At 54.1% G+C, this 57,296-nt stretch carries 55 protein-coding genes and 2 tRNA genes (2 of these 57 cut by a window edge); 35 read left to right on the plus strand and 22 right to left on the minus strand.

The genetic code is table 11. From position 1 onward, the window contains the following. The 5 genes from nanA to nanQ all read left to right on the plus strand — a co-directional run. Positions 1–5, plus strand: partial view of an N-acetylneuraminate lyase gene (gene nanA, locus ACLJPQ_RS18005; protein WP_001029667.1) — the end only. 889 nt of this gene lie to the left of the window's left edge; only the last 5 of its 894 coding nucleotides appear in the window; the start codon falls outside the window, past its left edge; the stop codon is at positions 3–5. Between the two features lie 115 nt (positions 6–120). Continuing rightward, entirely contained in the window at positions 121–1,611 is a 1,491-nt protein-coding gene (gene nanT, locus ACLJPQ_RS18010) for a sialic acid transporter NanT (RefSeq protein ID WP_000108071.1), read from the plus strand. Positions 1,612–1,657: 46 nt separating this feature from the next. After that, positions 1,658–2,347, plus strand: coding sequence for an N-acetylmannosamine-6-phosphate 2-epimerase (locus ACLJPQ_RS18015; protein ID WP_000054439.1), 690 nt, complete (start codon positions 1,658–1,660; stop codon positions 2,345–2,347). Next, positions 2,344–3,219, plus strand: a complete 876-nt coding sequence (gene nanK, locus ACLJPQ_RS18020; RefSeq protein WP_000208981.1) for an N-acetylmannosamine kinase — start codon at positions 2,344–2,346, stop codon at positions 3,217–3,219. The genes ACLJPQ_RS18015 and nanK overlap by 4 nt, the downstream gene beginning before the upstream one ends. After that, on the plus strand, positions 3,216–3,683 hold the full coding sequence (nanQ, locus tag ACLJPQ_RS18025) for an N-acetylneuraminate anomerase (protein WP_000979900.1): 468 nt from the start codon (positions 3,216–3,218) through the stop codon (positions 3,681–3,683). The genes nanK and nanQ overlap by 4 nt, the downstream gene beginning before the upstream one ends. An 83-nt stretch (positions 3,684–3,766) precedes the next feature. Here nanQ and ACLJPQ_RS18030 read toward each other — a convergent pair whose 3' ends face one another. The 5 genes from ACLJPQ_RS18030 to gltB form a co-directional block, all read right to left on the minus strand. Next, positions 3,767–5,047, minus strand: a complete 1,281-nt coding sequence (locus ACLJPQ_RS18030; RefSeq protein WP_001648384.1) for a cytosine deaminase — start codon at positions 5,045–5,047, stop codon at positions 3,767–3,769. After that, positions 5,034–6,287, minus strand: a complete 1,254-nt coding sequence (codB, locus tag ACLJPQ_RS18035; protein ID WP_000076262.1) for a cytosine permease — start codon at positions 6,285–6,287, stop codon at positions 5,034–5,036. Before codB ends, ACLJPQ_RS18030 begins: the two co-directional genes overlap by 14 nt. Positions 6,288–6,402: 115 nt before the next feature. Then, a complete protein-coding gene (locus tag ACLJPQ_RS18040) occupies positions 6,403–7,506 on the minus strand; it encodes a YhcG family protein (RefSeq protein WP_023181580.1) in 1,104 nt (367 codons plus the stop codon). A gap of 207 nt (positions 7,507–7,713) precedes the next feature. Next, a complete protein-coding gene (gltD, locus tag ACLJPQ_RS18045) occupies positions 7,714–9,132 on the minus strand; it encodes a glutamate synthase subunit GltD (protein WP_000081637.1) in 1,419 nt (472 codons plus the stop codon). Positions 9,133–9,141: 9 nt separating this feature from the next. Then, positions 9,142–13,602 (minus strand): glutamate synthase large subunit, encoded by a 4,461-nt coding sequence (gene gltB / locus ACLJPQ_RS18050; protein WP_080185131.1) that lies wholly within the window; start codon positions 13,600–13,602, stop codon positions 9,142–9,144. A 671-nt stretch (positions 13,603–14,273) separates the two neighbouring features. Between gltB and ACLJPQ_RS18055 the strand changes: the two genes are divergently transcribed. The 4 genes from ACLJPQ_RS18055 to mtgA all read left to right on the plus strand — a co-directional run bounded on the left by ACLJPQ_RS18055 (position 14,274) and on the right by mtgA (position 19,238). Continuing rightward, the gene (locus ACLJPQ_RS18055) at positions 14,274–15,203 is read left to right on the plus strand and encodes a TIGR01212 family radical SAM protein (RefSeq protein WP_001176879.1); all 930 of its coding nucleotides are present in this window, start codon (positions 14,274–14,276) and stop codon (positions 15,201–15,203) included. Positions 15,204–15,296: 93 nt separating this feature from the next. Then, positions 15,297–17,633 carry an aerobic respiration two-component sensor histidine kinase ArcB gene (gene arcB, locus ACLJPQ_RS18060; protein WP_000809826.1) on the plus strand — a complete coding sequence of 779 codons (2,337 nt, stop codon included), beginning with the start codon at positions 15,297–15,299 and terminating at the stop codon, positions 17,631–17,633. A 226-nt stretch (positions 17,634–17,859) separates the two neighbouring features. After that, on the plus strand, positions 17,860–18,513 hold the full coding sequence (gene elbB / locus ACLJPQ_RS18065) for an isoprenoid biosynthesis glyoxalase ElbB (RefSeq protein WP_000719811.1): 654 nt from the start codon (positions 17,860–17,862) through the stop codon (positions 18,511–18,513). Further along, entirely contained in the window at positions 18,510–19,238 is a 729-nt protein-coding gene (gene mtgA, locus ACLJPQ_RS18070) for a monofunctional biosynthetic peptidoglycan transglycosylase (RefSeq protein ID WP_023245467.1), read from the plus strand. Before elbB ends, mtgA begins: the two co-directional genes overlap by 4 nt. 74 nt (positions 19,239–19,312) lie before the next feature. On the opposite strand, the gene yrbL is transcribed toward mtgA, so the two are convergent. From yrbL to ACLJPQ_RS18130, 12 genes are all read right to left on the minus strand, one after another. Next, the gene (gene yrbL, locus ACLJPQ_RS18075; protein ID WP_000602192.1) at positions 19,313–19,945 is read right to left on the minus strand and encodes a PhoP regulatory network protein YrbL; all 633 of its coding nucleotides are present in this window, start codon (positions 19,943–19,945) and stop codon (positions 19,313–19,315) included. Positions 19,946–20,194: 249 nt separating this feature from the next. Continuing rightward, entirely contained in the window at positions 20,195–20,467 is a 273-nt protein-coding gene (gene npr / locus ACLJPQ_RS18080) for a PTS phosphocarrier protein NPr (protein ID WP_000216797.1), read from the minus strand. After that, positions 20,464–21,318, minus strand: a complete 855-nt coding sequence (gene rapZ, locus ACLJPQ_RS18085) for an RNase adapter RapZ (RefSeq protein ID WP_000243749.1) — start codon at positions 21,316–21,318, stop codon at positions 20,464–20,466. Before rapZ ends, npr begins: the two co-directional genes overlap by 4 nt. A gap of 45 nt (positions 21,319–21,363) precedes the next feature. Beyond that, positions 21,364–21,855 (minus strand): PTS IIA-like nitrogen regulatory protein PtsN, encoded by a 492-nt coding sequence (ptsN, locus tag ACLJPQ_RS18090; protein WP_000609332.1) that lies wholly within the window; start codon positions 21,853–21,855, stop codon positions 21,364–21,366. A gap of 117 nt (positions 21,856–21,972) precedes the next feature. Beyond that, a complete protein-coding gene (gene hpf / locus ACLJPQ_RS18095) occupies positions 21,973–22,260 on the minus strand; it encodes a ribosome hibernation promoting factor (RefSeq protein ID WP_001176589.1) in 288 nt (95 codons plus the stop codon). A 22-nt stretch (positions 22,261–22,282) separates the two neighbouring features. Then, entirely contained in the window at positions 22,283–23,716 is a 1,434-nt protein-coding gene (rpoN, locus tag ACLJPQ_RS18100; protein WP_000809020.1) for an RNA polymerase factor sigma-54, read from the minus strand. 47 nt (positions 23,717–23,763) lie between these two features. Next, positions 23,764–24,489 carry an LPS export ABC transporter ATP-binding protein gene (gene lptB / locus ACLJPQ_RS18105; RefSeq protein ID WP_000224104.1) on the minus strand — a complete coding sequence of 242 codons (726 nt, stop codon included), beginning with the start codon at positions 24,487–24,489 and terminating at the stop codon, positions 23,764–23,766. Between the two features lie 6 nt (positions 24,490–24,495). Then, the gene (gene lptA, locus ACLJPQ_RS18110; protein WP_000669770.1) at positions 24,496–25,050 is read right to left on the minus strand and encodes a lipopolysaccharide ABC transporter substrate-binding protein LptA; all 555 of its coding nucleotides are present in this window, start codon (positions 25,048–25,050) and stop codon (positions 24,496–24,498) included. Continuing rightward, positions 25,019–25,594 carry an LPS export ABC transporter periplasmic protein LptC gene (gene lptC / locus ACLJPQ_RS18115; RefSeq protein WP_000047845.1) on the minus strand — a complete coding sequence of 192 codons (576 nt, stop codon included), beginning with the start codon at positions 25,592–25,594 and terminating at the stop codon, positions 25,019–25,021. Before lptC ends, lptA begins: the two co-directional genes overlap by 32 nt. Further along, positions 25,591–26,157, minus strand: coding sequence for a 3-deoxy-manno-octulosonate-8-phosphatase KdsC (kdsC, locus tag ACLJPQ_RS18120; RefSeq protein WP_000030029.1), 567 nt, complete (start codon positions 26,155–26,157; stop codon positions 25,591–25,593). The genes lptC and kdsC overlap by 4 nt, the downstream gene beginning before the upstream one ends. Positions 26,158–26,177: 20 nt before the next feature. After that, positions 26,178–27,164: an arabinose-5-phosphate isomerase KdsD gene (gene kdsD, locus ACLJPQ_RS18125; RefSeq protein WP_000018617.1), complete on the minus strand. Its 987-nt coding sequence runs from the start codon at positions 27,162–27,164 to the stop codon at positions 26,178–26,180. 13 nt (positions 27,165–27,177) lie between these two features. Continuing rightward, complete coding sequence (locus tag ACLJPQ_RS18130) at positions 27,178–28,155, minus strand: calcium/sodium antiporter (protein WP_000922736.1); 978 nt, start codon at positions 28,153–28,155, stop codon at positions 27,178–27,180. A 212-nt stretch (positions 28,156–28,367) separates the two neighbouring features. Between ACLJPQ_RS18130 and mlaF the strand changes: the two genes are divergently transcribed. The 7 genes from mlaF (at position 28,368) to murA (ending at position 33,231) form a co-directional block, all read left to right on the plus strand. Next, the gene (gene mlaF, locus ACLJPQ_RS18135; RefSeq protein WP_000531566.1) at positions 28,368–29,180 is read left to right on the plus strand and encodes a phospholipid ABC transporter ATP-binding protein MlaF; all 813 of its coding nucleotides are present in this window, start codon (positions 28,368–28,370) and stop codon (positions 29,178–29,180) included. A 7-nt stretch (positions 29,181–29,187) separates the two neighbouring features. Then, entirely contained in the window at positions 29,188–29,970 is a 783-nt protein-coding gene (gene mlaE, locus ACLJPQ_RS18140) for a lipid asymmetry maintenance ABC transporter permease subunit MlaE (RefSeq protein ID WP_000925786.1), read from the plus strand. A 4-nt stretch (positions 29,971–29,974) separates the two neighbouring features. Then, positions 29,975–30,526 (plus strand): outer membrane lipid asymmetry maintenance protein MlaD, encoded by a 552-nt coding sequence (gene mlaD / locus ACLJPQ_RS18145; protein WP_001193591.1) that lies wholly within the window; start codon positions 29,975–29,977, stop codon positions 30,524–30,526. An 18-nt stretch (positions 30,527–30,544) separates the two neighbouring features. Further along, complete coding sequence (gene mlaC / locus ACLJPQ_RS18150) at positions 30,545–31,180, plus strand: phospholipid-binding protein MlaC (RefSeq protein WP_000476475.1); 636 nt, start codon at positions 30,545–30,547, stop codon at positions 31,178–31,180. Continuing rightward, entirely contained in the window at positions 31,180–31,476 is a 297-nt protein-coding gene (gene mlaB, locus ACLJPQ_RS18155) for a lipid asymmetry maintenance protein MlaB (RefSeq protein WP_000188843.1), read from the plus strand. Before mlaC ends, mlaB begins: the two co-directional genes overlap by 1 nt. A gap of 187 nt (positions 31,477–31,663) precedes the next feature. Then, on the plus strand, positions 31,664–31,918 hold the full coding sequence (ibaG, locus tag ACLJPQ_RS18160; RefSeq protein WP_001518349.1) for a BolA family iron metabolism protein IbaG: 255 nt from the start codon (positions 31,664–31,666) through the stop codon (positions 31,916–31,918). A gap of 53 nt (positions 31,919–31,971) precedes the next feature. Beyond that, entirely contained in the window at positions 31,972–33,231 is a 1,260-nt protein-coding gene (gene murA, locus ACLJPQ_RS18165; protein ID WP_000357288.1) for a UDP-N-acetylglucosamine 1-carboxyvinyltransferase, read from the plus strand. A gap of 58 nt (positions 33,232–33,289) precedes the next feature. On the opposite strand, the gene sfsB is transcribed toward murA, so the two are convergent. Both sfsB and ispB read right to left on the minus strand, forming a co-directional pair. Next, positions 33,290–33,577 (minus strand): DNA-binding transcriptional regulator SfsB, encoded by a 288-nt coding sequence (gene sfsB / locus ACLJPQ_RS18170; protein ID WP_000444167.1) that lies wholly within the window; start codon positions 33,575–33,577, stop codon positions 33,290–33,292. A gap of 232 nt (positions 33,578–33,809) precedes the next feature. After that, on the minus strand, positions 33,810–34,781 hold the full coding sequence (gene ispB, locus ACLJPQ_RS18175; protein ID WP_001047354.1) for an octaprenyl diphosphate synthase: 972 nt from the start codon (positions 34,779–34,781) through the stop codon (positions 33,810–33,812). 257 nt (positions 34,782–35,038) lie between these two features. On the opposite strand from ispB, the gene rplU reads away from it, so the two are divergent. The 4 genes from rplU to cgtA all read left to right on the plus strand — a co-directional run bounded on the left by rplU (position 35,039) and on the right by cgtA (position 37,910). After that, the gene (gene rplU / locus ACLJPQ_RS18180; RefSeq protein WP_000271396.1) at positions 35,039–35,350 is read left to right on the plus strand and encodes a 50S ribosomal protein L21; all 312 of its coding nucleotides are present in this window, start codon (positions 35,039–35,041) and stop codon (positions 35,348–35,350) included. 19 nt (positions 35,351–35,369) lie between these two features. After that, positions 35,370–35,627, plus strand: coding sequence for a 50S ribosomal protein L27 (rpmA, locus tag ACLJPQ_RS18185; RefSeq protein WP_000940593.1), 258 nt, complete (start codon positions 35,370–35,372; stop codon positions 35,625–35,627). 129 nt (positions 35,628–35,756) lie between these two features. Beyond that, positions 35,757–36,722 carry a DMT family transporter gene (locus ACLJPQ_RS18190; RefSeq protein ID WP_080185130.1) on the plus strand — a complete coding sequence of 322 codons (966 nt, stop codon included), beginning with the start codon at positions 35,757–35,759 and terminating at the stop codon, positions 36,720–36,722. 15 nt (positions 36,723–36,737) lie between these two features. Then, complete coding sequence (cgtA, locus tag ACLJPQ_RS18195) at positions 36,738–37,910, plus strand: Obg family GTPase CgtA (RefSeq protein ID WP_000673556.1); 1,173 nt, start codon at positions 36,738–36,740, stop codon at positions 37,908–37,910. A gap of 130 nt (positions 37,911–38,040) precedes the next feature. Here the strand turns inward: cgtA and dacB are convergent, their stop codons facing one another. Next, entirely contained in the window at positions 38,041–39,474 is a 1,434-nt protein-coding gene (gene dacB, locus ACLJPQ_RS18200; protein ID WP_001212675.1) for a serine-type D-Ala-D-Ala carboxypeptidase, read from the minus strand. A 247-nt stretch (positions 39,475–39,721) separates the two neighbouring features. On the opposite strand from dacB, the gene greA reads away from it, so the two are divergent. Continuing rightward, positions 39,722–40,198 carry a transcription elongation factor GreA gene (greA, locus tag ACLJPQ_RS18205; RefSeq protein WP_001148008.1) on the plus strand — a complete coding sequence of 159 codons (477 nt, stop codon included), beginning with the start codon at positions 39,722–39,724 and terminating at the stop codon, positions 40,196–40,198. A gap of 155 nt (positions 40,199–40,353) precedes the next feature. Here greA and yhbY read toward each other — a convergent pair whose 3' ends face one another. Next, positions 40,354–40,647: a ribosome assembly RNA-binding protein YhbY gene (gene yhbY, locus ACLJPQ_RS18210; RefSeq protein ID WP_001592995.1), complete on the minus strand. Its 294-nt coding sequence runs from the start codon at positions 40,645–40,647 to the stop codon at positions 40,354–40,356. Positions 40,648–40,773: 126 nt separating this feature from the next. Between yhbY and rlmE the strand changes: the two genes are divergently transcribed. The 6 genes from rlmE (at position 40,774) to ACLJPQ_RS18240 (ending at position 46,375) form a co-directional block, all read left to right on the plus strand. Beyond that, the gene (rlmE, locus tag ACLJPQ_RS18215; RefSeq protein ID WP_000145974.1) at positions 40,774–41,400 is read left to right on the plus strand and encodes a 23S rRNA (uridine(2552)-2'-O)-methyltransferase RlmE; all 627 of its coding nucleotides are present in this window, start codon (positions 40,774–40,776) and stop codon (positions 41,398–41,400) included. Between the two features lie 103 nt (positions 41,401–41,503). Beyond that, positions 41,504–43,438: an ATP-dependent zinc metalloprotease FtsH gene (gene ftsH / locus ACLJPQ_RS18220; RefSeq protein ID WP_001107481.1), complete on the plus strand. Its 1,935-nt coding sequence runs from the start codon at positions 41,504–41,506 to the stop codon at positions 43,436–43,438. Between the two features lie 103 nt (positions 43,439–43,541). Then, positions 43,542–44,390, plus strand: coding sequence for a dihydropteroate synthase (gene folP, locus ACLJPQ_RS18225; RefSeq protein ID WP_080185129.1), 849 nt, complete (start codon positions 43,542–43,544; stop codon positions 44,388–44,390). Then, positions 44,383–45,720 (plus strand): phosphoglucosamine mutase, encoded by a 1,338-nt coding sequence (gene glmM, locus ACLJPQ_RS18230; protein WP_000071169.1) that lies wholly within the window; start codon positions 44,383–44,385, stop codon positions 45,718–45,720. Before folP ends, glmM begins: the two co-directional genes overlap by 8 nt. A gap of 222 nt (positions 45,721–45,942) precedes the next feature. After that, on the plus strand, positions 45,943–46,275 hold the full coding sequence (gene secG, locus ACLJPQ_RS18235; RefSeq protein ID WP_000272680.1) for a preprotein translocase subunit SecG: 333 nt from the start codon (positions 45,943–45,945) through the stop codon (positions 46,273–46,275). Positions 46,276–46,288: 13 nt separating this feature from the next. After that, a tRNA-Leu gene (locus ACLJPQ_RS18240) sits at positions 46,289–46,375 on the plus strand. Between the two features lie 197 nt (positions 46,376–46,572). Here ACLJPQ_RS18240 and argG read toward each other — a convergent pair. Then, on the minus strand, positions 46,573–47,916 hold the full coding sequence (argG, locus tag ACLJPQ_RS18245) for an argininosuccinate synthase (protein WP_161976242.1): 1,344 nt from the start codon (positions 47,914–47,916) through the stop codon (positions 46,573–46,575). A 343-nt stretch (positions 47,917–48,259) separates the two neighbouring features. Between argG and ACLJPQ_RS18250 the strand changes: the two genes are divergently transcribed. From ACLJPQ_RS18250 to pnp, 8 genes are all read left to right on the plus strand, one after another. Then, a tRNA-Met gene (locus tag ACLJPQ_RS18250) sits at positions 48,260–48,336 on the plus strand. A 207-nt stretch (positions 48,337–48,543) separates the two neighbouring features. Then, complete coding sequence (rimP, locus tag ACLJPQ_RS18255; protein WP_000105461.1) at positions 48,544–48,996, plus strand: ribosome maturation factor RimP; 453 nt, start codon at positions 48,544–48,546, stop codon at positions 48,994–48,996. Between the two features lie 27 nt (positions 48,997–49,023). After that, positions 49,024–50,526, plus strand: a complete 1,503-nt coding sequence (nusA, locus tag ACLJPQ_RS18260; RefSeq protein WP_001031038.1) for a transcription termination factor NusA — start codon at positions 49,024–49,026, stop codon at positions 50,524–50,526. A 24-nt stretch (positions 50,527–50,550) separates the two neighbouring features. After that, positions 50,551–53,229 carry a translation initiation factor IF-2 gene (infB, locus tag ACLJPQ_RS18265; RefSeq protein WP_080185127.1) on the plus strand — a complete coding sequence of 893 codons (2,679 nt, stop codon included), beginning with the start codon at positions 50,551–50,553 and terminating at the stop codon, positions 53,227–53,229. A gap of 220 nt (positions 53,230–53,449) precedes the next feature. After that, entirely contained in the window at positions 53,450–53,851 is a 402-nt protein-coding gene (gene rbfA / locus ACLJPQ_RS18270) for a 30S ribosome-binding factor RbfA (RefSeq protein ID WP_001040199.1), read from the plus strand. Further along, positions 53,851–54,795: a tRNA pseudouridine(55) synthase TruB gene (truB, locus tag ACLJPQ_RS18275; RefSeq protein WP_080185126.1), complete on the plus strand. Its 945-nt coding sequence runs from the start codon at positions 53,851–53,853 to the stop codon at positions 54,793–54,795. Before rbfA ends, truB begins: the two co-directional genes overlap by 1 nt. A gap of 150 nt (positions 54,796–54,945) precedes the next feature. Beyond that, on the plus strand, positions 54,946–55,215 hold the full coding sequence (gene rpsO, locus ACLJPQ_RS18280) for a 30S ribosomal protein S15 (RefSeq protein WP_000059465.1): 270 nt from the start codon (positions 54,946–54,948) through the stop codon (positions 55,213–55,215). 241 nt (positions 55,216–55,456) lie between these two features. Beyond that, positions 55,457–57,296, plus strand: the 5' portion of a protein-coding gene (gene pnp, locus ACLJPQ_RS18285; RefSeq protein ID WP_001670767.1) for a polyribonucleotide nucleotidyltransferase. It continues 296 nt past the right edge of the window; only the first 1,840 of its 2,136 coding nucleotides appear in the window; its start codon is at positions 55,457–55,459; its stop codon lies off the right edge, out of view.

Below are 57,296 nucleotides of genomic sequence, written 5' to 3' on the forward strand. Positions count from 1 at the left end.
CGTAACAGCATAATGCCGGGTGCGCTACGCTTGCCCGGCCTACAACAGTGTGAGCGGTAGGCCGGATAAGGCGGAGCCGCCATTCGGCATAACGACAACAAAAATCGTCGGGAGAGTAAAATGAGTACTTCTACCCAGAACATCCCGTGGTATCGCCATCTCAACCGGGCGCAATGGCGGGCATTTTCCGCTGCCTGGCTGGGATATCTGCTTGATGGTTTTGATTTTGTGTTGATTGCTCTTGTACTGACTGAGGTACAAAGCGAATTTGGGCTGACGACGGTACAGGCGGCAAGCCTGATTTCTGCGGCTTTTATCTCTCGCTGGTTCGGCGGGTTATTACTGGGCGCGATGGGCGATCGCTATGGGCGTCGTCTGGCGATGGTCAGCAGCATCATCCTGTTTTCGGTGGGAACCCTGGCCTGCGGGTTTGCGCCCGGTTACACCACCATGTTCATCGCCCGACTGGTGATTGGTATGGGCATGGCGGGCGAATATGGTTCCAGCGCGACCTATGTAATCGAAAGCTGGCCAAAACATTTACGCAATAAAGCCAGCGGTTTTCTGATTTCCGGCTTCTCCGTCGGCGCGGTCGTTGCCGCGCAGGTGTACAGCCTGGTGGTGCCTGTCTGGGGCTGGCGCGCGCTGTTTTTCATTGGCATTTTGCCAATTATCTTCGCCCTCTGGCTGCGGAAAAACATTCCGGAAGCGGAAGACTGGAAAGAGAAACACGCGGGTAAAGCGCCGGTACGTACGATGGTCGACATTCTTTATCGGGGCGAACATCGCATCATCAACATTTTAATGACCTTCGCCGCCGCCGCTGCGCTGTGGTTCTGTTTTGCCGGTAACCTACAAAATGCTGCGATTGTGGCGGGGCTGGGACTACTGTGCGCGGTTATCTTTATCAGCTTTATGGTGCAGAGCAGCGGTAAACGCTGGCCCACTGGCGTCATGCTGATGCTGGTGGTACTGTTTGCTTTCCTCTATTCCTGGCCGATTCAGGCGCTATTACCCACTTATCTGAAAACTGAGCTGGCCTACGATCCGCATACGGTGGCGAATGTCCTGTTCTTTAGCGGATTTGGCGCGGCGGTTGGTTGCTGCGTAGGCGGTTTTCTTGGCGACTGGCTGGGAACGCGTAAAGCATATGTCTGTAGCCTGCTGGCCTCGCAAATCCTCATTATTCCGGTCTTTGCGATTGGCGGCACAAACGTCTGGGTTCTGGGTCTGCTACTGTTTTTCCAACAGATGTTGGGGCAGGGGATTGCCGGGATTCTGCCGAAGCTGATCGGCGGTTACTTCGATACCGATCAGCGCGCGGCGGGGCTGGGCTTTACTTATAACGTCGGCGCGCTCGGCGGCGCGCTGGCGCCGATCCTGGGAGCGCTGATCGCTCAACGTCTGGATTTGGGCACTGCGCTGGCATCGCTCTCTTTCAGCCTGACGTTTGTCGTGATCCTGCTTATTGGGCTTGATATGCCGTCTCGCGTACAGCGTTGGCTACGTCCGGAAGCGTTACGCACCCACGATGCTATTGACGACAAACCGTTCAGCGGAGCCGTACCGCTTGGCAGTGGTAAAGGTGCCTTTGTAAAAACGAAAAGTTAATCCGCTTGCCCGGTTTTCAACCGGGCAATATTTGTAAGGGAGTAGTATGTCGTTACTTGAACAACTGGATAAAAATATTGCCGCTTCTGGCGGCCTGATTGTCTCCTGCCAGCCCGTTCCGGGCAGTCCGCTGGATAAGCCGGAGATTGTAGCGGCAATGGCGTTGGCAGCGGAACAGGCGGGCGCGGTTGCGGTGCGTATTGAAGGCATAGACAACCTGCGTATGACCCGCTCGCTCGTTTCGGTACCCATTATCGGCATTATCAAACGCGATCTGGACGACTCTCCAGTGCGCATTACCCCTTTTCTCGACGATGTAGATGCGCTGGCGCAGGCCGGCGCAGCTATTATCGCCGTTGATGGAACCGCTCGGCAACGGCCGGTAGCCGTTGAGGCGTTGTTGGCGCGCATTCATCACCACCATCTACTGGCGATGGCCGACTGCTCATCCGTGGACGATGGTCTCGCCTGCCAACGGTTGGGCGCGGACATTATCGGCACGACAATGTCCGGCTACACCACCCCCGATACGCCGGAGGAACCCGATCTGCCCTTAGTCAAAGCGTTGCATGACGCCGGATGCCGGGTAATAGCCGAAGGGCGCTATAACTCGCCAGCACTGGCGGCGGAGGCGATCCGTTATGGCGCATGGGCGGTGACGGTGGGGTCCGCCATTACCCGTCTGGAACATATCTGTGGATGGTATAACGACGCATTAAAAAAGGCGGCGTCATGACTACGTTAGCAATCGATATTGGCGGTACTAAACTTGCCGCCGCGCTCATCGACAACAACTTGCGCATTAGCCAGCGTCGCGAGCTGCCGACCCCCGCGAGCAAAACGCCGGATGCGTTACGTGAAGCATTAAAGGCGCTGGTTGAACCACTACGGGCAGAGGCGCGTCAGGTAGCGATAGCTTCTACCGGGATCATTCAGGAAGGGATGCTGCTGGCGCTAAACCCCCATAATCTGGGCGGCTTGCTACACTTTCCGTTAGTACAAACACTGGAAACGATCGCTGGCCTGCCGACGCTGGCGGTGAACGACGCGCAGGCGGCGGCCTGGGCGGAGTATCACGCGCTCCCTGATGATATCCGCGATATGGTATTTATCACCGTTTCAACCGGCGTTGGCGGCGGCGTTGTCTGTGACGGCAAGCTCCTTACCGGAAAAGGCGGTCTGGCCGGGCACCTGGGACACACCCTGGCGGACCCACACGGGCCCGTATGCGGTTGTGGACGCGTTGGCTGCGTAGAGGCCATCGCCTCCGGACGAGGGATGGCCGCGGCGGCGCGGGACGATCTGGCGGGATGCGACGCCAAAACCCTATTTATTCGCGCTGGCGAAGGTCATCAGCAGGCGCGACATCTGGTAAGCCAATCCGCGCAGGTAATAGCGCGAATGATCGCCGATGTGAAAGCGATTACCGACTGCCAGTGTGTGGTCATTGGCGGCAGCGTAGGGTTAGCTGAGGGATACCTGGAGCAGGTTCGCGCGTTTTTGATGCAAGAGCCTGCGCCTTATCACGTGGCGCTGAGCGCCGCTCGCTATCGGCATGACGCAGGATTATTAGGCGCTGCTTTGTTAGCTCAAGGAGACACATTATGATGATGGGGGAAGTACAGTCGTTGCCTTCTTGCGGGTTGCATCCGCGACTGCTGGATGCCTTGACTCTCGCGCTGGCGGCAAGGCCGCAGGAGAAAGCGCCGGGGCGCTATGAATTGCAGGGCGACAATATCTTTATGAATGTAATGCAGTTAACGACGCAAATGCCGGCCGAGAAGAAAGCGGAATTGCATGAACAATACATTGATATTCAGCTACTACTAACCGGCGTCGAGCGTATTGCGTTTGGGATGTCCGGTGCCGCTCGCCAGTGCGAGGAGATGCACGTTGAAGAGGATTACCAGCTTTGTAGTCAAATTGCCGACGAGCAGACTATTACGCTGCAAGCGGGGATGTTTGCTGTGTTTATGCCGGGAGAACCGCATAAACCGGGATGTGCAGTGGGTGAGCCGGATGACATCAAGAAAGTGGTAGTGAAAGTACGCGCCAGTTTGCTGGCGGCCTAAATCTCTTGCCGGAGCAGTCTTCCGAACGCAGCCCCCTTACGGGGCTGCGTGGTGAATGTGCCGGAGAGCGCGGGTATGACGGGTTAACGCTTAAACGTCACGGCTTCCGGCTGGGTCAGGTGCAGCGTCGTCTGGCTCGGCACCGTCTCGGCAATTACCCGCCCGTGGCGAATCGAGTAACGGGCAGGCGTCTGGCGACGTACCGCATCGAATCCATTCTCAGCGGGTAAGATAACCAGATTCGCGGCATGGCCGACACTCAGACCGTAGTCCTGTAAATGCAGGGTTTTTGCGCTGTGGGTAGTGATCAGATTTAACCCGTCGTTGATTTGCCCATACCCCATCAACTGGCAAACGTGTAACCCCATATGCAACACCTGCAGCATATTTGCTGTGCCTAATGGATACCACGGGTCGAAGACGTCATCATGGCCAAAGCAGACGTTGATCCCCGCTTCCAGCATCTCTTTCACCCGCGTGACGCCACGACGTTTCGGGTAAGTGTCAAACCGCCCTTGCAGATGAATATTCACCAGCGGGTTGGCGACGAAGTTAATCCCCGACATTTTCAACAGGCGGAACAGGCGTGACGCATACGCGCCGTTGTACGAGTGCATAGCCGTGGTGTGGCTGGCGGTCACGCGCGCCCCCATGCCATCACGATGCGCCAGCGCCGCGACCGTTTCGACAAAGCGAGACTGCTCGTCATCAATTTCGTCGCAGTGCACATCGATCAAGCGATCGTATTTCTGCGCCAGGGCGAAGATTTTGTGCAGCGATTCAACGCCATATTCCCGCGTGAACTCAAAGTGCGGAATGGCGCCAATAACGTCAGCGCCCAAACGCACGGCTTCCTCTAACAGCGCTTCACCGTTGGGATAAGACAGAATACCTTCTTGCGGAAAGGCGACGATTTGCAGGTCTACCCACGGCGCAACCTCTTGCTTCACTTCCAGCATGGCTTTCAGCGCGGTGAGCGTAGGATCTGAAACGTCAACGTGAGTACGAACGTACTGGATGCCGTTAGCCATCTGCCATTTCAGGGTCTGCATCGCGCGCGCTTTCACATCTTCATGCGTGAGCATTGCTTTACGTTCTGCCCAGCGCTCAATCCCTTCAAACAGTGTGCCGGACTGGTTCCAGCTCGGTTCACCCGCCGTTTGCGTGGTATCCAGGTGGATATGTGGCTCAACAAACGGTGGAATAGCCAGACCGCCTTCGGCATCAAGCACTTCGCCCTGCGGTAACGATGCGGCTTCCTGAGGCTCAATCCGGCTAAAGCGCCCGTTTTCAATCGTAATCTGCCATAATCCTTCGTGTCCCTGCAGACGCGCCTGACGAATGGTGATGTTATTGTTCTGCATGGCTGACCTCTGGTGATTTAGCAAGGCTGCGGTTGAAAAGTGGATTCAGCAGGATATAGCTGAAGACGCCGCCGAGTACGGCGTTGACGGGCACAATACCAGGAACATAATGTCCGGCGGCGATGCCCAGCGCGACGGAAAGAATAGCAATCCAGTTAACGGGAATAAAGCGCACGGTGTTGAAGTCGGCATAGCGGCGGCGGTTCACCAGATAGTCGGCAATAATCACTCCGCCAATCGGTGGGATGGCAGATGACAGGAACGTCAGCCAGCCGACAAAATTATTGTAAAGCCACAGCGCGCACACGGTACCGATAATCCCGTTCACCACCGACAGCGTGCGGCTGGAAAGACCGGTAATATTGGCGAAGCCCAGACCCGATGCGTACAGCGCGTTATCGTTGGTGGTCCAGATATTCAGGCCGAGCACCACGATCGCGGGCAGCAGCAGCCCCTGCGCTATCATCACGTCAGAGATATCCGCCTGACCGACGGCGGCAGCGCCTGCCGCGCCAAAGATAAACATCAGCGAGTTGCCGAGGAAAAAAGCGACCATCGCAATCAGTACGGCGCTTTTGGCATGACGCCCGAAGCGGACGAAGTCGGCGGTCAATGTACCGGCGCTGACAAACGAGCCCACCACCAGCGCCAGCGCGCTGGAAAAATCCAGCGGCGTCTGCGGCACTATCGTTTTTAAATGCTCCAGCCCACCCACGCCGCTGATCGCCAGCCAGACGGAGTAGCTGCCCAGTATAACGATCGCGGGTACGGCAATGATAGACAAAATGGTCAACGCCGAGATGCCGAAAAAAATGGTCAGGGTCATCAGCAGACCCGAAACGGCAATCAGGATATTGGCATCAATGCCCGTCGCTTTACTGACCGGAATAGCGAACATCGCTACGCCAACGCCAAACCAGCCTACCTGTGTGCCGCCTAGCAGCAGCGAGGGAAGCCATGATCCTTTAACGCCAAAGGAGTAACGTGCAAGGAGGTGGGTGGAGAGTCCGGTTTTTGCGCCGATGTAACCAAGAAATGCAGTGTAGATACCGAGGAGGAGATTACCGAAGAGAACTGCGAGGAAGAAATCATTATAAGAAAGACCGGTGCCGAGTGTCCCTCCGGTCCACATACTGGCGGAAAAAAACGTTAAACCCAACATGACAAACGTCAGTGGAATCACGCCCTTCCGCGCCGCCAGAGGGACGGGGCCCTGGCTATAATTGTTGTCCTGCGACACAACGCCTCCATGAATTTTGCCCAAAAAATCCGCCGCATAATATACAGTTCTCAGAATAAAGCAAACGTTTTCGTATGATATTTTTTTGATAATTATTCATGGCATTAATGGTTCGCTAGTTTTTCTCCGTTGTCAGTGAACCACCGCGTGTGAGTTGAGTTTCCAGCATGGTTTGCGAACGAATAAGTTCGTCTGTGAGTAATTTTTCGTCGGGCAACTGCACTTTGTACTCGCTCGCCATGATGGTGTTTGGCAGGCCAGTCAGCGCGTAATGCGCTTCCCCCGCGCCTTTCCCTGCGCACAAAACCAAGCCGACTGGCGGGTTTTCTCCGGGCATTGTCCAGTGCTCTTTGGCATAGTTCAGGTACATATTCATCTGCCCGGCATCCGCATAACCGAATTTGCCTACCTTCAGGTCAACGAGCAACAGGCAGCGCAAGCGACGATGGAAGAACAGCAGATCGACGCGGAACCAGCTGTCGTCTATGCGTAGTCGGCGTTGGCGGCCAACAAAAGCAAAATCGTCACCAAGTTCCAGCATAAAGTCCATCAGGTGGCTGAGCAGCGCGTCTTCGAGATCTGATTCGGAATACTCGTCCTTCAGGTTAAGAAATTCCAGAATGAACGGGTCGCGTATGGCTTGCTCCGGCAAAACGTTTGGCTCGGCGGGGGCAGGCTGCTGCAACATGGCGGATTTGTCGTGGGACAGTAGCGTTCGTTCGTAAAACTGAGTGGCGATTTGCCTGTCGAGCTGCCTAACTGACCAGCCGTTACGTAGCGTCTCTTTCTCGTAAAAAGTGCGGGCATCGGGATTTTTTACCGACAAGAGGCGGACATACGCTGACCAGGGAAGAGGGAATGTTTTGGCGAGCGGTATGAGATTTGAAGATTCCGCAGACAGTGTCTGCGGAATTTCAATATGTTGAAAAAAAAGATAAAATGTACGGATTTGCCATAGGTTTCTGGTGGAAAAACCGCGCTTATAGCGCTGACTTAAATCTACCGATAATCGTTCGATAAGCTGAGTACCATAGGCCGCTCGCGCTTCTCCTCCCTGTTCAAATTCGACAATACGTCGGCCAATTTCCCAGTAGGTGGCAGTCATAATGGCATTGATGCTGCGCACGGTCTCGGTACGTGCCGTATCGACCAGACGAATAATACCGTCATGAATTTGCTGATATTCATCAGACTGTGGCGCTAAAGTTGGATTCGTCATGTCATCCCTTACGTGATAGTTTCATTGTGAAATTAGAACGCTATCAATACGCTTCAGGCGTAAACGGATCAATCTATGAACGGATTTTACATGGCATTACATCTCGATTTACGAGCGGGTTTCCAGAATCGGCAGGAGAGATATTGAGGAGAGGAATATCGGCTCCCCAGCCATCAGCACAAGGCATCAACCGGGGAGCCGGAAGGGTTACACTTCGAGGTAGTTCATAATCCCGTCAGCCGCCTTACGGCCTTCGGCAATCGCCGTCACCACCAGATCGGAACCGCGCACGATGTCGCCACCGGCGAAGATTTTCGGGTTGCTGGTCTGGAAAGCATTATCGCTGCGTTCCGGCGCGATAATTCGTCCCTGCGAGTCCAGTTCCACGCTGTGTTTCGCCAGCCATTCCATGCTGTGTGGACGAAAACCAAACGCCATCACCACCGCATCAGCCGGAACCACATGCTCGGAACCGGCGACGATCTCCGCCCGTCGACGGCCTTGGGCATCCGGTTCGCCCATTTCAGTGCGCACCATTTTTACGCCGCTCACTTTGCCGTTGGCATTGACTTCAATGCCCAGCGGTTGAACGTTAAACTGAAACTCGACACCTTCCTCGCGCGCGTTTTTCACTTCGCGTCTGGAACCCGGCATGTTCTCTTCATCACGACGATAAGCACAGGTTACGTGCGTTGCGCCCTGGCGTATGGAAGTGCGTACGCAGTCCATTGCGGTATCGCCGCCGCCCAGCACCACCACGCGTTTGCCTTCCATGCTGACATATGGTTCGTCGCTGGTTTCGCCAAACCCCATGATCTGCTTCGTATTGGCGATCAGGAACGGCAGAGCGTCGAAAACCCCGTCCGCATCTTCATTTTCCAGCCCGCCGCGCATCGACTGATAGGTGCCGACGCCAAGGAATACCGCATCGTAATCTTTCAGCAGATCTTCAAGCTGTACATCACGACCCACTTCGGTATTAAGTTTGAACTCAATACCCATGCCGGTGAAGATCTCGCGACGGCGGGTCATCACCTCTTTTTCCAGTTTGAAAGCTGGAATACCGAAGGTCAGCAGACCGCCGATTTCCGGATGGCGATCAAAGACCACCGCCTTCACGCCGTTGCGGGTCAGCACGTCGGCGCACGCCAGCCCTGCCGGACCTGCGCCGATAATCGCTACCCGTTTGTCCGTCTGGCGCACGCCGGTCATATCCGGGCGCCAGCCCATCTCAAACGCTTTATCGTTGATATAGCGCTCAATGTTACCGATGGTCACTGCGCCGAACTCATCGTGCAGCGTACAGGAGCCTTCGCACAGGCGGTCCTGCGGGCAGACGCGGCCACACACTTCCGGCAGGGTGTTGGTCTGGTGCGATAGCTCAGCCGCCTCAAAAATACGCCCTTCGTTAGCCAGTTTCAGCCAGTTCGGGATGTAGTTATGTACCGGACATTTCCACTCGCAGTAGGGATTCCCGCAGGACAAACAGCGATCCGCCTGGGCTTTCGCCTGACCTTCAGAAAACGGTTCGTAGATTTCAACAAACTCGATCTTACGGATCTTCAGCGGTTTCTTCGGCGGATCAACGCGCTGCAGGTCGATAAATTGATAAACATTCTGGCTCATTTCAATTCCTTACTGCGCCTGCACGCGCAATTCTGCCGCACTACGACTACGGTGGCCCAACAGGGCTTTGACATCGCTGGACTTGGGCTTAACTAACGCGAATTGGGTTGAGAAGCTTGACCACCTGGACAGGATCTCTTCGCCGCGTTGCGAACCAGTATGCTGCACGTGCTCGGTGATCAGACCGCGCAGATGCTCTTCGTGGATAGCCAGCGAATCAACGTCCAGTACTTCTACCAGTTCCGGGTTCACGCGTTTACGGAATTCGCCATCTTCGTCCAGCACATAGGCGAAGCCGCCGGTCATCCCCGCGCCGAAGTTAACGCCGGTTTTACCCAACACGCAGACGATGCCGCCGGTCATGTATTCACAGCCGTTGTCGCCGATGCCCTCTACTACGGTAATCGCCCCGGAGTTACGCACGCCGAAACGTTCGCCCGCGCGCCCCGCCGCGTACAGACGGCCACCGGTCGCTCCATACAGGCAGGTGTTGCCGATAATGCTGGCTTTATGACTGAGGAAGGCGGAACCTACCGGTGGTCTGATGGCGATTAAACCGCCTGCCATACCTTTACCGACATAGTCGTTGGCATCGCCAGTCAGATATAACTCCACGCCGCCCGCGTTCCACACGCCAAAGCTCTGGCCTGCGGTACCGCTGAAGTGCGCTTTAATCGGATCGGAAGCTAGCCCCTGATCGCCGTGGGTCTGTGCGATGTAGCCGGAAAGCGACGCGCCGACGGAACGATCGGTGTTGCGGATGTCGAACCAGAAGGTTTTGCTCTGGCGCGCATCGACAAACGGCTTCGCCTGCTGCAACAGTTGCGCATTCAGCACGCCGTTATCAAACGGCGGGTTATTCTCGGTGCAGTACAGCGCTTTACCCGGATGAGGTTCAGCGGTTTCCAGTAGACGAGACAGCGCCAGCTTCTGCTGTTTAGCGGTGAAGCCCTCCAGCTCTTTCAGCAGGTCGGTGCGGCCAATCAAATCCACCAGGCGGGTCACGCCAAGCGAAGCCATCAGCTCGCGCACTTCGCGGGCGATAAATTCAAAGTAGTTGGTTACTTTGAACGGCAGGCCGTGATAGTGGTTCTTACGAAGTTTTTCATCCTGCGTCGCCACGCCGGTTGCGCAGTTGTTCAGATGGCAAATGCGCAGGTATTTACAGCCCAGCGCCACCATCGGGCCGGTGCCGAAGCCGAAACTTTCCGCACCGAGAATCGCCGCTTTAATGATGTCGACGCCGGTTTTCAGACCGCCGTCCACCTGCAGACGAATCTTGTGACGCAGACCGTTGGCGACCAGTGCCTGCTGGGTTTCAACAAGTCCGAGTTCCCACGGGCAGCCAGCATATTTCACCGAAGAGAGCGGGCTGGCGCCAGTACCGCCGTCGTAACCGGCGATAGTGATCAGATCCGCATAGGCTTTCGCCACGCCGGTCGCGATGGTGCCGACGCCCGGTTCGGACACCAGCTTCACGGAGATCATCGCCTTCGGGTTGACCTGTTTGAGGTCGAAAATGAGCTGCGCTAAGTCCTCGATAGAGTAAATATCGTGGTGCGGCGGCGGGGAGATCAGCGTCACGCCCGGCACTGAATAGCGCAGTTTAGCGATATACGGAGTGACTTTATCCCCCGGCAACTGACCGCCTTCGCCCGGTTTCGCGCCCTGCGCGACTTTAATCTGAATCACATCGGCATTGACCAGGTAGGCCGGCGTCACGCCAAAGCGACCGGAGGCCACCTGCTTGATGCGCGACACTTTATTGGTGCCGTAGCGCGCCGGGTCTTCGCCGCCTTCGCCGGAGTTGGAGTTGCCGCCGAGGCTGTTCATCGCTTCCGCCAGCGCTTCGTGCGCTTCCGGACTTAATGCGCCAATAGACATGGCTGCGGTATCAAAGCGTTTAAACAGCTTACTGGCGGGCTCAACCTCGTCGATAGTCACCGCCTCACCGTCTGGATGTATCGCCAGCAGATCGCGCAGCGTTGCCGCCGGACGCTCATTGACCAGTTTGGCGTATTCCTGATAATCGCTGTACTCGCCGCTCTGTACCGCCTGTTGCAGGGTACGCACGACATCCGGGTTATAGGCGTGATATTCGCCGCCGTGGACGTACTTCAGCAGGCCGCCCGGGCTAATGGGTTTGCGCGCCAGCCAGGCGCGTTTGGAGAGATTCAGCAGATCCTGCTGGAAGTCATCAAAGCTCGCGCCGCCGATACGGCTGACCACGCCCTGGAAGCACAGGTTTACCACATCATCGTGCAGTCCGACCGCTTCAAACAGTTTGGAGCAGCGGTAAGAGGCAATGGTCGAAATGCCCATTTTGGACATAATCTTGTACAGCCCCTTGTTGATGCCGTTGCGGTAGTTCTGCATCACGGTACGATAGTTTTTAGCGATGGCCTGGGTATCAATCAGACGCCCCAGCGTTTCGTAGGCCAGGTACGGATAGATGGCCGTTGCGCCAAAGCCGAGCAGTACCGCAAAGTGATGCGGATCGCGGGCGCTTCCGGTTTCTACGATGATGTTGGCGTCGCAGCGCAGGCTTTGATCGACCAGACGAGTCTGCACCGCGCCCACCGCCATCGGCGCGGGGACCGGCAGGCGATTCTTACCGATATTGCGATCCGAGAGGACCAGCAGCACGGTGCCGTTACGCACCATCTGTTCCGCTTTATCGCACAGCGCTTTAACCGTCGCGTCCAGTGTGGTTTCGGTGACATCAAAGGTAATATCAAGCCAGTCGGCGCGGTAGTGATGCTCGCTCATGGTGGTGAGCTGTTTGAAATCGGAGTACAGCAGAATTGGCGATTTAAAACTCAGGCGATGGGCCTGACCTTCCGCTTCGCAGAAGACGTTCATTTCGCGACCGATGCTGGTGGCGAGCGACATGACGTGCGCTTCACGCAGCGGGTCGATAGGCGGGTTAGTGACCTGCGCGAACTGCTGGCGGAAGTAGTCGTAAATAATACGCGGCTGGCTGGAGAGCACGGCAAAGGGGGTATCGTCGCCCATTGAACCGACGGCTTCCTGGCCGTTTTCGCCCAACACGCGGATAACGGAGTCCAGCTCTTCGGCGCTGTAGTTAAACTGTTTTTGATAGCTGGCGAGCAGGTCATCGTCCAGTTCGCGGCTACCGACTTCTTCATCTGGCAACTCTTCAAACGGCACCAGACGGCGAACATTCTTTTCCATCCACGCTTTATACGGATGGCGGCTTTTCAGATCGTCATCGGTTTCCGCGGAATGCAGAATACGTCCGCCGCGGGTGTCGATCACCATCAGCTCGCCTGGGCCGACGCGGCCTTTCTCGACCACTTCATCCGGCTGATAGTCCCAGATACCGACTTCGGAGGCGCAGGTGATCAGCTTGTCTTTGGTAATGACGTAGCGCGCCGGGCGCAGGCCGTTACGGTCAAGGTTACAGGCGGCGAAGCGCCCGTCGGACATCACGATGCCTGCCGGACCGTCCCACGGCTCCATATGCATGGAGTTAAAGTCAAAGAAGGCGCGCAGATCCTGGTCCATATCCGGGTTGTTCTGCCAGGCGGGCGGCACCAACAGGCGCATGGCGCGGATAATGTCCATCCCGCCTGCCAGCAGCAGTTCCAGCATGTTGTCCAGCGAGCTGGAATCCGAACCGGTTTCGTTAACAAACGGCGCAGCGGACTGTAAATCCGGGATCAGCGGCGTCTGGAATTTATAGGTACGGGCGCGCGCCCACTGGCGGTTGCCGGTGATGGTGTTAATCTCGCCGTTATGCGCCAGGTAGCGGAACGGCTGCGCCAGCGGCCAACGCGGCACGGTGTTAGTAGAAAAGCGCTGGTGGAACAGACAGATGGCCGATTCCAGACGCAGATCCGCAAGATCCAGGTAGAAGCGCGGCAGATCCGCCGGCATACATAGACCTTTATAAATGTTGACCAGGTTCGACAGGCTGCATACGTAGAAATCTTTGTCGTCCTGCAGGCGTTTTTCAATGCGTCGGCGGGCGATAAACAGACGGCGCTCCATATCACGCGGACGCCAGCCCGCCGGAGCGTTGACAAAAATCTGCTCAATACGCGGCAGGGAGGAGAGGGCGATTTCACCGAGCACGCCTTCATTGGTTGGCACATCGCGCCAGCCGACAATCGACAGGGTTTCCTGCTGTAATTCTTCTTCGACAATATGGCGTGACGCGGCGGCCAGTTCAGGATCTTTATTCAAAAAGATCATCCCGACGGCGTAGTTTTTGGCTAAGCGCCAGCCGCGCTCTTCGGCCACGATGCGAAAGAAACGGTCAGGTTTTTGTAACAGCAAGCCGCAACCGTCGCCGGTTTTACCGTCGGCAAGGATCGCGCCACGGTGCTGCATCCGGGCCAGCGCGTGTATGGCGGTACGCACTACCTTGTGGCTAGGTTCGCCTTCTATGTGGGCGATCAGGCCGAAACCACAGTTATCCTTCTCAAGGGATTTATCGTACAACATATCAGTGAACCTCCCCAGGCTCTACGGGACGCTCTCCCAACCGACGGCGCGCGGGCACAGCAAGAGCATGGCGACGGGGCTGGCGCATCATACGCTTACCTCGCATTCGCCCTCTTTGTGTCCTTTGCGCATTGGTAAATACGGTTAAGAGGGAATCTCAATTACTGCATAAATATGATGAGCAGACGGCTCATCCAGAAAGCTTCCAGCGGATCCCCAACTTATCGGGAATCCACACCCAGGTCAAATGGCAAACTGATTTATGCAAAAGTGTGCTGTAGCACAGATAACTTTTTGAATCTATTGAAATTAAAAGGTTTTTTATAGAGGGACTGCTAATACGGAGCGGCAGAAAGCCTGTGATCTGTCTCACTATAAGAGCCGCTCGCCAGACGTTATCTGACCTTGCTTTTTCAAAAATCTTGGCATTTTATGCTGTTTTAAGCGTGAGCAGTATTGAATGCTACTGTTTTTATCGATGACCCAGCGGACGCTGAAAAAAGAGGGGAATATCAGGAAAAATCATCAGCGGGATTATGAATGAAATATCGTTTATTTTGCTTGATTATGCAATGGATAAAAGCCTTCCGGGACGATTGATCCAGGTCATCGCCAAAGGAGACTAAAAATGGCAGGCTTTGGCCTCTTTTTAAGAGGCGGTCTATCAGATTATGCAGTTACAGAAATTAGTCAATATGTTTGGTGGGGATCTTTTACGTCGGTATGGGCAAAAGGTTCATAAGCTGACGCTTCATGGCGGTTTTAGCTGCCCTAATCGCGACGGCACCATCGGGCGTGGCGGTTGCACCTTCTGTAATGTCGCCTCTTTTGCCGATGAGGCGCAGCAGCATCATTCGATTGCCGAGCAGCTTGCGCATCAGGCGCATCTGGTGAACCGCGCTAAACGCTATCTGGCCTATTTCCAGGCCTACACCAGCACCTTTGCGGAAGTGCAGGTGCTGCGTTCCATGTATCAACAGGCGGTCAGCCAGGCCAGTATCGTCGGGTTATGCGTCGGTACGCGTCCGGATTGCGTCCCGCAGGCAGTAGTAGATTTACTGTGTGAATATAAAGATCAAGGCTACGAGGTGTGGCTGGAACTGGGATTGCAAACCGCGCACGATAAAACCCTGCACCGAATTAACCGCGGGCATGACTTCGCCTGCTATCAGCGTACCACCCGGATTGCCCGGGAGCGCGGGCTGAAAGTGTGTGCGCATCTGATTGTGGGGCTGCCGGGAGAAGGGCAGGCAGAATGCCTGCAAACCATGGAGCGTGTGGTGGAGACGGGCGTTGACGGTATTAAACTGCATCCGCTGCATATTGTGAAAGGCAGTACGATGGCCAAAGCCTGGGAAGCGGGGCGGCTGAACGGCATCGAACTGGACGACTACACGCTAACGGCAGGTGAGATGATTCGTCATACGCCGCCGGAGGTAATTTATCACCGAATTTCAGCCAGCGCTCGCCGTCCGACGCTGCTTGCCCCGCTGTGGTGCGAGAATCGCTGGACGGGGATGGTTGAGCTGGACAAATACCTGAATGAGCATGGCGTGCAGGGCTCTGCGCTGGCCCGTCCCTGGATACCACCTGTAGCGTAGCGTGATGAGGGGCGCTACGCATATTTCGCACAATATTCAACGCGGTTCCCATAATTGGGTATTATGTGCGAAGTTGTGGTGAAGGAATCCTCTATGAAGCAAATTCGTATGCTGGCGCAATACTATGTCGACCTGATGATGAAATTGGGTCTGGTGCGCTTTTCCATGCTCCTGGCGTTGGCATTGGTGGTGCTGGCGATTGTCGTGCAGATGGCGGTGACCATGGTGCTGCATGGTCAGGTTGAAAGTATCGACGTTATTCGTTCCATCTTTTTTGGCCTGTTAATTACGCCCTGGGCGGTCTATTTCTTATCCGTTGTTGTTGAACAACTGGAAGAGTCAAGGCAGCGACTGTCGCGTCTGGTGCAAAAGCTGGAGGAGATGCGCGAGCGCGATCTCAAGCTTAACGTACAGTTGAAGGACAATATTGCCCAGCTTAATCAGGAAATTGCCGATCGCGAAAAAGCGGAAGCGGAGCTGCAAGAGACATTTGAACAGCTAAAAGTAGAAATTAAAGAGCGTGAAGAAGCGCAAATCCAGCTAGAACAGCAATCCTCTTTTCTGCGCTCCTTTCTGGACGCCTCGCCGGATTTGGTTTTTTATCGTAATGAGGATAAAGAATTTTCCGGCTGTAACCGCGCAATGGAATTGCTAACCGGCAAGAGCGAAAAACAGCTGGTGCATTTGAAGCCGGAAGATGTGTACTCTCCCGAAGCGGCGGAGAAAGTCATTGAAACCGATGAAAAAGTATTCCGCCATAACGTCTCCCTGACCTACGAACAGTGGCTGGATTACCCGGACGGACGAAAAGCCTGCTTTGAAATTCGTAAAGTGCCTTATTACGACCGTGTCGGTAAACGTCATGGCCTGATGGGATTTGGTCGTGATATTACCGAACGTAAGCGTTATCAGGACGCGCTGGAACGCGCCAGCCGCGACAAGACCACGTTTATCTCTACCATCAGTCATGAGCTGCGCACCCCGCTTAACGGCATCGTCGGTTTAAGCCGCATCCTGCTGGATACCGATCTCACCGTCGAACAGGAAAAATACCTTAAAACAATCCATGTCTCCGCCGTGACGTTAGGCAATATTTTCAATGATATCATTGATATGGATAAGATGGAGCGGCGTAAGGTTCAGCTCGATAACCAACCGGTTGATTTCACCAGCTTTATGGCCGATCTGGAAAACCTTTCCGGTTTGCAGGCGCAGCAAAAAGGGCTACGTTTTGTGCTTGAGCCGACGTTGCCGCTGCCGCACAAAGTCATTACCGACGGAACGCGTCTGCGCCAGATTTTATGGAATTTGATCAGCAATGCGGTGAAGTTTACTCAGCAGGGCCAGGTGACGGTGCGGGCGCGCTATGATGAAGGCGACATGCTGCACTTTGAAGTGGAAGATTCCGGGATCGGCATTCCGCAGGATGAGCAGGATAAAATTTTCGCCATGTATTATCAGGTGAAAGACAGTCATGGCGGTAAGCCGGCGACGGGTACCGGTATCGGGCTGGCGGTCTCCCGTCGGCTGGCGAAAAATATGGGCGGCGATATTACCGTTTCCAGTCTGCCGGGCAAAGGATCGACCTTTACGCTAACGGTTCATGCGCCAGCGGTGGCGGAAGAGGTGGAGGACGCCTTTGATGAAGACGACATGCCGCTGCCCGCGCTGCATGTTCTGCTGGTCGAAGATATTGAACTGAACGTGATCGTGGCGCGTTCGGTACTGGAAAAACTGGGTAACAGCGTGGATGTCGCGATGACCGGCAAGGCGGCGCTGGAGATGTTCGCGCCGGGCGAATATGACCTGGTCTTACTGGATATTCAACTACCGGATATGACGGGTCTGGATATCGCCAGAGAACTGACCCGTCGCCACACGCGGGAAGATTTACCGCCGCTGGTAGCGCTTACGGCTAACGTTCTGAAAGATAAAAAAGAGTATCTGGACGCTGGTATGGACGATGTGCTGAGTAAGCCGCTGTCGGTGCCGGCCTTAACCGCGATGATTAAAAAATTCTGGGATGCCACCGATAAAGAGGAGAGTACCGTGACGCCTGAAGAGAGCGATAAAGCGCAAGCGCTGCTGGATATCCCGATGCTGGAACAATACATCGAGTTGGTTGGGCCTAAATTGATCACCGATGGCCTCGCGGTATTTGAAAAAATGATGCCTGGCTATTTAAGCGTGCTGGAGTCCAATCTGACGGCGCGTGACAAAAAAGGCGTCGTTGAGGAAGGGCATAAGATTAAAGGCGCCGCCGGTTCGGTAGGGCTGCGTCATCTGCAACAGCTTGGCCAGCAAATCCAGTCGCCGGATCTTCCCGCCTGGGAAGATAATGTCGCGGAATGGATTGAAGAGATGAAGCAGGAGTGGCAGCACGATGTCGCGGTGCTGAAAGCTTGGGTGGCAAACGCGGAAAAAAAATGACCCCGGTTTGACCGGGGTGCGCGAATACTGCGCCAACACCAGGGAAATCGTGGCTGCGCCGTGCTTATTATGATGATGTCAAAGGCGCAGTCCTGTTTTCAGGCCGCACGCAGTTAAGATAGCAAATCCTAAATGATTTGTTACATGAATCATTTAAATGTGTGAAGCGTAGCATTTTAATCAAAATTATTAATGGGCTTGAGTCGGTTGCAGGAGGATGTTCACCATGAAAAAAATTGGCGTAGTGCTCAGCGGATGCGGCGTCTATGACGGCGCCGAAATTCATGAGGCCGTTCTGACGCTGTTGGCCATTGCCCGCAGCGGCGCGCAGGCTGTCTGCTTCGCGCCGGATAAACCACAAGCGGATGTTATTAATCACCTGACCGGCGAAGCGATGGCGGAAACGCGTAACGTCCTGATTGAGGCGGCGCGTATTACGCGGGGCGATATTCGTCCCCTGTCCCAGGCTCAGCCAGAGGAACTGGATGCGCTCATTGTGCCTGGTGGTTTCGGCGCGGCGAAGAACCTGAGTAATTTCGCCAGCCAGGGGAGCGAATGCCGGGTGGATAGCGATGTCGTCGCGCTGGCGAAGGCCATGCACCAGTCCGGCAAGCCGCTGGGATTCATCTGTATCGCGCCCGCAATGTTGCCGAAGATCTTTGACTTCCCGCTACGTCTGACAATAGGGACGGATATTGATACCGCTGAAGTACTTGAAGAGATGGGCGCCGAACACGTACCTTGCCCGGTTGATGATATCGTTGTGGACGAGGATAACAAGGTCGTGACCACCCCTGCCTATATGCTGGCGCAGGATATCGCTCAGGCGGCAAGCGGCATTGATAAATTAGTGTCGCGCGTGCTGGTTCTGGCGGAATGAGCAAACGACGCATCGCGCCGTTAACGTTTTTGCGCCGTCTACTTTTACGTATCCTTGCTGCGCTCGCCGTCTTTTGGGGCGGCGGCATTGCGCTGTTTAGCGTGGTTCCGGTGCCTTTTTCGGCGGTGATGGCGGAACGGCAGATTAGCGCCTGGCTCGGCGGAGAGTTCGGTTATGTGGCGCATTCTGACTGGGTCAGTATGGCGGATATCTCGCCGTGGATGGGGCTGGCGGTAATTGCGGCGGAAGACCAGAAGTTCCCTGAGCACTGGGGCTTTGATGTTCCGGCGATTGAAAAAGCGCTGGCGCATAATGAGCGGAATGAGAGCCGTATTCGCGGCGCCTCTACGCTTTCGCAGCAAACGGCGAAAAATCTCTTTTTATGGGATGGACGCAGTTGGGTGCGCAAAGGTCTGGAGGCCGGGCTAACGCTGGGCATTGAAACTGTCTGGAGCAAAAAGCGCATCCTCACGGTTTATCTGAATATCGCGGAGTTTGGCGATGGTATTTTCGGCGTGGAGGCTGCGGCACAACGGTATTTTCATAAACCTGCCAGTCGCTTGAGTGTGTCTGAAGCCGCGTTATTGGCGGCTGTGCTGCCTAACCCGATTCGCTATAAGGCGAATGCGCCTTCTGGCTATGTGCGTAGCCGGCAGGCGTGGATTATGCGCCAGATGCGCCAACTGGGCGGGGAATCTTTTATGACGCGCAACCAGCTTAATTAATTTTGTCGAATGGCGGCGCGAACGCCTTATCCGGCCTGCGATCTGTGTCGTCCGGGCCTGATAAGCACAGGCCATTAAGCTTCGTGAGAAGTAAGCGCCAGCCGTTTCTTGTCTTTTGGCTGCGCGTCCCTCTCCAGGGCAACGGCCAGCGCAGGCTGGGCGATAAACCGCTGCCACACTCTCTCCAGTTTGCGTTCACAGCACCATGTTGACCAGGTCGCCAGCGGGATAAAGGTACTTTCCCCCAGATTGTCGCAAACCACCGGAACCACTTCTGACTCGCTGATACGCTGGCACAGGATGTTTTGCGGCTTCAGCGACATCGTCACAATATGGTTATCCAGCAGGTAACGTTTCAGTTTTTTCAGTAGCCGCCGCAGGACAGCGACATCCTCTTCATAACGACATTGCGCGGCGAACTCGGTCAGGGTAATAGAGGGCGCGCCGTTGAAATCGGTAATCATGTCGTAGACATAGCCGGTGCCGCAATCGGTTTCTACCGTGCCGTAATAACGGGGGATAGCGCTCCAGTCCGTCAGGTAGCGGGACAGATGCGCATAGTAGCTCAGTTCACGCCGAATCTCTTTATCACCGCCGTGGTCACGGTTGTAAATAACTTTTATGCAACGCCGGGCATTATCCGGATGCGTATAGCATTTACGATGTCGACCGGCGCCCAGCGGAGTCTGTTCGGATAAAAGGATCATGGCAAGTCCTGGAAAAATTTATTCACATAAATTTAGTATGGACAAAGAACTTAAACAAAACCTAAACGAAATTTTTTAAGGTTTTCTTAATGTTTTTATGCATAGGTAAAGCGCACGAAATGTACAAATCTTACGAAAGGGTGGGGCTGCGGGACAAGTGGCAGGCAGGCGTAACACGCCCGGTTTTGGGGTGACTGTCATCAAATACCGGGACGGCGTTGGGGGAAAATAGGGTATAGAGGGGGAGGTTTAGTCTTCGTCAAAGCCGGAATTGAACAGCGCGATAACCGCCGCCAGCGCTTCAACTTCTTGCGGGCCGGTGGCTTCAATTTCGATCTGACGCCCTTTGGCGGAGTCGAGCATTAACAGAGCGATGACGCTATTTGCTTCCGCTTCGGTGCCTTCGTCATTGCGTAATAGCACCTCGGCGTCAAAACCCTGCATCAGTTCGAAAAGCTTCATGGCAGGCCGGGCATGCATGCCCAGCTTATTGGTGACTTCAACAGTTTGCTTTACGGTCATGTTTTGCGTTTTTCCAGCGTGCGATGGCGAGACTGGACATTTTTACCGCGCGAGCGGAAGTAGTCTGCCAGCTGTTCTGCAATATACACCGAACGGTGTTTCCCGCCGGTACAACCGATAGCGACGGTAAGGTAGCTGCGGTTGTTGGTCTCCAGCATCGGTAACCATAGCTCAAGATAGCTGCGAGTCTGATAGATAAAATTGTGAACTTCTGTGTGTCGGTCAAGAAACGCGGCTACCGGCTTATCAAGCCCGGTCATGGGGCGCAGTTTTGGATCCCAGTGCGGGTTGGGCAGAAAGCGGACATCAAACACATAGTCCGCATCAATCGGGATACCATGTTTAAAGCCGAAGGACTCAAATACCATCGTCAGTTCACGCTCGCGTTTGCCCAACAGCCGGGTACGCAGCATCTCCGCCAGCTCATGGACGGACATTTCTGAAGTGTCGACGATCAGATCCGCACGTGAGCGTAACGGCTCCAGCAAGTCACTCTCTTTATCGATCGCACTCTCTAAAGAAAGATTTTTGCTGGAAAGCGGATGCAAACGGCGCGTGTCGCTGTAGCGGCGAATCAAGGTATTGCGGTCGGCATCAAGAAACAGCAATTGCGGCGAGAAAGCGCCAGGCAGATTATTCATCGCCTGTTCAAAAATCTCAGGTGATTCAGGCATATTGCGCACATCAATGCTGACGGCGGCGGAAATCTGGCGATCGGCCAGCGTTCGCGCCAGATCGGGCAACAGCACGACGGGGAGGTTATCCACGCAGTAAAATCCCATATCTTCCAGCGCGCGCAGAGCGACAGATTTACCTGATCCGGAACGCCCGCTGACGATCATCAGTACCATGTACCGTTTCTCCTCACAACGACAGAAAGAAATGCCATTGAGTTGTTATGCCTCATTCTGCTCACCTTCGGTGTCAGTAATGATTTGATACAGCTCTTCATCATTCAGCGCCGCGCGCAGGCGGCGGCAGATCGTTTTATCCGCCAGACGTTTCGCCACCAGCGACAGCGTGTGCAGATGCGTTTTAGTTTGATCGGCGGGCACCAGCAGGGCGAAGAGGAGATCGACCGGCTGGTTATCGATGGCGTCGAACGCGATCGGCGTTTCGAGCTGAACGAACACGCCGACGGCGCGTAAGGTATCTTCTTCCAGTTTCCCGTGCGGGATGGCGATACCATTACCAATACCGGTACTGCCCATTTTTTCGCGTGTCAGAATGGCTTCAAACACGACCTGAGGAGGTAAACTGAGCTGTTTTGCCGCCAGTTCGCTGATGATTTCCAGCGCGCGTTTCTTACTCTGACAATGAACGCCGCTACGCGTACACTCCTGGTTAAGTACACTGCTCAGTTGTAGAGTCGTATCGTTATTTATCATAATTTCACCTAAGAACCTGTCCTGTCAGGTTGATGGCCAGGTTCGGAGCGCTAACTGTACAAATGGCCCGTTGTGTCACACAACAGGCCGTCCTGCACTGGCTAACTGCCCGGACAATTAGTGTTGTTTCAGTTTATCTTTATGCCTGGTTAACTGCCTTGCCAGTTTATCAATCAAGCCGTCAATGGCGGCATACATATCCTGGCCTTCCGCGCTGGCGTGAATTTCGCCGCCGTTAACGTGTAGCGTCGCATCCGAGATGTGCGTGACCTTCTCCACTTTCAACACCACGTATACCTGATTAATCCGCTCAAAATACTGTTCAAGTTTGGCGAATTTTGTCGTCACAAATTCACGCAGGGCTTCAGTAATTTCGACATTATGTCCGGTGATATTGAGCTGCATAGTGTCTTCCTTATCGGTTGGGTCAAACCAGCTGTTTGCGTTGGTTTGACGGCGGAATGGATAAAGACTCTCGGTACTTCGCAACAGTGCGGCGCGCCACCATGATACCCTGTTCTGACAGCAGAGAGGTTAACTTGCTGTCGCTCAGCGGTTTCGCGGGGTTTTCCGCCGCAATTAACTTCTTCACCAGCGCGCGAATCGCGGTGGAAGAGGCTTCGCCTCCGCCTTCGGTATTGACGTGGCTGGAAAAGAAATATTTGAGTTCAAAAATACCGCGCGGGCTGTGCAGATACTTCTGCGTGGTCACGCGGGATATGGTGGATTCGTGCATCTCGACGGCCTGGGCGATATCCGCCAGTACCATCGGTTTCATATATTCTTCGCCCTGTTCAAAAAAGGCTTGCTGTTGCTCGACGATGCAGCGACTGACGCGCAGCAGCGTGTCGTTGCGGCTTTCAAGGCTTTTTATCAGCCATTTCGCATCCTGTAAATTACTGCGGATGAACTGGCTGTCGGCATCGTTGCGCGCGCTATTGCACATGGCGGCATAGTGCTGGTTAATCTGTAAACGGGGAATACTGTCGCTATTAAGCTCCACCGTCCAGCGACCGTTATGCTTGCGTACCAGCACATCCGGGATAACGTACTCCGGCTCGCCGGTCTGGATTGATTGACCGGGTCTGGGATCGAGCGACTGAATCAGGTTTACCGCCTCTTTCAGCACCTCTTCTTTTAGTCGGGTAACGCGCATCAACGTGCGGAAATCGTGGTTGGCCAGCAGATCAAGGTGATCGCAGATAATAAGCCGCGCCTCTTCCAGCCACGGCGTGGATTTGTCGAATTGTGAAAGCTGGATCAGCAGACAGTCGCGAAGATCTTTTGCCGCGACGCCTACCGGATCAAAACGCTGAATGCGCTTCAGAACGGCTTCAACCTCATCGAGATCCACCTCTACATCGCCCATGCTTTCGCGAATTTCGTCCAGGGATACGGTGAGATAACCGGTATCATCTACCGCATCGACAATGGATGTCGCAATAGCGCGATCGGTATCCGAGAAGGGCGTTAGCTCAACCTGCCACATCAGATAATCCTGCAACGACTGCGTCGTTTCGCCCTGATAGACGGGCAGCTCATCGTCGATATAATCGCCGCTGGGGCCGGACGGCGTCCCGGCGGTGTAAATTTCATCCCAACTGGCGTCAAGCGGCAGCTCTTCCGGCATCTCTTTTTGTTCGAGCGCGTCGGCGGTATCGAGAGGATCGTTATCCTGAGGTTGCTGAGTGTCGATTTCGTCATGAAGATCGGTTTGCTCAAGCAGCGGGTTATTTTCCAGCGCTTGCTGGAGTTCCTGCTGAAGTTCCAGCGTAGACAACTGCAACAGACGGATGGCCTGTTGTAGCTGAGGCGTCATCGCCAGTTGTTGGCTAAGCCTGAGTTGCAAACCTTGCTTCATATTCAGAGTCGTTTTCTCCCGCTAGAGCAGCATAGCCCTCTACCCTATCAGAGTCTGAAGTCTTCCCCAAGATATACACGCTTAACGTGTTCGTCTTGCAGGATTTCTGTCGGCGTACCGTGGGCAATAAGGTGGCCCTGGCTCACGATATAGGCACGTTCACAGACTGCCAGCGTCTCACGGACGTTATGGTCGGTGATCAGCACGCCGAGCCCGCTATCGCGCAGATGCTCGATAATGCGTTTGATGTCGATAACGGAAATAGGGTCAACGCCGGCAAAGGGTTCATCCAGCAGGATAAATTTGGGATTAGCGGCCAACGCGCGGGCTATTTCTACACGACGGCGTTCACCACCGGACAGCGCCTGTCCCATGCTGTCGCGCAGATGCTCGATATGAAACTCTTCCATCAGCTCGTTGGCGCGGTCTTCTCGCTGTTCTGCGGTCAAATCGTCACGAATTTGCAGTACCGCCATCAGGTTATCAAATACGCTGAGACGGCGGAAAATAGAGGCTTCCTGCGGCAAATAGCCGATACCGCGGCGCGCGCGCGCGTGCAGCGGCAGCAGACTGATATCTTCATCATCGATGATGATATTGCCCGCGTCACGCGGCACGATACCGACGACCATATAAAAGGTGGTGGTTTTACCCGCGCCGTTTGGACCGAGCAGCCCGACAATCTCCCCGGAGTTAACGGTCAGACTGACATCTTCCACTACGCGACGGCCTTTATAGGCCTTCGCCAGATTCTTTGCAGTTAATGTTGCCATAACGAATTAGTTACTCTTCTTTTGCGCCGGAGTCTGGCCTTTGTTTTTGTCTTGCAACTGCGACGGCACCAGAACGGTAGTGACGCGCTTGCCTTTCTCGCTGAAGGCCTGCATTTTCTGCTCTTTCACCAGGTAGGTGATTTTGTCGCCGGTAATGTTGCTGTCAAGCTGCTCCAGATAAGCGTTGCCGGTTAGCACCACAAAATCTTTCGCCAGCTCGTAATGCATATGGGAAGCGTGGCCTTTCACCGGCTTACCGTTGTCCTGCATCTGGTAGAAGGTGGCCGGATTGCCGTAACCGTCGATCACCTCTTTCCCCTGTTCGCCGCCAGGGCGAGTAACCACGACTTTATCGGCGTTGATCTTAATAGTGCCCTGGGTCATTACCACGTTGCCCGTAAAGGTCACGACGTTGCCTTGCATATCCAGCGACTGTTGATCCGAGTCAATATGAATAGGCTGTTCGGTATCGCCCGTGACGGCGAAGGCCGGAATGCTGGCGGCCAGCAGCGAGCCGGCAAGCATAAGATTAAGGCTGAGTTTGTTTGTTTTGAATTTCATAAGAGGTTCTAACCTTTTCAATCAGCTCGGCGTTCTTGCTGCGTAAGTTACCGCGCATTTTCAGTCCGCTGGAGTTAAATGTTGTGCCGTATAACGTCACCAGATCGTTCGAGGTAACATCCTGCGTCACCAGATTAATCTGCGCGTTATCGGTGGTAATTCTGCGTAATTGAGCGTCAGGCACCAGGGCGTTGACTTCAACATGGCCATACAGATAGAGCATCCGATCGTTAGTCAATTTGGCTTTATCGGCCTTGATCGACCATGTCGGCACTTTATCCTTATCAAAGGTGGTTAATACCGGTTGCGTAAACCATGAGACCGCCTGATCGGAAAAATATTCAACGTGCTGCGCGATCAGACGATAGCTCAACGCGCCTTCCGGACTGTACACGACGGTATCCGTATGCTCGCTTTTATACGTGGGATCGTTGCTGTTGACCATCACGGCAGCAGGATCGTCTTTATCCGCCAGATTGATACCAATCAGTACCAGAATGGCCAGCGACAGTAGAATGATAACCCAACGTCTGGTTTTACTCATATCGATTGCCCTTTGGCCTCATCCAGCTTGCCCTGCGCCAGCAGCAGCAAATCGCACACCTCACGTACCGCGCCGCGCCCGCCGGCAATGTGCGTCACATAGTCAGCGCGGGGGATCAGCAGCGGATGCGCATCCGCAACGGCAACGCTTAACCCCACTTTTTCCATCACTGGCCAGTCAATCAGATCATCGCCGACATAGGCAACATTTTCCGGCGCAATGGCCAGTTTTTCCAGCAGATCGCTAAAGGCGATCAGCTTATTCGACTGTCCCTGATAAAGATGGACAATCCCCAGCGTGGCGCAGCGATCTTCTACAAGTTTAGCCTTTCGTCCGGTAATAATGGCAACCTCGATATTGGAGGTCAAAGCACAGCGAATACCATAGCCGTCACGAACGTTGAAAGCCTTCAGCTCTTCGCCGTTATTGCCCATATAAATCAGGCCGTCAGACAATACGCCATCCACGTCCAGGATGAGCAGGCGGATATTCTCCGCTTTGGTCATGACATGGGTGCTGACGGGGCCATAACAGGTCGCAAGCGACGCACCTGCTTTACTCATCGTTAATTATCCTTGAGTTTCTACACGACGCCTGCACGCAGGAGATCATGCATATGTAACACACCGAGTAACTGGTCGCCATCAGCAACCAGTACGGAGGTGATATGGCGGGACTGCATTAAATTCAGCGCATCGACAGCGAGAATACCGGGACGCACGCGAATGCCCCCTGGCGTCATCACCTCGGCGATCCCCAACTGGCGCATATCGCCGCCCATATCGAACACGCGACGTAAATCGCCGTCGGTGAAGATACCGTCGATCTTCATGGATTCATCGCAAATGACGGTCATACCGAGATTTTTACGCGTAATTTCTAACAGCGCATCACGCAGGGTGGCATGTTTATTAACATGCGGGATTTCATCGCCAGTATGCATAATATCGCTTACGCGCAGCAGTAGCTTACGTCCCAGCGCGCCGCCAGGATGCGACAGAGCGAAATCCTCGGCGGTAAAGCCGCGCGCTTTTAACAATGCCACGGCGAGCGCGTCGCCCATCACCAGCGTTGCGGTGGTACTACTGGTAGGCGCCAGGCCTAACGGACACGCTTCTTTGGGCACTTTAACACACAGATGCACATCTGCCGCACGCGCCATGCTGCTTTCCGGTCGCCCGGTAATGCAAATTAACGGTACGTGCAGCCGTTTAAGCACCGGTATTAGCGCCGCGATCTCGCTGGATTCGCCGGAGTTGGAGATAGCGATAACCACATCCTGCGGCGTAACCATCCCCAAATCGCCGTGCGCGGCTTCGCCCGGATGTACAAAAAAGGAAGAGGTGCCGGTACTGGCGAACGTGGCGGCCATTTTCCGTCCGATATGACCGGATTTTCCCATCCCCATGACCACCACTTTTCCGGTGCAGTTGAACATTTTTTCACAGGCCAGCGTGAAATGCTGGTTGATATATTGATCAAGCTCCGCCAGGCCTTCACGTTCAATTTCCAGGACCTCTTTGCCTGCCTGCTGAAAGTCAAACCCCGGTTGCAACGCTAAATGCGACATAATCCGTTTCCAGTTATCCAACAAGAAGTGGCGATAGCCAATAGAGCATCGCCAGCCATACGATAAACCCGCCGGTCAGCAGTATACCTGCGCCCCGGCCAATCTGGCGCGGATGCCGCCAGCAAAGTAAAGCGAAAACCACGCTAACCAGCAACATCACGCTATAATCTCGCCCAAACGCCAGCGGGTTGATCTCCCCCGGCGCGATCAGCGCAGGCAGTCCCAGCACGATGGCGAGATTAAAAATATTGGCGCCAATGAGATTACCAACGGCAATATCATTTTCGCCTTTTCGCACGCCGGCAATCGCCGTCGCCAGTTCTGGCAGACTGGTGCCGACGGCGATGACTGTCAGACCGAGCGTTAATTCACTCATGGCGAAATAGTTCGCCAGCACCGTAGCGTTATCGATTACCATGCGCGTCGCCATCGGCATGATGACCAGCGCAATGCCCAGCCATAAGAACGCGACGGGGAGCCCGCCTTCGCGCGGCAGCTCCGCCAGTTGTTCGCGGGTGAGGCTGTCATTCCCCTGGCGTTCGGCCAGACGCGCGATTTTAACAATGAATAACAGCCATAGCACAGCCAGAAGCAGGAGAAAGATACCATCACTGCGGCTTAACTGTCCGTCATGCAGTACGGAACCGGCTACCACGCTAACAAATAACATTAATGGCAATTCGCGACGTAGAACATCGGAATGCACGGTAAATGGACGAACCAGCGCCGCCAGCCCTAAGATCAGCAAAATATTGGTGATGTTAGAACCGAGCGCCGCGCCGACGGCCAAATCGAGCTGACCGTGTAGCGATGCGGCGGCCGACACAATAATTTCCGGCAGCGAGGTGCCGATACTCACGACCGTCATCCCGATGATCAGCGGGGGAATACCGAATGTACGGCATAAAATAGAGGCCGCAAACACCAGACGATCGGCGCCGTAGGCCACCAGAAGCAAACCAATTATGAGTAGCGCCATCGCTAAAAGCATCTAAAGTCCTTTCTTCAGGTATACTCGCCGGTCCCCTGGAAGGGATATCTGGAAGCCGTAACGAAGTCCTAATTTTGACTTTATGCGGCTAAAAAGTAAAACGAATGCCAGCTTTCGCTAACCCTGTCAGTTAATATTCTGTAATTATGTCGAACCCATGGTTAAATTCAGCGCCATGGTTACCTCAACAAGGCAATACGAAGGATGAATCAATGGGTCAGTCTGCGGCCAATTTAGTCGATATGCGCGACGTCAGCTTTTCCCGTGGCGAACGCTGCATTTTCGATAATATTTCCCTGACGGTGCCGCGCGGGAAGATCACGGCGATCATGGGGCCGTCGGGCATCGGTAAAACCACGCTGTTGCGCCTGATTGGCGGACAGATCCCGCCGGATAAGGGCGAGATCTTATTTGATGGCGAGAATGTGCCGGCCATGTCCCGTTCGCGGCTCTACACCGTCCGCAAACGTATGAGTATGCTGTTTCAGTCGGGAGCGCTGTTTACCGACATGAACGTGTTTGACAATGTGGCCTATCCGCTACGGGAGCACACCAATTTACCCGCGCCGCTGCTAAAAAGCGTCGTGATGATGAAACTGGAAGCTGTCGGGCTGCGCGGCGCGGCAAAACTGATGCCTTCCGAGCTCTCCGGTGGGATGGCGCGCCGCGCCGCGTTGGCGCGCGCCATCGCTCTGGAACCGGATCTCATCATGTTCGATGAGCCGTTTGTCGGCCAGGACCCGATTACCATGGGCGTTCTGGTGAAGCTGATTTCAGAATTGAACAGCGCGCTGGGCGTGACCTGCGTGGTGGTCTCGCATGATGTGCCAGAGGTGCTCAGTATTGCTGATCACGCCTGGATCATGGCGGACAAAAAAATCGTCGCTCACGGTAGCGCTCAGGCGTTGCAGGAGAATACGGACCCGCGCGTGCGTCAGTTCCTTGACGGCATTGCCGACGGGCCGGTTCCGTTCCGCTATCCGGCGGGCGACTATCACCTTGATTTACTCGAAACAGGGAGTTAAGCCACTCATGCTGTTAAATGCGCTGGCAGCACTCGGACACAGCGGGATCAAAACCGTCAGGACGTTCGGGCGCGCCGGGTTAATGTTATTCAATGCGATTATCGGTAAGCCGGAGTTTCGCAAACATGCGCCGCTGCTGGTGCGCCAGCTTTATAATGTGGGCGTCTTGTCGATGCTTATCATTATTGTCTCCGGCGTATTCATCGGTATGGTGCTGGGGCTGCAAGGCTATCTGGTTCTGACCACTTACAGCGCGGAGACCAGTCTTGGCATGTTAGTGGCGCTTTCGCTGCTGCGCGAGCTGGGGCCGGTGGTCGCGGCGTTGCTGTTTGCCGGGCGGGCCGGGTCGGCGTTGACGGCGGAAATCGGCCTGATGCGGGCGACGGAGCAGCTCTCCAGTATGGAGATGATGGCGGTCGATCCATTGCGCCGGGTGATTTCGCCGCGCTTTTGGGCGGGCGTGATTTCATTGCCGCTACTGACCATTATCTTTGTGGCGGTCGGTATCTGGGGCGGCTCGCTGGTCGGCGTAAGCTGGAAGGGAATCGACGCCGGGTTCTTCTGGTCCGCGATGCAGAATGCCGTCGACTGGCGTATGGACCTGGTGAACTGTCTGATAAAGAGCGTGGTGTTCGCCATTACGGTAACATGGATTGCGTTATTCAACGGTTATGACGCAATACCAACTTCTGCCGGGATTAGCCGGGCAACGACGCGTACCGTGGTTCACGCATCGTTGGCCGTTCTGGGGCTGGATTTTGTGCTGACCGCACTGATGTTTGGGAATTGAGTTCATGCAAACGAAAAAAAATGAAATTTGGGTAGGCGTTTTTTTGCTGGTAGCGTTGCTGGCGGCGCTGTTTGTTTGCCTGAAGGCGGCAAATGTGACCTCTATGCGCACGGAGCCGACCTATAAGGTTTATGCGACCTTCGATAACATCGGCGGTCTGAAAGTGCGTTCCCCGGTACGCATCGGCGGGGTGGTTGTCGGGCGGGTTGAAGATATCTCGCTTGATCCGAAAACATACCTGCCGCGCGTAACGCTCGACATCGAAGAGCGTTATAACCATATTCCCGATACCAGCTCGTTGAGTATTCGTACTTCCGGGCTGCTGGGGGAGCAATATCTGGCATTAAACGTCGGTTTTGAAGATCCTGAGCTGGGAACGTCTATCCTCAAAGATGGGAGTACGATTCAGGACACCAAGTCTGCAATGGTGCTGGAAGATATGATTGGCCAGTTCCTTTATAACAGCAAAGGCGACGACAATAAGAATTCTGGCGATGCGCCAGCCGCAACGGAAGGCCATACTGAAGCCACAACGCCCGCGGGCGAAACGAAATAATCTCAGGAGAATTGAGGCATGTTTAAACGACTGATGATGGTGGCCCTGCTGGTCATTGCGCCATTAAGCGCAGCAACGGCAGCGGATCAGAGCAATCCTTATAAACTGATGAACGAGGCGGCGCAGAAAACTTTTGATCGCCTGAAAAACGAACAGCCGAAAATTCGTGCCAATCCGGATTACCTGCGAGACGTTGTTGATCAGGAACTTCTGCCGTACGTGCAGGTAAAATATGCCGGCGCGCTGGTGTTGGGCCGCTACTACAAAGAGGCGACCCCGGCGCAGCGTGAAGCCTATTTTGCAGCGTTTCGCGAATACCTGAAACAGGCCTACGGTCAGGCGCTGGCGATGTACCACGGCCAGACTTACCAGATAGCGCCTGAGCAACCGCTGGGCGATGCGACCATTGTGCCTATCCGTGTAACGATTATCGATCCCAACGGTCGTCCGCCGGTACGCCTGGATTTCCAGTGGCGCAAAAACACCCAGACCGGCAACTGGCAGGCGTATGACATGATTGCGGAAGGCGTCAGCATGATCACCACCAAGCAAAATGAGTGGAGCGACCTGCTGCGTACTAAAGGCATCGACGGCCTGACCGCACAACTGAAATCTATCTCTCAACAGAAAATTACTTTGGACGAGAAACAGTAATGACGCCGCAACTCACCTGGACGCGTGAGGCGGACACTCTGGTGCTGGCGGGAGAGCTGGATCAGGACGTGTTGGCGCCGCTATGGGACGCGCGCGTAGAAGCGATGAATGGCGTTACCCGTATCGACCTGAGCCAGATCTCCAGGGTGGATACAGGGGGACTGGCGCTGCTGGCGCACCTTGTGAACCAGGCAAAAAAGCAGGGCAATGCCGTGTCGCTGTCTGGCGTTAACGACAAGGTTTACGCGCTGGCGCAATTATATAACTTGCCCGAAGACGTACTTCCCCGTATGTAATGAATGCCGGATGGTTTATCCGGCCTACACTTCGCATGATCCCCGTAGGCCGGATAAGTTGCGTTAGCAGCACCATCCGGCACTTTTACCGCGCTGATTTATCAGCGTAATCTTTTGCTTATTTAAGACGGCGCGACTTTGCTCTAAGATGTTGGGCTGTTTTCACTATTTGACGAATAAAGAACCCATGGAAAATCATGAAATTCAGAGTGTGCTGATGAATGCCCTCTCCCTCCAGGAAGTCCACGTCTCCGGCGATGGCAGTCACTTTCAGGTTATTGCCGTGGGCGAGATGTTTGACGGCATGAGCCGGGTCAAGAAACAGCAAACGGTCTATGGGCCGCTAATGGAGTACATTGCGGACAACCGTATCCATGCCGTATCGATCAAAGCATATACCCCGGCGGAATGGGCGCGCGATCGTAAACTTAACGGATTTTAAGCTACGGGTAACCTGCCGGTAGCGGAGATGAATGCTTAACTGAGAATACAATAATGGATAAATTTCGTGTACAGGGGCCAACGACGCTCCAGGGCGAAGTCACAATTTCCGGCGCCAAAAACGCCGCGCTGCCGATCCTGTTCGCCGCTCTGCTGGCAGAAGAACCGGTAGAGATCCAAAACGTTCCAAAACTGAAAGACGTGGATACGTCGATGAAGCTCCTGAGCCAATTAGGTGCGAAAGTGGAACGCAATGGATCGGTACACATTGACGCCAGCCAGGTGAACGTGTTCTGCGCGCCTTATGATCTGGTTAAGACCATGCGCGCCTCGATATGGGCGCTGGGGCCGCTGGTTGCCCGTTTTGGTCAGGGACAAGTCTCTCTGCCGGGGGGCTGTACTATCGGCGCGCGTCCGGTTGATCTGCATATTACCGGTCTGGAACAACTGGGTGCGACCATCAAGCTGGAAGAGGGCTACGTAAAGGCCTCCGTCGAAGGACGTCTTAAAGGGGCGCATATCGTGATGGATAAGGTCAGCGTCGGCGCGACCGTCACCATTATGTGCGCCGCTACGCTGGCGGAAGGGACGACCATCATTGAAAACGCCGCGCGCGAGCCGGAAATTGTCGACACCGCTAACTTCCTGGTTACGCTGGGGGCGAAGATCGCCGGGCAGGGCACCGATCGTATTACGATCGAGGGCGTAGAGCGTCTGGGCGGCGGCGTTTATCGTGTGCTGCCGGATCGTATCGAAACGGGGACTTTCCTGGTGGCGGCAGCGATCTCTCGCGGCAAAATCCTCTGCCGTAACGCGCAACCGGACACTCTGGACGCGGTACTGGCGAAACTGCGCGATGCTGGCGCGGATATCGAAGTGGGCGAGGACTGGATTAGTCTGGACATGCACGGCAAACGACCGAAGGCGGTCAATGTCCGTACCGCGCCGCACCCGGCATTCCCGACCGATATGCAGGCGCAGTTCACGTTGCTGAACCTGGTGGCGGAAGGGACGGGCTTTATCACTGAAACCGTCTTTGAAAACCGCTTTATGCACGTGCCTGAACTCAGCCGCATGGGCGCGCGTGCGGAAATTGAAAGCAATACCGTCATATGCCATGGCGTAGAAACGCTCTCTGGCGCCCAGGTCATGGCGACAGATCTGCGAGCATCTGCGAGCCTGGTGCTGGCGGGCTGTATTGCGGAAGGCACGACGATTGTGGATCGCATTTATCACATCGATCGCGGTTATGAGCGCATCGAAGACAAACTGCGCGCGCTAGGCGCGAATATTGAACGCGTGAAAGGCGAATAACCTTCTGTACGCTGAATAACCCCCGCGAACGCGATTGCGGGGGTTATTTTACAGGCGCTTACTCTACATTCTGTTTGTCTTTATTACGCGCTCTCATAAGCCGCGTTCTGTCGATAAACTCATGCGTGCGCGGATCGTGATAACGCGATGGCCAAATAACCCAGGGTTCCGTTCCCAATGCTTTCGCGATAATCAACTCTCCTTTCGGCCACGGGCGCGTTAATGCATTGGCCAGCGTGGATGAACTCAATCCATTCCGACGTGACTCAGCGGCCATTGAAGTCCCTTTTTTACGTAGTCCGGCAATGATATCGGCCGGATGCCAGTCAATAAGCTTGCTTTCCATACATCCATCACTCCTTAGGTTAATCACTTACGGTTTTAACAACCCGACGACGTTCGATACTATAACGCTTCGTGAAGGAATGTTCTAAAAAGTTCATGTAAGTGGCGGCAATATTCAGAATATGCCAGGGGAAGCCGTATATGAATATACGAAAAGACAGGCAATAGGGTATCTGGAGTTTATTAGAACTTAATGGGATATCCCGCGCAGTGCGCGGGATAAGAGAATGGCATTAACGATCGCGCTGCACCGCGATGTGTGCGAGACCGATTAGCGCCTCACGCCATGGAGTATCCGGCAATATCTGCAACGCGGATATCGCTTTGTCGGCTTCTTCTTCCGCTCGCTGACGCGTCCATTCCAGCGAACCGCAGGTGGTCATCGCTTCCAGAACCGGTTCCAGAAGATGACGGCCATTGCCTTGTTCAATAGCGGTACGGATCATCGCTGACTGTTCTGGCGTACCGTGGCGCATGGCGTGAAGCAACGGTAAGGTAGGTTTGCCCTCATTGAGGTCATCACCCACATTTTTACCGAGATGCTCGCCGTCGGCACTGTAATCCAGCAGATCGTCAATGAGCTGGAAAGCCGTACCAAGGTAGCGGCCATAGTCCTGCAACCCTTTCTCTTGCTCAGGCGTACAACCGGCAAGAATACCGGAGCACTGGGCGGCGGCTTCGAACAGACGGGCCGTTTTACTGTAAATCACCCGCATGTAATTTTCTTCGGTAATGTCCGGGTCATTCACGTTCATCAATTGCAGCACTTCGCCTTCTGCAATCACGTTGACCGCTTCCGACATCACTTCCAGCACTTTTAACGAGCCGAGGCTGGTCATCATCTGGAAGGCGCGGGTATAGATAAAGTCGCCGACCAACACGCTGGCGGCATTACCGAAAGCGGCATTTGCCGTCGCTTTGCCGCGACGCATATCAGATTCATCCACCACATCATCATGTAGCAGCGTCGCCGTGTGGATAAACTCGATCAGAGCGGCGATAGTCACGTGCGCGTTACCCTGATAACCCACCGCGCGTGCGGCAAGAACGGCAATCATCGGACGAATGCGTTTTCCGCCGCCGCTAATAATGTAATATCCTAGCTGATTAATCAGTTGAACGTCGGAATTAAGCTGTTCAAGGATTGTCGCATTGACACCCGCCATATCTTGCGCGGTTAACTCGTTGATTTTTTCTAAATTCATCGCAAAAGCCGGGCTTATCGCCCCGATTATCCCATGTCTGAATGAGGTAACGTAGGGTTTATGGTTAGAAATATACCCTGATTGTACTGAAAAAACGCCGCAGATAAACGTTACCGTATGCGTTGTGTTTTTTTTCTTCATGTATTGATGGTAGCACTTGTCAAAGCCGTGCAATTTGCGTAATATTCGCGCCCTATTGTGAATATTTATAGCGCGCTCTGAATCATTGAAAGGTGTGCGCGGAAGCGGAGTTTTTTATGTACGCGGTTTTCCAAAGTGGTGGTAAACAACACCGAGTAAGCGAAGGTCAGACCGTTCGCCTGGAAAAGCTGGACATCGCAACTGGCGAAACTATCGAGTTCGCTGAAGTTCTGATGATCGCAAACGGTGAAGAAGTCAAAATCGGCGTTCCTTTCGTTGATGGCGGCGTAATCAAAGCTGAAGTTGTTGCCCACGGTCGTGGCGAGAAAGTTAAAATCGTTAAGTTTCGTCGCCGTAAACACTACCGTAAGCAGCAGGGCCATCGTCAGTGGTTCACTGATGTGAAAATTACCGGCATCAGCGCTTAAGATTAGGGGAGCAGATTAAATGGCACATAAAAAGGCTGGCGGCTCGACTCGTAACGGTCGCGATTCTGAAGCTAAACGTCTGGGCGTAAAACGCTTTGGCGGTGAAGCAGTTCTGGCAGGCAGCATCATCGTTCGTCAACGTGGTACTAAATTCCACGCTGGCACCAACGTTGGTTGCGGTCGTGACCACACTCTGTTTGCTAAAGCAGACGGTAAAGTGAAATTCGAAGTTAAAGGCCCGAAAAACCGTAAATACATCAGCATCGTTGCTGAGTAAGTTTTTTGTGGTCCGGTAACGGATGAAAGCCCCGCACCTGTTGCGGGGCTTTTTACATTCGATGGCCGACTAAAATATACCCGTGTGGCTGTGCGAATGCCGTTAACGGGTCTTTGCAGGGAACACGGCATGAAGCAGCAGGCAGGCATTGGCATTCTTTTAGCGCTCACTACCTCGATGTGCTGGGGAGCGTTGCCAATAGCAATGAAGCAAGTGCTGGAGGTGATGGAGCCTTCAACCATTGTCTTCTACCGCTTCTTAATGGCCAGTATTGGCCTCGGGGCGATACTGGCAGTAAAAAGAAAGCTGCCGCCGCTGCGTATTTTTCGTAAGCCGCGTTGGTTGGTGTTATTGGCGATAGCGACCTGCGGACTGTTCGGTAATTTCATTTTGTTCAGTTCTTCCCTGCAATATTTAAGCCCAACCGCGTCGCAGGTTATCGGCCAGCTCTCGCCGGTTGGCATGATGGTCGCCAGCGTCTTTATTCTGAAAGAAAAGATGCGCGGTACGCAGGTGATTGGCGCGCTGATGTTATTGAGCGGGCTGGTGATGTTTTTTAACACCAGTCTGATCGAGATTTTTACCCGACTGACCGACTACACCTGGGGCGTTATTTTTGGCGTAGGCGCGGCGATGGTGTGGGTGAGCTATGGCGTGGCGCAAAAAGTATTATTGCGACGTCTGGCCTCGCAGCAGATCCTGTTTTTACTGTACACTTTATGTACGATAGCGCTCTTGCCGCTGGCAAAACCGATGGTGATAGCGCAACTGAACGACTGGCAGCTCGCCTGTTTGATTTTCTGCGGGCTAAATACGCTGGTAGGATATGGCGCCCTGGCGGAAGCGATGGCGCGTTGGCAGGCGGCGCAGGTGAGCGCGATAATCACGCTTACACCGCTATTTACCCTGCTGTTTTCAGATCTTTTATCTATGGCCTGGCCCGATTTCTTCGCCAGACCGATGTTAAACCTTTTAGGTTATCTCGGTGCGTTTGTCGTGGTTGCGGGCGCGATGTATTCCGCCATTGGTCATCGTATTTGGGGCGGTTTACGCAAGCATGAAACGGTGGTTTCGCAACCCCGCTCAGGCGAATGATTTACGGAGAATAAAATGAAGTTTGTTGATGAAGCATCGATTCTGGTCGTTGCAGGCGATGGCGGTAATGGCTGTGTGAGCTTCCGCCGCGAAAAATATATCCCGAAAGGCGGCCCGGACGGCGGTGATGGCGGCGACGGCGGCGACGTCTGGATGGAAGCCGATGAAAACCTGAATACGCTGATCGATTACCGCTTTGAAAAATCGTTCCGCGCTGAACGTGGTCAGAATGGCGCGAGCCGCGACTGTACCGGTAAACGCGGTAAAGACGTGACCATCAAAGTGCCGGTCGGTACGCGCGTTATCGACCAGGGAACCGGTGAAACGATGGGCGACATGACCAAACACGGTCAGCGTCTGTTGGTCGCGAAGGGCGGCTGGCATGGGTTAGGCAATACCCGTTTTAAATCCTCGGTTAACCGTACGCCGCGCCAGAAAACCAATGGTACGCCGGGCGATAAGCGCGACCTGCTGCTGGAACTGATGCTGCTGGCGGATGTCGGGATGCTGGGGATGCCAAACGCCGGTAAATCAACGTTCATTCGCGCGGTATCGGCAGCAAAACCGAAAGTCGCGGACTATCCGTTTACCACGCTGGTGCCGAGCCTGGGCGTGGTACGTATGGACAGCGAAAAGAGTTTTGTGGTGGCCGACATTCCGGGGTTGATCGAAGGCGCGGCGGAAGGCGCAGGCCTGGGGATTCGCTTCCTGAAGCACCTCGAACGTTGCCGCGTACTGCTGCACCTCATTGATATCGATCCGATCGACGGTTCCGATCCGGTGGAAAACGCCCGTATCATTATTGGCGAACTGGAAAAATACAGCCAGGATCTGGCGGCTAAACCGCGCTGGTTAGTGTTCAACAAGATCGATCTGATGGATAAAACCGAAGCGGAAGAGAAAGCGAAAGCGATCGCCGAAGCGTTGGGCTGGGAAGGGAAATACTATCTGATTTCCGCTGCCAGTCAGCTAGGGGTGAAAGATCTCTGCTGGGATGTGATGACCTTTATCATCGAGAATCCGATCGCGCAGGCTGAAGAAGCAAAACAGCCGGAAAAAGTCGAGTTCATGTGGGACGATTATCATCGCCAGCAGTTGGCTGAAGTGGAAGAAGACGCAGACGATGACTGGGATGACGACTGGGATGAAGACGACGAAGAAGGCGTCGAGTTCATCTACAAACGTTAATCTCGTAGCCGGATGGCGCTTACGCTTATCCGGCCTATAAAAGCCAACGGGCCGCATTTGCGGCCCGTTTTATTATGTTCGTTGTAGGCCGGATAAGACGCGTTAGCGCCGCCATCCGGCAATAATGCACTCAGTTATTCTGATAAATATCCTTGTACAATCGACTCTCGAAGCGTACCAGCGGAATACGTCGATTACGCTGATCGGCAGGTGGAACCGCGTAGCCGGACAAATACTGTACAAATGCCATCCGTTGCCCGCTTGCGGTGGTAATAAAGCCCGCCAGATTATACACGCCCTGCAGTGACCCGGTTTTCGCTGAAACCTTACCGTCTACGCCCGCCTGATGCAGCCCGGCGCGGTATTGTAATGAACCATCATAGCCCGCCAGCGGCAGCATAGAGATAAAGTTCAGCTCGTTATCGTGTTGGGCGATATATTGCAGCACCTGCATCATCGTGGCGGGAGCGATCAGATTATGGCGAGAAAGACCGGAACCGTCGGCAATAATGGTATTGCCGATATCAATTCCCGCCTGTTGGCGCAGGATCTGGCGAACGGCATCCGATCCCGCCCGCCAGGTGCCAGGCACGTTAAACCTGACATGACCAATCATCCGAAAAACAGTATCAGCAATCATGTTGTCTGACTTTTTCAGCATAATCTTAAGCAGATCGTGCAGTGGCGCCGACTGTTTACTGGCGACGATCGTTCCGGGCTCGTTAACCTGCGTCTGGCGCAGCAGCGTGCCGCGGTAAGTTATCCCGGCCTCTTTCAGTTCCTGCTTGAGGATCGCGCCCGCGTAGCTGGCGCCGTCCTGAATAGCAAAGGCCAGCGGCAGCGGGTCGGCGCGCTGTGGTAAACAGCCGGTAAGCGTATAACGGTTCAAATCGCCAGGCACAACATCCAGCTCGCAATACTGCGCGTCTGCCGAACCGCGCGGCAGAGTCCGTACCTGGCTGAACATCGTTACCGGATAATAAGAGGCCACGCGAATAAAGGCTAAATCGTTTGGTTTTTGCGCGCTATAAAGCGACACAGAAAAACAGTTGCGGTCAACAATGGCGGCGGCGGGAGGCGCGCTGAAACACTGCGTCAGGTCGTTCCACGGCCAGCCTGGCGCTTTATCGTGGCTGGCGAAAATCGACGTATCGATAAGCACATTACCGTCGATTTGCGTGACGCCTGACTTTTTCAGCGTCGCGACCATATTGCGAATATCCTGACGTCTTAGCGTTGGATCGCCACCGAAGCGCGCAATTAAGTCACCTTTCAGGATGCCGTTATCGACGTTGCCTTTAGTCTCCAGCGTGGTCGTAAAACGGAAATCCGGGCCGAGTTGAATCAGCGCCGCCAGCGCGGTAATCACCTTTTGGGTACTGGCGGGAAGCGCCATCTGCTGACTATGATAATCAATAGCCGGCGCGGGCGCGCCAATCTTTTGCACCATCAGCGCGAGGTTGGCGCCGGCCGGAAGCTGTTTGATGTATTCGTCAATATTCGCGGCCTGAACGCTGAACGCTATACTGGTGGTCAATCCGATGATAAATCTGGAAAATCGCATAATCTCGCGCTAACACCCTGGAAACAAGCCGTCATACTACGGCGCAACGCCCTAAAAAGTAAACGATGACCCATAGGGAACTCCAGGGTAAAATGGTTATCAAAGAGGAAATTGTAGCTGACCTGGGACTGCGCGCCCGGGTTGGTGTTTTTTTGCTTCTGACCCTGGTATGGCATATGCCGGGGCTGGCTTAGCAGCCGGGGTAGAGTTCATTGCCCCCTACAGGAATGTTCAAGAGGTATAACAAATGCAAGCTATTCCGATGACCTTACGCGGAGCCGAAAAACTGCGCGAAGAGCTGGATTTTCTGAAATCTGTGCGCCGTCCTGAAATCATCGCCGCTATCGCCGAAGCGCGCGAACATGGCGATTTAAAAGAAAACGCGGAGTATCATGCTGCACGCGAACAGCAGGGTTTCTGCGAAGGGCGCATTAAAGATATCGAAGCAAAACTGTCGAATGCGCAGGTGATTGATGTCACCAAAATGCCAAACAATGGCCGCGTGATTTTCGGCGCTACCGTCACGGTGCTGAACCTGGACACCGACGAAGAGCAGACCTACCGCATTGTTGGCGATGATGAGGCGGATTTTAAGCAAAATCTCATTTCGGTAAACTCGCCAATCGCTCGCGGTCTGATCGGCAAAGAGCAGGATGACGTCGTGGTGATCAAAACGCCTGGCGGCGATGTGGAATACGAAGTGCTTAAAGTGGAATACCTTTAAGCAGTACTCAATACGCAAATTGTTGGTGTATTGTAAAGAAAGGAAAAAGGCCGCATAGCGGCCTTTTATCAACGGAGAGAGCGTGGCATTTTGCTCTCCTGCTCGTGGAAAACCCCTCGTTTTACACAGATTTTGTGTTCGACTTTAGGATATCCTTAACGCGGCAGCGAGATTTTACGCTCTTTAGTTGGGCGATACAGCACCAGCGTTTTACCGATGACCTGTACGTTACAGGCGCCGGTTTCGCGCACGATAGCGTCCACGATCAAGGTTTTTGTTTCGCGATCTTCCGAGGCGATTTTCACCTTGATAAGTTCATGGTGCTCTAACGCTTGTTCAATCTCGGCCAGTACCCCTTCGGTCAAACCATTATTGCCAAGCATAACAACAGGCTTGAGCGGATGTGCCAGACCTTTTAGGTGCTGTTTTTGTTTAGTACTCAGATTCATCGTATATTTTTGCTTACGTTGGGATTGAAAACGGGTCATTCTACCGCCATCTCCCTTATATCGCCAAATAGGCGTGTAGAAATTTACGCCATTGGCTACGATGAACTGCCCCGACGGGAAAGTTAAATGACAGGTAAAAAGCGTTCTGCCAGCTCAAGCCGCTGGCTTCAGGAACACTTTAGCGATAAATATGTTCAACAGGCGCAGAAAAAGGGGCTACGCTCCCGTGCCTGGTTTAAACTTGATGAAATACAGCAAAGTGACAAACTTTTTAAGCCGGGAATGACGGTAGTCGATCTCGGCGCTGCGCCAGGAGGCTGGTCACAGTATGTGGTCACGCAGATTGGCGGCAAAGGCCGCATCATCGCTTGTGATCTTTTACCTATGGATCCTATCGTTGGTGTGGACTTTCTTCAGGGCGATTTTCGTGATGAACTTGTCATGAAAGCGTTACTGGAACGCGTGGGTGACAGTAAAGTACAAGTTGTCATGTCGGATATGGCACCAAACATGAGCGGAACACCGGCGGTGGATATCCCCCGCGCCATGTATCTGGTGGAGCTGGCGTTAGAGATGTGCCGCGATGTGCTGGCGCCAGGCGGAAGTTTTGTAGTGAAGGTGTTCCAGGGCGAAGGTTTCGATGAGTATCTAAGGGAAATTCGCTCCCTGTTTACGAAGGTTAAAGTTCGTAAGCCGGACTCTTCGCGTGCGCGTTCGCGTGAAGTGTACATTGTAGCGACCGGGCGAAAGTGATAACCGGCAGATTTCAGACGTAAGGTTTGAAAGAAACTGGATATAGAGTATCCTGACGCTGTTTTTAACACAGTTGTAATAAGAGGTTAATCCCTTGAGTGACATGGCGAAAAACCTAATACTCTGGCTGGTCATTGCCGTTGTGCTGATGTCAGTATTCCAGAGCTTTGGGCCCAGCGAGTCTAATGGCCGTAAGGTGGATTACTCTACCTTCCTGCAAGAGGTCAATCAGGACCAGGTTCGCGAAGCGCGTATCAACGGACGTGAGATCAACGTTACCAAGAAAGATAGTAACCGTTACACGACTTACATTCCGATTAATGATCCGAAGCTGCTTGATAACCTGCTGACTAAAAACGTCAAGGTTGTTGGCGAACCACCTGAAGAGCCAAGCCTGCTGGCTTCTATCTTCATTTCCTGGTTCCCGATGCTGTTGCTGATCGGCGTCTGGATCTTCTTCATGCGTCAGATGCAGGGCGGCGGTGGCAAAGGCGCCATGTCGTTCGGTAAGAGCAAGGCGCGTATGCTGACGGAAGATCAGATCAAAACCACGTTTGCTGACGTCGCGGGTTGTGACGAAGCGAAAGAAGAAGTGGCGGAACTGGTCGAATACCTGCGTGAACCGAGCCGTTTCCAGAAGCTGGGCGGTAAAATTCCGAAAGGCGTCCTGATGGTCGGCCCGCCGGGTACCGGTAAAACCCTGCTGGCAAAAGCCATTGCGGGTGAAGCGAAGGTGCCGTTCTTTACGATTTCCGGTTCTGACTTTGTGGAAATGTTCGTCGGTGTCGGCGCGTCTCGTGTGCGTGACATGTTCGAACAGGCCAAGAAAGCGGCGCCGTGCATTATCTTCATCGATGAAATCGACGCCGTAGGTCGCCAGCGTGGCGCTGGTCTGGGCGGCGGTCACGATGAACGTGAGCAGACGTTGAACCAGATGCTGGTTGAGATGGACGGCTTCGAAGGTAACGAAGGTATCATCGTTATCGCCGCAACTAACCGTCCGGACGTTCTGGACCCGGCGCTGCTGCGTCCAGGCCGTTTTGACCGTCAGGTGGTGGTAGGCCTGCCGGATGTTCGCGGTCGTGAGCAGATTCTGAAGGTGCATATGCGTCGCGTACCGTTAGCGACGGACATTGATGCGGCGATCATTGCGCGCGGTACGCCGGGCTTCTCCGGTGCTGACCTGGCGAACCTGGTCAACGAAGCGGCGCTGTTTGCGGCTCGTGGTAACAAGCGCGTTGTGTCGATGGTTGAGTTCGAGAAAGCGAAAGACAAAATCATGATGGGCGCCGAACGTCGCTCCATGGTGATGACGGAAGCGCAGAAAGAGTCGACCGCGTACCACGAAGCGGGCCACGCGATTATCGGTCGCCTGGTGCCGGAACACGATCCGGTGCACAAAGTGACGATTATCCCGCGTGGTCGTGCGCTGGGCGTGACCTTCTTCCTGCCTGAAGGCGACGCGATCAGCGCCAGCCGTCAGAAGCTGGAAAGCCAAATCAGCACGCTGTACGGTGGCCGTCTGGCGGAAGAGATTATCTACGGCGTTGAGCATGTTTCTACCGGCGCGTCGAACGACATTAAAGTCGCGACTAACCTGGCGCGTAACATGGTCACCCAGTGGGGCTTCTCGGAGAAACTCGGTCCGTTGCTGTACGCGGAAGAAGAGGGCGAAGTGTTCCTCGGCCGTAGCGTCGCAAAAGCGAAACATATGTCTGATGAAACTGCGCGTATCATCGACCAGGAAGTGAAAGCGCTGATTGAACGTAACTACAATCGCGCTCGTCAGATCCTGACTGACAATATGGATATTCTGCACGCGATGAAAGATGCGCTGATGAAATATGAAACCATCGATGCGCCGCAGATTGATGACCTGATGGCGCGTCGTGAAGTGCGTCCGCCTGCGGGCTGGGAAGATCCAAACGGCACCAATAACTCTGACAGCAATGGTACGCCTCAGGCGCCGCGTCCGGTTGATGAACCACGCACGCCGAACCCGGGCAACACGATGTCAGAGCAGCTGGGCGACAAATAAGCGTTTGTTGTACAACATTATGTTTAGCGCTCACCGAAACCCTGGGGCTTGCCCCGGGGTTTTTCTTTTTTAACTCACCATAAATAAAACAGGGATTTTGACCATGAAACTCTTCGCTCAGGGCACCACGCTCGATCTCACTCATCCGCATGTTATGGGTATCCTGAACGTAACGCCGGATTCGTTCTCAGACGGCGGTGCGCATAACACGCTGATTGAGGCGGTGAAACATGCGAATTTAATGGTGAATGCCGGGGCGACAATTATTGATGTGGGGGGGGAATCAACGCGACCAGGCGCGGCAGAAGTGAGCGTGGAAGAAGAGCTGGATCGCGTTATTCCGGTACTGGAAGCAATCGCGCAACGTTTTGAAGTGTGGATTTCTGTGGATACCTCTAAACCCGAGGTGATCCGTGAAGCGGCAAGGGCGGGCGCGCATATTATCAATGATGTCCGTTCGCTCTCCGAGCCCGGCGCGTTGGAAGCGGCAGCGGAAACCGGCTTGCCGGTCAGTCTTATGCACATGCAGGGCAACCCCAAAACCATGCAGGAGGCGCCGAAATATGACGATGTCTTTGCCGAGGTGAATCGCTACTTTATTGAGCAAATAGCACGTTGTGAGAAGGCCGGCATCGCAAAAGAGAAATTGTTGCTCGACCCAGGATTCGGTTTCGGTAAAAATCTCTCTCACAATTATACCTTACTGGCGCGACTGGGTGAGTTTCATCATTTTAACCTGCCGCTGCTGGTGGGCATGTCACGTAAAACGATGGTTGGTCAGTTACTTAACGTGGGACCATCAGACCGTCTGAACGGCAGCCTTGCGTGCGCGGTAATTGCCGCGATGCAGGGCGCGCAGATCATTCGCGTCCATGACGTCAAAGAAACCGTAGAGGCGATGCGGGTGGTAGAAGCCACTCTGTCTGCAAAGGAAAACAAACGCTATGAGTAATCGTAAATATTTCGGTACCGATGGGATTCGCGGACGTGTAGGCAATGCCCCCATTACACCTGATTTCGTGCTTAAACTGGGTTGGGCTGCCGGAAAAGTGCTGGCGCGTCATGGCTCGCGTAAAATCATTATCGGTAAAGATACGCGTATTTCCGGCTATATGCTGGAGTCCGCGCTGGAGGCGGGCCTTGCCGCTGCGGGGCTGTCGGCCTCGTTTACCGGACCTATGCCAACGCCAGCCGTCGCCTATCTGACGCGGACTTTCCGCGCGGAGGCGGGTATCGTTATCTCGGCTTCGCATAACCCGTTCTATGATAACGGCATTAAATTCTTCTCTATCGACGGTACGAAACTGCCTGACGATGTGGAAGAAGCCATCGAAGCCGAAATGGAAAAAGAGATCACCTGCGTAGACTCCGCCGAGCTGGGGAAAGCGAGCCGCATCGTCGATGCCGCCGGGCGCTATATTGAGTTCTGTAAAGGCACCTTCCCGAACGAACTGAGCCTCAACGGCCTGAAAGTGGTTGTGGATTGCGCCAACGGCGCTACCTACCATATCGCGCCGAATGTGCTGCGCGAGCTGGGCGCGACCGTTATCGCCATCGGCTGTGAGCCAAACGGCGTCAACATTAACGAAGAAGTGGGCGCGACCGACGTGCGCGCGTTGCAGGCGCGCGTGTTGGCGGAGAAGGCGGACCTCGGCATCGCGCTTGACGGCGACGGCGACCGGGTCATCATGGTTGACCATGAAGGCAATAAAGTCGATGGCGATCAGATCATGTATATCATCGCGCGCGAAGGGCTGCGCCAGGGGCAACTGCGCGGCGGCGCGGTGGGGACGCTGATGAGCAATATGGGGCTGGAGCTGGCGCTCAAGCAGCTTGGCATTCCGTTTGCCCGGGCGAAAGTGGGCGACCGCTACGTGCTGGAAAAATTGCAGGAAAAAGGCTGGCGCATCGGCGCGGAAAACTCTGGTCACGTTATTCTGCTGGATAAAACGACCACTGGCGACGGTATTGTAGCGGGGCTACAAGTTCTGGCGGCGATGGTGCGTAATCATATGAGTCTGCACGATCTGTGCAGCGGTATGAAAATGTTCCCGCAGATTCTGGTTAACGTGCGTTACACCGCCGGTAGCGGCGATCCGCTGGAAAATGAAGCGGTGAAAGCGGTAACGGCGGACGTAGAAGCCACGCTCGGCAATCGTGGGCGGGTACTGCTACGTAAATCCGGTACCGAACCGTTGATTCGCGTGATGGTGGAAGGCGAGGATGAAGCGCAGGTTACGGCATTCGCCCATCGTATCGCGGATGCGGTAAAAGCCGTTTAAGCGTTTAAGTGACTAAAAAGGCGGCGGTTGCCGCCTTACGGCCCGCAAAAAACAACGCTTTTGCTGTTTTTTTCCGCAGTTGATACAATGCGCTTAAATTGCCCTTGCGAAGGTCATTCGCTTTGGTTAGTATTCACACCCGCTTCAGTGGGAAACAGTAAAAATCCCGCTTTATTGGTAGAAGCATTGGTACGCGGCAACTCCGCAAGGAACAGGTTGATTATGTACGAAGCTCTTTTAGTTGTTTTCCTTATTGTGGCAATTGGCCTTGTAGGTCTGATCATGCTGCAGCAAGGTAAAGGCGCTGATATGGGAGCCTCCTTCGGAGCAGGCGCTTCCGCTACGCTATTTGGTTCAAGTGGTTCTGGTAACTTCATGACCCGAATGACGGCGGTATTGGCGACGCTGTTCTTCATCATCAGTCTGGTGTTGGGTAATATCAATAGCAACAAAACCAATAAAGGAAGCGAGTGGGAAAATCTGAGCGCGCCGGCGAAGACCGAGCAGACTCAACCTGCTGCACCGGCCCAGCCGACCAGCGATATCCCGCGCTAATAGCAGTATCCGTGCCGAGGTGGTGGAATTGGTAGACACGCTACCTTGAGGTGGTAGTGCCCAATAGGGCTTACGGGTTCAAGTCCCGTCCTCGGTACCAATATTCCAGAAAAGAGACGCTGAAAAGCGTCTTTTTTTTCGTCTGTTATTTGTGGTTGTCTGTAGGTCGGATAAGGCGTTTACGCCGCCATCCGACATTATTACAACCCATGATGGCGCTACGTTTATCAGGCCTACAGACACCATATATTCCGCGCATAAAAAAGGCCGCTTTCGCGGCCTTAAAATGATAAATGTTTACTTCGCTTTGTTTTCCAGATTCTCAACCTGCGGCAGACCGGTCGCGGAAGAGGCGGTTAACAGACCCGCTTTCGCGTAGCCGAACAGTTTCTCGCGGGTATCGGTAATGTCCAGATTACGCATGGTCAACTGGCCAATACGATCGTCCGGTGAGAATACGGACTCGCCTTTCTCCATGGTCAGACGCTCAGCCTTATAGGTCAGGTTGTCTGACACGGTGTTCAGGATGGAGTAGTCGTTGCCGCGACGCAGCTCCAACGTCACTTCACCGGTAATCTGGCTGGCGACCCAACGTTGCAGGCCATCACGCAGCATCAGCGCCTGCGAGTCGAACCAGCGGCCCTGATACAGCAGTTTGCCCAGCTGACGACCATGAGAGTGATATTGCTCAATGGTGTCTTCGTTGTGAATACCGGTCAACAGACGCTCGTAAGCGATGTGCAGCAGTGCCATTCCGGGGGCTTCATAAATACCGCGGCTTTTTGCTTCAATGATGCGGTTTTCGATCTGGTCGCTCATGCCCAGACCGTGACGGCCGCCGATGCGGTTCGCTTCCAGCATCATCTCAACATCATCGCTGAAGGTTTTGCCGTTCAGGGCTACAGGGTGGCCCTGCTCGAAGCGGACGGTCACTTCTTCTGCCGGGATCTTCACGCTCTCGTCCCAGAACTTCACGCCCATAATCGGGGTGACGATCTTGACGCTGGAGTTCAGGAACTCGAGGTCTTTCGCTTCGTGCGTCGCGCCCAACATGTTGGAGTCGGTGGAGTAGGCTTTTTCGACGGACATTTTGTAGTCGAAGCCGCAGGCGATCATAAATTCAGACATCTCATGACGGCCGCCCAGCTCGTCGATAAAGTCGGTATCGAGCCACGGCTTGTAAATCTGCAGCTCGGCGTTGGTCAGCAGGCCATAACGATAGAAACGTTCAATATCGTTGCCTTTATAGGTACTGCCGTCGCCCCAGATATTCACGCCGTCTTCTTTCATCGCGGCGACCAGCATCGTGCCGGTTACGGCACGGCCCAGCGGCGTGGTATTGAAATAGGTCAGTCCGCCAGTCGTATTATGGAAAGCGCCGCACTGAATCGCTGCGATCCCTTCTGCAACCAACTGCTTGCGGCAATCAATCAGGCGAGCATTCTCTGCGCCATACTCCATTGCGCGACGAGGAATGGCGTCATAGTCATCCTCATCCGGTTGTCCCAGATTCGCAGTATAAGCATATGGGACAGCTCCTTTTTGTCGCATCCACAGCAGCGCGGCGCTGGTGTCCAGACCGCCGGAAAAAGCGATACCAATACGTTGACCTGCTGGAAGATGCTTAAGAATCGTCGTCATAGAATAGAACCCTGCTTGATTGACTGATAATGAGATCGGTTTCTGCTTTAGTGCATTTTTATGCAAAATAAATGAGTTTTCATTTAATCATCTTTTAGCAGAGACAGGAAGCGTTTAGTGAAGGTTTACTGAAATAACGTTGTGAAATGCATGTATAAGCCGGAGAGGTGGGATGAGTATAACGAAGAGTGGTATTCATTCATCTGCATATTGGGAATAGGGTTGACATAACTCATGCCTGGTCACTATACTGTGCGCAGATTTTACGTCCCGTCCTCGGTACCAAATCCCAGCAGTATTTGCAAATTTTGCCCAAAACGAGTAGAATTTGCCACGTTTCAGGCGCGGGGTGGAGCAGCCTGGTAGCTCGTCGGGCTCATAACCCGAAGGTCGTCGGTTCAAATCCGGCCCCCGCAACCACTTTCCCTTAGAGTTCTTTTTCAAATATACTGTGAAGATTATGTCCTTCGTAGCTGGATTTGAAAAAAATTCTTTCGGAAGGTACACCAGACCGCCGTTGCGGTTATAGGGTTCAGTTATCTAAAGCCCCGATTTATCGGGGTTTTTTGTTATCTGACTACAGAATAACTGGGCTTTAGGCCCTTTTTTTATGTCTTGGGGGTGGGCTTGTCCACATTAGAGCAAAAATTAACAGAGATGATTACAGCGCCAGTTGAAGCCTTAGGCTACGAGCTGGTCGGCATCGAATTTATTCGCGGTCGCACATCCACACTGCGCATCTATATTGATAGTGAAGATGGCATCAATGTTGATGATTGTGCTGATGTGAGCCACCAGGTAAGCGCGGTGCTGGACGTTGAAGATCCTATCTCCGTGGCTTACAACCTTGAAGTCTCGTCACCGGGTCTCGACCGTCCTATGTTCACTGCCGATCATTATGCGCGTTTCCAGGGTGAAGAAGTCGCGCTGGTTCTTCGCATGGCGGTACAGAACCGTCGCAAGTGGCAGGGCATTATCAAAGCGGTGGACGGTGAAATGATTACCGTCACAGTCGAAGGCAAAGATGAAGTGTTCGCGCTGAGTAATATCCAGAAGGCGAACCTGGTTCCCCACTTTTAACAGTCTGGATGAGGTGAAAAGCCCGCGATGAACAAAGAAATTTTGGCTGTTGTTGAAGCCGTCTCCAACGAAAAAGCGCTGCCACGCGAAAAAATTTTTGAAGCGCTGGAAAGTGCGCTGGCGACAGCAACAAAGAAAAAATATGAGCAGGAGATCGATGTTCGTGTAGAAATCGATCGTAAAAGCGGTGATTTTGATACTTTCCGTCGTTGGTTGATCGTTGAAGAAGTGACCATGCCGACGAAGGAAATTACGCTGGAAGCGGCGCGTTTTGAAGACGAAAGCCTGAATGTCGGCGACTATGTTGAAGATCAGATTGAATCTGTCACCTTTGACCGTATCACCACGCAGACTGCGAAACAGGTTATCGTACAGAAGGTCCGTGAAGCTGAACGCGCGATGGTTGTCGATCAGTTCCGCGACCAGGAAGGCGAAATCGTCACTGGCGTGGTGAAGAAAGTGAACCGCGACAATATCTCTCTGGAAATTAAATCCGAAGGGATGGCCGGTAACGCTGAAGCGGTGATTCTGCGTGAAGATATGCTGCCGCGCGAAAACTTCCGCCCTGGCGACCGTATTCGCGGCGTGCTGTACGCTGTTCGCCCGGAAGCGCGTGGCGCGCAGCTGTTCGTCACCCGTTCCAAGCCGGAAATGCTGATCGAACTGTTCCGCATCGAAGTGCCGGAAATCGGCGAAGAAGTGATTGAAATTAAAGCGGCGGCTCGCGATCCGGGTTCTCGTGCGAAAATCGCAGTGAAAACCAACGATAAACGTATCGATCCGGTCGGCGCTTGCGTGGGGATGCGCGGCGCGCGCGTTCAGGCGGTCTCTACCGAACTGGGCGGTGAGCGTATCGATATCGTGCTGTGGGATGATAACCCGGCGCAGTTCGTCATTAATGCGATGGCGCCGGCAGACGTCGCGTCTATCGTGGTGGACGAAGATAAACATACCATGGATATCGCCGTTGAAGCCGGTAATCTGGCGCAGGCGATCGGACGTAATGGTCAGAACGTCCGCCTGGCTTCGCAATTGAGCGGCTGGGAACTCAACGTAATGACCGTTGATGACTTGCAGGCTAAACATCAGGCTGAAGCACATGCCGCTATCGAGATCTTTACTAAATATCTTGATATTGATGAAGAGTTCGCGACCGTTCTGGTAGAAGAAGGTTTCTCCACGCTCGAAGAACTGGCCTATGTGCCAATGAAAGAACTGCTGGAAATTGACGGCCTTGATGAGCCGACCGTTGAAGCACTGCGCGAGCGTGCTAAAAACGCACTGGCCACTCTGGCGCAGGACCAGGAAGCAAGCCTCGGTGATAACAAACCGGCTGACGATCTGCTGAATCTGGAAGGATTAGATCGTGATATGGCTTTCAAACTGGCGGCTCGTGGTGTTTGTACGCTGGAAGATCTCGCCGACCAGGGCATTGATGATCTGGCTGATATCGAAGGGTTGACCGACGAAAAAGCCGGTGAGCTGATTATGGCTGCCCGTAATATTTGCTGGTTCGGCGACGAAGCGTAATAAACTGTAGCAGGAAGGAACAGCATGACAGATGTAACCCTAAAAGCGCTGGCCGCAGAGAGACAGGTTTCCGTGGATCGCCTGGTACAGCAGTTTGCTGATGCAGGTATCCGGAAATCTGCTGACGACTATGTGTCCGCACAAGAAAAACAGACTTTACTGGCGCACCTGAACCGCGAAGCGGTTTCTGGTCCCGATAAACTGACGCTGCAGCGTAAGACGCGCAGCACCCTGAACATTCCAGGTACCGGTGGAAAAAGTAAATCGGTACAAATCGAAGTCCGCAAGAAGCGCACCTTTGTGAAACGCGATCCGCAAGAGGCTGAACGCCTGGCCGCGGAAGAGCAGGCGCAGCGTGAAGCGGAAGAGCAAGCCCGTCGTGAGGCAGAAGAACAGGCCAAACGCGAGGCGCAACAAAAAGCTGAACGCGAGGCCGCAGAACAAGCTAAGCGTGAAGCCGCTGAAAAAGCGAAACGTGAAGCTGCGGAAAAAGACAAAGTGAGCAATCAACAGACTGACGATATGACCAAAACCGCCCAGGCCGAAAAAGCCCGCCGTGAGAATGAAGCTGCAGAGCTGAAGCGTAAAGCGGAAGAAGAAGCACGTCGCAAACTCGAAGAAGAAGCGCGTCGTGTAGCAGAAGAAGCTCGCCGCATGGCGGAAGAAAACAAATGGACCGCAACGCCTGAGCCAGTAGAAGACACCAGTGACTATCATGTCACCACTTCTCAGCACGCGCGCCAGGCCGAAGACGAAAATGATCGTGAAGTTGAAGGCGGTCGTGGTCGTGGCCGTAATGCAAAAGCGGCGCGTCCGGCGAAAAAAGGCAAACATGCCGAATCCAAAGCCGATCGCGAAGAAGCGCGTGCTGCGGTTCGCGGCGGTAAAGGCGGCAAGCGTAAAGGGTCTTCTTTACAGCAAGGCTTCCAGAAGCCCGCTCAGGCCGTTAACCGCGACGTGGTGATCGGTGAAACCATCACCGTTGGCGAACTGGCGAACAAGATGGCGGTGAAAGGTTCTCAGGTCATCAAAGCGATGATGAAGCTGGGCGCCATGGCCACCATCAACCAGGTCATCGACCAGGAAACCGCACAGCTGGTTGCCGAAGAGATGGGCCACAAAGTTATCCTGCGTCGTGAAAACGAACTGGAAGAAGCGGTAATGAGCGACCGTGATACCGGCGCTGCGGCTGAACCGCGCGCACCGGTTGTGACCATCATGGGTCACGTTGACCACGGTAAAACCTCTCTGCTGGACTACATTCGTTCCACGAAAGTAGCCTCTGGCGAAGCGGGCGGCATTACCCAGCACATCGGTGCTTACCACGTTGAAACTGACAACGGGATGATCACCTTCCTGGATACCCCGGGTCACGCCGCGTTTACTTCTATGCGTGCTCGCGGCGCCCAGGCAACGGATATCGTGGTTCTGGTGGTAGCGGCAGACGACGGCGTGATGCCGCAGACTATCGAAGCTATCCAGCACGCGAAAGCGGCAGGTGTGCCGGTCGTGGTTGCGGTGAACAAAATCGATAAGCCGGAAGCCGATCCGGATCGCGTTAAGAACGAACTGTCCCAGTACGGCATTCTGCCGGAAGAGTGGGGCGGTGAAAGCCAGTTCGTTCACGTGTCTGCGAAAGCGGGTACCGGTATTGACGAACTGCTTGATGCTATCCTGCTGCAGGCCGAAGTTCTGGAACTGAAAGCGGTACGCAAAGGTATGGCGAGCGGCGCGGTGATCGAATCCTTCCTGGATAAAGGTCGTGGTCCGGTGGCTACCGTTCTGGTACGCGAAGGTACGCTGCATAAGGGCGATATCGTGCTGTGTGGCTTCGAATACGGCCGCGTGCGTGCGATGCGTAACGAACTGGGTCAGGAAGTGCTGGAAGCGGGTCCGTCCATTCCGGTGGAAATCCTCGGCCTGTCCGGCGTTCCGGCTGCCGGTGACGAAGTGACCGTGGTTCGTGACGAGAAGAAAGCGCGTGAAGTTGCTCTGTATCGTCAGGGTAAATTCCGTGAAGTTAAACTGGCTCGTCAGCAGAAATCTAAACTCGAGAACATGTTCGCCAATATGACCGAAGGCGAAGTTCACGAAGTGAACATCGTGCTGAAGGCCGACGTACAGGGTTCTGTGGAAGCGATCTCCGACTCCTTGCTGAAACTGTCTACCGACGAAGTGAAAGTGAAGATCATCGGTTCTGGCGTAGGTGGTATCACCGAAACCGACGCGACCCTGGCTGCGGCGTCCAACGCCATTCTGGTGGGCTTCAACGTTCGTGCCGATGCCTCTGCGCGTAAAGTGATCGAATCTGAAAGCCTGGATCTGCGTTACTACTCCGTCATCTATAACCTGATCGACGAAGTGAAAGCGGCGATGAGCGGTATGCTGTCTCCGGAACTGAAACAGCAGATTATCGGTCTGGCTGAAGTGCGCGATGTGTTCAAATCGCCGAAATTCGGCGCGATCGCGGGCTGTATGGTTACCGAAGGTACGATTAAACGCCATAACCCAATCCGCGTTCTGCGTGACAACGTGGTTATCTATGAAGGCGAGCTGGAATCCCTGCGCCGCTTCAAAGATGACGTTAACGAAGTCCGTAACGGCATGGAATGTGGTATCGGCGTGAAGAACTACAACGACGTTCGCGTTGGCGATATGATTGAAGTGTTCGAAATCATCGAGATCCAACGTACCATCGCTTAATCTTCGTCGTCTTTTGGGCCGCAACGGCGTTGGCTGCGCTCGCTCACCCCGGTCACATAGTTATCTATGCTCCCGGGGATTTACGAGCTTGCCGCCTTGTTGCAATCCAAAATCCTTAGAAGATGATTAGGCGTAGGCCGGGTAAGCGAAGCGCCACCCGGCAAGAAATTTAAAAAGGGGCTTATGGCCCCTTTTTTGTCTTTATTCTGGAGAATTTATTATGGCGAAAGAATTTGGTCGCCCTCAGCGCGTAGCGCAAGAGATGCAAAAAGAGATCGCAATCATCCTGCAGCGCGAAATTAAAGACCCGCGCCTGGGCATGATGACTACCGTCTCCGGTGTCGAAATGTCCCGTGACCTGGCCTATGCCAAAGTGTTTGTCACCTTTTTGAACGACAAAGATGAAGACGCAGTAAAAGCGGGCATCAAAGCGTTGCAGGAAGCGTCTGGTTTCATCCGCAGCTTGCTGGGTAAAGCGATGCGTCTGCGCATCGTACCGGAACTGACCTTCTTCTACGACAACTCGCTGGTGGAAGGGATGCGTATGTCCAACCTGGTGACTAACGTGGTGAAACATGACGAAGAACGTCGTGTGAACCCGGACGACAGCAAGGAGGACTGATGAGTCGTCCTCGTCGTCGTGGCCGCGACATTCACGGCGTTCTGCTGCTGGATAAGCCGCAGGGTATGTCCAGCAATGACGTGCTGCAGAAAGTTAAGCGCATCTACAATGCCAACCGCGCCGGGCATACCGGCGCGCTGGACCCGCTGGCGACCGGCATGTTGCCGATTTGCCTCGGCGAAGCGACAAAATTTTCGCAGTACCTGCTGGATTCTGACAAACGCTATCGTGTTATTGCCCGTCTGGGGCAGCGCACGGATACCTCTGACGCCGATGGTCAAATCGTGCAGGAGCGTCCGGTGACTTTCAGCGCTGAGCAGCTTGCGAGCGCGCTGGAGACCTTTCGTGGGGATATCGAACAGATTCCCTCGATGTATTCGGCGCTGAAGTATCAGGGCAAGAAGCTGTACGAATATGCCCGCCAGGGTATCGAAGTGCCGCGCGAAGCCCGCCCGATTACCGTCTATGAGCTGCTGTTTATTCGCCATGAAGGTAACGAGCTGGAGCTGGAAGTTCACTGCTCCAAAGGCACCTATATTCGTACCATTGTTGATGATTTAGGTGAGAAACTGGGCTGTGGCGCGCACGTAACGTACCTGCGTCGTCTGACGGTCAGCAAGTATCCGATTGAGCGAATGGTGACGCTGGAGCATTTGCAGACGCTGGTAGCACAGGCGGAACAGCAGGGCGTTCCGGCGGCGCAGTTGCTCGATCCATTATTGATGCCAATGGACAGTCCAGCTTCGGACTATCCTGTTGTTAATCTGCCGTTAACATCTTCGGTATACTTCAAAAATGGCAACCCGGTTCGTACCGCGGGCGCGCCGTTGAAGGGACTGGTTCGTGTGACGGAAGGTGAAGACGATAAATTTATCGGTATGGGCGAAATTGACGACGAAGGCCGTGTCGCGCCTCGTCGGCTGGTAGTAGAGTACCCAGCGTAATGTCGCTTCGTCTTGCGATAAGAGAGCGCTGCGAGTAGAATACCGCCGCTTAACGTCGCGTAAATTATTTAACAGTTTACGCGGCGTACACTGGGATCGCTGAATTAGAGATCGGCGTCCTCTCATTCTTAAATACTTTGGAGTTTTGAAATGTCTCTAAGTACTGAAGCTACAGCTAAAATCGTTTCTGAGTTCGGTCGTGACGCAAACGACACCGGTTCTACCGATGTTCAGGTTGCTCTGTTGACTGCACAGATTAACCACCTGCAGGGTCACTTTGCAGAGCATAAAAAAGATCACCACAGCCGTCGTGGTCTGCTGCGTATGGTTTCTCAGCGTCGTAAACTGCTCGACTACCTGAAACGTAAAGATGTTGCACGCTACACCGCGCTGATTGAGCGTCTGGGTCTGCGTCGCTAATTCTTTCGAGTTTCAGAAAGAGGGGGCCTTCATGGCCCCTTTTTTCCAGCAGATGGCAGCAATTCGCTGGAAACTAATGTATTGTTGCTATGAATGATCTTCCGTTGCAGAGGTTCGCGCGGCTAATGAGAGGCTTTACCCATATCAGGGTTAGGGTTGTCATTAGTCGCGAGGATGCGCAGAAGATCGGGTATTAACGACGGCGCGTATTATGCCGTCAAAAATTGGAAAGGATATTATTTTGCTTAATCCGATCGTTCGTAAATTCCAGTACGGTCAGCATACCGTTACGCTGGAAACTGGCATGATGGCGCGTCAGGCCACTGCCGCTGTTATGGTAAGCATGGATGACACCGCCGTATTCGTTACCGTTGTCGGCCAGAAAAAAGCCAAGCCAGGCCAGGACTTCTTCCCACTGACCGTTAACTATCAGGAGCGTACCTACGCTGCTGGTCGTATCCCGGGCAGCTTCTTCCGTCGTGAAGGCCGTCCAAGCGAAGGCGAAACCCTGATTGCGCGTCTGATTGACCGCCCGGTTCGTCCGCTGTTCCCGGAAGGCTTCGTTAACGAAGTGCAGGTTATTGCGACCGTCGTTTCCGTTAACCCGCAGGTTAACCCAGACATCGTTGCCATGATCGGCGCATCCGCTGCGCTGTCGCTGTCCGGCATTCCGTTCAACGGCCCAATCGGCGCGGCGCGCGTAGGTTACATCAATGACCAGTACGTGCTGAACCCAACCCAGGACGAGCTGAAAGAAAGCAAGCTGGACCTGGTGGTTGCCGGTACCGAAGCGGCTGTGCTGATGGTGGAATCCGAAGCTGAACTGCTGAGCGAAGACACTATGCTGGGCGCGGTGGTATTCGGTCACGAGCAGCAGCAGGTTGTTATCCAGGCGATCAACGATCTGGTGAAAGAAGCCGGTAAACCGCGTTGGGACTGGCAGCCGGAAGCCGTCAACGACGCGTTGAACGCGCGTGTTGCTGCGCTGGCTGAATCTCGTCTGAGCGACGCGTACCGCATCACCGATAAACAAGAGCGCTATGCTCAGGTTGACGTAATCAAATCCGAAACCATCGAGCAGCTTATTGCAGAAGATGAAACTCTGGATGCTAACGAGCTGGGCGAAATCCTGCACGCTATCGAGAAAAACGTGGTGCGTAGCCGCGTACTGGCAGGCGAGCCGCGTATTGATGGCCGTGAAAAAGACATGATCCGTGGTCTGGACGTGCGCACTGGCGTACTGCCGCGTACTCACGGTTCCGCTCTGTTTACCCGTGGTGAAACGCAGGCGCTGGTTACCGCAACTCTGGGTACTGCCCGTGACGCGCAGGTGCTTGATGAACTGATGGGCGAGCGTACTGACAGCTTCCTGTTCCACTACAACTTCCCTCCGTACTCCGTAGGCGAAACCGGCATGGTCGGTTCTCCGAAGCGTCGTGAAATTGGTCACGGTCGTCTGGCGAAGCGCGGCGTGCTGGCAGTGATGCCGGACATGGATAAATTCCCGTACACCGTTCGCGTGGTGTCTGAAATCACCGAATCCAACGGTTCTTCTTCTATGGCTTCCGTGTGCGGCGCTTCTCTGGCGCTGATGGACGCTGGCGTGCCAATTAAAGCCGCCGTAGCAGGTATCGCTATGGGTCTGGTGAAAGAAGGCGACAACTACGTTGTACTGTCTGACATTCTGGGCGACGAAGATCACCTGGGCGATATGGACTTCAAAGTGGCGGGTTCCCGCGACGGTATCTCTGCGCTGCAGATGGATATCAAAATTGAAGGTATCACCAAAGAGATCATGCAGGTTGCGTTGAACCAGGCTAAAGGTGCGCGTCTGCACATCCTGGGCGTGATGGAACAGGCGATCAACGCGCCGCGCGGCGATATCTCTGAATTTGCGCCGCGTATCCATACCATCAAGATCAGCACGGACAAGATCAAAGACGTGATCGGTAAAGGCGGTTCTGTGATCCGCGCGCTGACTGAAGAGACCGGCACCACCATCGAAATTGAAGATGACGGTACTGTGAAGATCGCGGCGACCGACGGTGAAAAAGCGAAATACGCTATCCGTCGTATCGAAG

This window comes from Salmonella sp. SAL04213 (assembly GCF_046550535.1).
Taxonomy (GTDB): domain Bacteria; phylum Pseudomonadota; class Gammaproteobacteria; order Enterobacterales; family Enterobacteriaceae; genus Salmonella; species Salmonella enterica.

Bases quoted from the DNA above. Each gene is read 5' to 3' on its own strand.
- nanT (WP_000108071.1), top strand. From the start codon at position 121: ATGAGTACTTCTACCCAGAACATCCCGTGGTATCGCCATCTCAACCGG.
- ACLJPQ_RS18015 (WP_000054439.1), top strand. From the start codon at position 1,658: ATGTCGTTACTTGAACAACTGGATAAAAATATTGCCGCTTCTGGCGGC.
- nanK (WP_000208981.1), top strand. From the start codon at position 2,344: ATGACTACGTTAGCAATCGATATTGGCGGTACTAAACTTGCCGCCGCG.
- nanQ (WP_000979900.1), top strand. From the start codon at position 3,216: ATGATGATGGGGGAAGTACAGTCGTTGCCTTCTTGCGGGTTGCATCCG.
- ACLJPQ_RS18030 (WP_001648384.1), bottom strand. From the start codon at position 5,047: ATGCAGAACAATAACATCACCATTCGTCAGGCGCGTCTGCAGGGACAC.
- ACLJPQ_RS18040 (WP_023181580.1), bottom strand. From the start codon at position 7,506: ATGACGAATCCAACTTTAGCGCCACAGTCTGATGAATATCAGCAAATT.
- gltD (WP_000081637.1), bottom strand. From the start codon at position 9,132: ATGAGCCAGAATGTTTATCAATTTATCGACCTGCAGCGCGTTGATCCG.
- gltB (WP_080185131.1), bottom strand. From the start codon at position 13,602: ATGTTGTACGATAAATCCCTTGAGAAGGATAACTGTGGTTTCGGCCTG.
- ACLJPQ_RS18055 (WP_001176879.1), top strand. From the start codon at position 14,274: ATGCAGTTACAGAAATTAGTCAATATGTTTGGTGGGGATCTTTTACGT.
- arcB (WP_000809826.1), top strand. From the start codon at position 15,297: ATGAAGCAAATTCGTATGCTGGCGCAATACTATGTCGACCTGATGATG.
- elbB (WP_000719811.1), top strand. From the start codon at position 17,860: ATGAAAAAAATTGGCGTAGTGCTCAGCGGATGCGGCGTCTATGACGGC.
- mtgA (WP_023245467.1), top strand. From the start codon at position 18,510: ATGAGCAAACGACGCATCGCGCCGTTAACGTTTTTGCGCCGTCTACTT.
- yrbL (WP_000602192.1), bottom strand. From the start codon at position 19,945: ATGATCCTTTTATCCGAACAGACTCCGCTGGGCGCCGGTCGACATCGT.
- npr (WP_000216797.1), bottom strand. From the start codon at position 20,467: ATGACCGTAAAGCAAACTGTTGAAGTCACCAATAAGCTGGGCATGCAT.
- rapZ (WP_000243749.1), bottom strand. From the start codon at position 21,318: ATGGTACTGATGATCGTCAGCGGGCGTTCCGGATCAGGTAAATCTGTC.
- ptsN (WP_000609332.1), bottom strand. From the start codon at position 21,855: ATGATAAATAACGATACGACTCTACAACTGAGCAGTGTACTTAACCAG.
- hpf (WP_001176589.1), bottom strand. From the start codon at position 22,260: ATGCAGCTCAATATCACCGGACATAATGTCGAAATTACTGAAGCCCTG.
- rpoN (WP_000809020.1), bottom strand. From the start codon at position 23,716: ATGAAGCAAGGTTTGCAACTCAGGCTTAGCCAACAACTGGCGATGACG.
- lptB (WP_000224104.1), bottom strand. From the start codon at position 24,489: ATGGCAACATTAACTGCAAAGAATCTGGCGAAGGCCTATAAAGGCCGT.
- lptA (WP_000669770.1), bottom strand. From the start codon at position 25,050: ATGAAATTCAAAACAAACAAACTCAGCCTTAATCTTATGCTTGCCGGC.
- lptC (WP_000047845.1), bottom strand. From the start codon at position 25,594: ATGAGTAAAACCAGACGTTGGGTTATCATTCTACTGTCGCTGGCCATT.
- kdsC (WP_000030029.1), bottom strand. From the start codon at position 26,157: ATGAGTAAAGCAGGTGCGTCGCTTGCGACCTGTTATGGCCCCGTCAGC.
- kdsD (WP_000018617.1), bottom strand. From the start codon at position 27,164: ATGTCGCATTTAGCGTTGCAACCGGGGTTTGACTTTCAGCAGGCAGGC.
- ACLJPQ_RS18130 (WP_000922736.1), bottom strand. From the start codon at position 28,155: ATGCTTTTAGCGATGGCGCTACTCATAATTGGTTTGCTTCTGGTGGCC.
- mlaF (WP_000531566.1), top strand. From the start codon at position 28,368: ATGGGTCAGTCTGCGGCCAATTTAGTCGATATGCGCGACGTCAGCTTT.
- mlaE (WP_000925786.1), top strand. From the start codon at position 29,188: ATGCTGTTAAATGCGCTGGCAGCACTCGGACACAGCGGGATCAAAACC.
- mlaD (WP_001193591.1), top strand. From the start codon at position 29,975: ATGCAAACGAAAAAAAATGAAATTTGGGTAGGCGTTTTTTTGCTGGTA.
- mlaC (WP_000476475.1), top strand. From the start codon at position 30,545: ATGTTTAAACGACTGATGATGGTGGCCCTGCTGGTCATTGCGCCATTA.
- mlaB (WP_000188843.1), top strand. From the start codon at position 31,180: ATGACGCCGCAACTCACCTGGACGCGTGAGGCGGACACTCTGGTGCTG.
- ibaG (WP_001518349.1), top strand. From the start codon at position 31,664: ATGGAAAATCATGAAATTCAGAGTGTGCTGATGAATGCCCTCTCCCTC.
- murA (WP_000357288.1), top strand. From the start codon at position 31,972: ATGGATAAATTTCGTGTACAGGGGCCAACGACGCTCCAGGGCGAAGTC.
- sfsB (WP_000444167.1), bottom strand. From the start codon at position 33,577: ATGGAAAGCAAGCTTATTGACTGGCATCCGGCCGATATCATTGCCGGA.
- ispB (WP_001047354.1), bottom strand. From the start codon at position 34,781: ATGAATTTAGAAAAAATCAACGAGTTAACCGCGCAAGATATGGCGGGT.
- rplU (WP_000271396.1), top strand. From the start codon at position 35,039: ATGTACGCGGTTTTCCAAAGTGGTGGTAAACAACACCGAGTAAGCGAA.
- rpmA (WP_000940593.1), top strand. From the start codon at position 35,370: ATGGCACATAAAAAGGCTGGCGGCTCGACTCGTAACGGTCGCGATTCT.
- ACLJPQ_RS18190 (WP_080185130.1), top strand. From the start codon at position 35,757: ATGAAGCAGCAGGCAGGCATTGGCATTCTTTTAGCGCTCACTACCTCG.
- cgtA (WP_000673556.1), top strand. From the start codon at position 36,738: ATGAAGTTTGTTGATGAAGCATCGATTCTGGTCGTTGCAGGCGATGGC.
- dacB (WP_001212675.1), bottom strand. From the start codon at position 39,474: ATGCGATTTTCCAGATTTATCATCGGATTGACCACCAGTATAGCGTTC.
- greA (WP_001148008.1), top strand. From the start codon at position 39,722: ATGCAAGCTATTCCGATGACCTTACGCGGAGCCGAAAAACTGCGCGAA.
- yhbY (WP_001592995.1), bottom strand. From the start codon at position 40,647: ATGAATCTGAGTACTAAACAAAAACAGCACCTAAAAGGTCTGGCACAT.
- rlmE (WP_000145974.1), top strand. From the start codon at position 40,774: ATGACAGGTAAAAAGCGTTCTGCCAGCTCAAGCCGCTGGCTTCAGGAA.
- ftsH (WP_001107481.1), top strand. From the start codon at position 41,504: ATGGCGAAAAACCTAATACTCTGGCTGGTCATTGCCGTTGTGCTGATG.
- folP (WP_080185129.1), top strand. From the start codon at position 43,542: ATGAAACTCTTCGCTCAGGGCACCACGCTCGATCTCACTCATCCGCAT.
- glmM (WP_000071169.1), top strand. From the start codon at position 44,383: ATGAGTAATCGTAAATATTTCGGTACCGATGGGATTCGCGGACGTGTA.
- secG (WP_000272680.1), top strand. From the start codon at position 45,943: ATGTACGAAGCTCTTTTAGTTGTTTTCCTTATTGTGGCAATTGGCCTT.
- argG (WP_161976242.1), bottom strand. From the start codon at position 47,916: ATGACGACGATTCTTAAGCATCTTCCAGCAGGTCAACGTATTGGTATC.
- nusA (WP_001031038.1), top strand. From the start codon at position 49,024: ATGAACAAAGAAATTTTGGCTGTTGTTGAAGCCGTCTCCAACGAAAAA.
- infB (WP_080185127.1), top strand. From the start codon at position 50,551: ATGACAGATGTAACCCTAAAAGCGCTGGCCGCAGAGAGACAGGTTTCC.
- rbfA (WP_001040199.1), top strand. From the start codon at position 53,450: ATGGCGAAAGAATTTGGTCGCCCTCAGCGCGTAGCGCAAGAGATGCAA.
- truB (WP_080185126.1), top strand. From the start codon at position 53,851: ATGAGTCGTCCTCGTCGTCGTGGCCGCGACATTCACGGCGTTCTGCTG.
- rpsO (WP_000059465.1), top strand. From the start codon at position 54,946: ATGTCTCTAAGTACTGAAGCTACAGCTAAAATCGTTTCTGAGTTCGGT.